Origin of the sequence: Pantoea sp. NGS-ED-1003 (assembly GCF_000738765.1) — a bacterium.
Lineage (GTDB): Bacteria > Pseudomonadota > Gammaproteobacteria > Enterobacterales > Enterobacteriaceae > Pantoea > Pantoea septica.
Map to the genome: position 1 here is coordinate 166,392 of NZ_JPQA01000005.1, position 57,671 is coordinate 224,062.

General features: G+C 60.1%; 45 protein-coding genes (2 of these 45 cut by a window edge). 16 read left to right on the forward strand and 29 right to left on the reverse strand.

Annotated elements, in window-relative coordinates; all coding sequences use genetic code 11:
• From JS46_RS11740 to cmoM, 6 genes are all read right to left on the reverse strand, one after another.
• On the reverse strand, window positions 1-48 hold the start of the coding sequence (locus tag JS46_RS11740; RefSeq protein WP_033751243.1) for a YcbK family protein. It extends 501 nt beyond the left edge of the window; the window shows 48 of its 549 coding nt (coding positions 1-48); its start codon is at window positions 46-48; the stop codon falls past the left edge of the window.
• Between the two features lie 188 nt (window positions 49-236).
• On the reverse strand, window positions 237-2,045 hold the full coding sequence (gene ldtD, locus JS46_RS11745; protein WP_033751245.1) for a L,D-transpeptidase: 1,809 nt from the start codon (window positions 2,043-2,045) through the stop codon (window positions 237-239).
• A gap of 153 nt (window positions 2,046-2,198) precedes the next feature.
• Window positions 2,199-6,674, reverse strand: coding sequence for a chromosome partition protein MukB (gene mukB / locus JS46_RS11750; RefSeq protein ID WP_033751248.1), 4,476 nt, complete (start codon window positions 6,672-6,674; stop codon window positions 2,199-2,201).
• Complete coding sequence (mukE, locus tag JS46_RS11755; RefSeq protein WP_033751251.1) at window positions 6,671-7,387, reverse strand: chromosome partition protein MukE; 717 nt, start codon at window positions 7,385-7,387, stop codon at window positions 6,671-6,673. The genes mukB and mukE overlap by 4 nt, the downstream gene beginning before the upstream one ends.
• Complete coding sequence (mukF, locus tag JS46_RS11760) at window positions 7,368-8,690, reverse strand: chromosome partition protein MukF (RefSeq protein WP_033751254.1); 1,323 nt, start codon at window positions 8,688-8,690, stop codon at window positions 7,368-7,370. The genes mukE and mukF overlap by 20 nt, the downstream gene beginning before the upstream one ends.
• Entirely contained in the window at window positions 8,687-9,472 is a 786-nt protein-coding gene (cmoM, locus tag JS46_RS11765) for a tRNA uridine 5-oxyacetic acid(34) methyltransferase CmoM (protein ID WP_033751258.1), read from the reverse strand. Before cmoM ends, mukF begins: the two co-directional genes overlap by 4 nt.
• 125 nt (window positions 9,473-9,597) lie before the next feature.
• Between cmoM and elyC the strand changes: the two genes are divergently transcribed.
• Entirely contained in the window at window positions 9,598-10,383 is a 786-nt protein-coding gene (gene elyC / locus JS46_RS11770; RefSeq protein WP_033751260.1) for an envelope biogenesis factor ElyC, read from the forward strand.
• On the opposite strand, the gene JS46_RS11775 is transcribed toward elyC, so the two are convergent.
• The 12 genes from JS46_RS11775 to serC all read right to left on the reverse strand — a co-directional run bounded on the left by JS46_RS11775 (window position 10,363) and on the right by serC (window position 24,383).
• Complete coding sequence (locus JS46_RS11775; protein WP_033751261.1) at window positions 10,363-11,256, reverse strand: fructosamine kinase family protein; 894 nt, start codon at window positions 11,254-11,256, stop codon at window positions 10,363-10,365. The genes elyC and JS46_RS11775 overlap by 21 nt on opposite strands.
• Before the next feature lie 101 nt (window positions 11,257-11,357).
• Window positions 11,358-12,107 carry a 3-deoxy-manno-octulosonate cytidylyltransferase gene (gene kdsB / locus JS46_RS11780; protein WP_033751263.1) on the reverse strand — a complete coding sequence of 250 codons (750 nt, stop codon included), beginning with the start codon at window positions 12,105-12,107 and terminating at the stop codon, window positions 11,358-11,360.
• Window positions 12,104-12,286 carry a Trm112 family protein gene (locus tag JS46_RS11785; RefSeq protein ID WP_033751266.1) on the reverse strand — a complete coding sequence of 61 codons (183 nt, stop codon included), beginning with the start codon at window positions 12,284-12,286 and terminating at the stop codon, window positions 12,104-12,106. Before JS46_RS11785 ends, kdsB begins: the two co-directional genes overlap by 4 nt.
• A gap of 106 nt (window positions 12,287-12,392) precedes the next feature.
• The gene (locus tag JS46_RS11790) at window positions 12,393-13,610 is read right to left on the reverse strand and encodes a winged helix-turn-helix domain-containing protein (RefSeq protein WP_033751269.1); all 1,218 of its coding nucleotides are present in this window, start codon (window positions 13,608-13,610) and stop codon (window positions 12,393-12,395) included.
• A 24-nt stretch (window positions 13,611-13,634) separates the two neighbouring features.
• Entirely contained in the window at window positions 13,635-14,636 is a 1,002-nt protein-coding gene (gene lpxK, locus JS46_RS11795) for a tetraacyldisaccharide 4'-kinase (protein WP_033751272.1), read from the reverse strand.
• A complete protein-coding gene (gene msbA / locus JS46_RS11800) occupies window positions 14,633-16,381 on the reverse strand; it encodes a lipid A ABC transporter ATP-binding protein/permease MsbA (protein WP_033751275.1) in 1,749 nt (582 codons plus the stop codon). Before msbA ends, lpxK begins: the two co-directional genes overlap by 4 nt.
• A 34-nt stretch (window positions 16,382-16,415) precedes the next feature.
• A complete protein-coding gene (locus JS46_RS11805) occupies window positions 16,416-18,668 on the reverse strand; it encodes a DNA internalization-related competence protein ComEC/Rec2 (protein WP_033751278.1) in 2,253 nt (750 codons plus the stop codon).
• A 205-nt stretch (window positions 18,669-18,873) separates the two neighbouring features.
• Window positions 18,874-19,158, reverse strand: coding sequence for an integration host factor subunit beta (ihfB, locus tag JS46_RS11810; RefSeq protein ID WP_033751281.1), 285 nt, complete (start codon window positions 19,156-19,158; stop codon window positions 18,874-18,876).
• Window positions 19,159-19,245: 87 nt separating this feature from the next.
• The gene (gene rpsA / locus JS46_RS11815; protein WP_048784670.1) at window positions 19,246-20,919 is read right to left on the reverse strand and encodes a 30S ribosomal protein S1; all 1,674 of its coding nucleotides are present in this window, start codon (window positions 20,917-20,919) and stop codon (window positions 19,246-19,248) included.
• 124 nt (window positions 20,920-21,043) lie between these two features.
• Window positions 21,044-21,724, reverse strand: a complete 681-nt coding sequence (cmk, locus tag JS46_RS11820) for a (d)CMP kinase (RefSeq protein WP_033751286.1) — start codon at window positions 21,722-21,724, stop codon at window positions 21,044-21,046.
• 200 nt (window positions 21,725-21,924) lie between these two features.
• Window positions 21,925-23,211 carry a 3-phosphoshikimate 1-carboxyvinyltransferase gene (gene aroA, locus JS46_RS11825; RefSeq protein WP_033751289.1) on the reverse strand — a complete coding sequence of 429 codons (1,287 nt, stop codon included), beginning with the start codon at window positions 23,209-23,211 and terminating at the stop codon, window positions 21,925-21,927.
• An 86-nt stretch (window positions 23,212-23,297) separates the two neighbouring features.
• Window positions 23,298-24,383: a 3-phosphoserine/phosphohydroxythreonine transaminase gene (gene serC / locus JS46_RS11830; RefSeq protein WP_033751292.1), complete on the reverse strand. Its 1,086-nt coding sequence runs from the start codon at window positions 24,381-24,383 to the stop codon at window positions 23,298-23,300.
• 310 nt (window positions 24,384-24,693) lie between these two features.
• On the opposite strand from serC, the gene ycaO reads away from it, so the two are divergent.
• From ycaO to pflA, 4 genes are all read left to right on the forward strand, one after another.
• Window positions 24,694-26,454, forward strand: coding sequence for a 30S ribosomal protein S12 methylthiotransferase accessory factor YcaO (ycaO, locus tag JS46_RS11835; protein ID WP_033751294.1), 1,761 nt, complete (start codon window positions 24,694-24,696; stop codon window positions 26,452-26,454).
• A gap of 363 nt (window positions 26,455-26,817) precedes the next feature.
• Complete coding sequence (focA, locus tag JS46_RS11840) at window positions 26,818-27,678, forward strand: formate transporter FocA (RefSeq protein ID WP_033751296.1); 861 nt, start codon at window positions 26,818-26,820, stop codon at window positions 27,676-27,678.
• 68 nt (window positions 27,679-27,746) lie between these two features.
• A complete protein-coding gene (gene pflB, locus JS46_RS11845) occupies window positions 27,747-30,029 on the forward strand; it encodes a formate C-acetyltransferase (protein WP_033751297.1) in 2,283 nt (760 codons plus the stop codon).
• A gap of 159 nt (window positions 30,030-30,188) precedes the next feature.
• A complete protein-coding gene (pflA, locus tag JS46_RS11850) occupies window positions 30,189-30,929 on the forward strand; it encodes a pyruvate formate lyase 1-activating protein (RefSeq protein ID WP_033751298.1) in 741 nt (246 codons plus the stop codon).
• Window positions 30,930-30,993: 64 nt separating this feature from the next.
• Here pflA and JS46_RS11855 read toward each other — a convergent pair whose 3' ends face one another.
• The 6 genes from JS46_RS11855 to lrp form a co-directional block, all read right to left on the reverse strand.
• Entirely contained in the window at window positions 30,994-32,145 is a 1,152-nt protein-coding gene (locus JS46_RS11855; RefSeq protein ID WP_033751924.1) for an MFS transporter, read from the reverse strand.
• Window positions 32,146-32,448: 303 nt separating this feature from the next.
• Entirely contained in the window at window positions 32,449-33,741 is a 1,293-nt protein-coding gene (gene serS / locus JS46_RS11860; RefSeq protein WP_033751299.1) for a serine--tRNA ligase, read from the reverse strand.
• 90 nt (window positions 33,742-33,831) lie between these two features.
• Window positions 33,832-35,175 (reverse strand): replication-associated recombination protein A, encoded by a 1,344-nt coding sequence (locus tag JS46_RS11865; protein ID WP_033751927.1) that lies wholly within the window; start codon window positions 35,173-35,175, stop codon window positions 33,832-33,834.
• A 7-nt stretch (window positions 35,176-35,182) separates the two neighbouring features.
• A complete protein-coding gene (gene lolA / locus JS46_RS11870; RefSeq protein WP_033751302.1) occupies window positions 35,183-35,794 on the reverse strand; it encodes an outer membrane lipoprotein chaperone LolA in 612 nt (203 codons plus the stop codon).
• Between the two features lie 177 nt (window positions 35,795-35,971).
• Complete coding sequence (locus tag JS46_RS11875) at window positions 35,972-39,511, reverse strand: DNA translocase FtsK 4TM domain-containing protein (protein ID WP_033751305.1); 3,540 nt, start codon at window positions 39,509-39,511, stop codon at window positions 35,972-35,974.
• 119 nt (window positions 39,512-39,630) lie between these two features.
• Window positions 39,631-40,125, reverse strand: coding sequence for a leucine-responsive transcriptional regulator Lrp (gene lrp, locus JS46_RS11880; RefSeq protein WP_006118610.1), 495 nt, complete (start codon window positions 40,123-40,125; stop codon window positions 39,631-39,633).
• A gap of 527 nt (window positions 40,126-40,652) precedes the next feature.
• On the opposite strand from lrp, the gene trxB reads away from it, so the two are divergent.
• The 5 genes from trxB to infA all read left to right on the forward strand — a co-directional run bounded on the left by trxB (window position 40,653) and on the right by infA (window position 46,545).
• Complete coding sequence (gene trxB, locus JS46_RS11885; protein ID WP_033751307.1) at window positions 40,653-41,621, forward strand: thioredoxin-disulfide reductase; 969 nt, start codon at window positions 40,653-40,655, stop codon at window positions 41,619-41,621.
• A 137-nt stretch (window positions 41,622-41,758) separates the two neighbouring features.
• Window positions 41,759-43,528, forward strand: a complete 1,770-nt coding sequence (cydD, locus tag JS46_RS11890; RefSeq protein WP_033751310.1) for a cysteine/glutathione ABC transporter permease/ATP-binding protein CydD — start codon at window positions 41,759-41,761, stop codon at window positions 43,526-43,528.
• A complete protein-coding gene (gene cydC / locus JS46_RS11895; RefSeq protein ID WP_033751313.1) occupies window positions 43,528-45,255 on the forward strand; it encodes a cysteine/glutathione ABC transporter ATP-binding protein/permease CydC in 1,728 nt (575 codons plus the stop codon). The genes cydD and cydC overlap by 1 nt, the downstream gene beginning before the upstream one ends.
• Window positions 45,256-45,286: 31 nt before the next feature.
• Window positions 45,287-45,979, forward strand: a complete 693-nt coding sequence (gene aat / locus JS46_RS11900; protein ID WP_033751930.1) for a leucyl/phenylalanyl-tRNA--protein transferase — start codon at window positions 45,287-45,289, stop codon at window positions 45,977-45,979.
• 347 nt (window positions 45,980-46,326) lie between these two features.
• On the forward strand, window positions 46,327-46,545 hold the full coding sequence (gene infA / locus JS46_RS11905; RefSeq protein WP_002211347.1) for a translation initiation factor IF-1: 219 nt from the start codon (window positions 46,327-46,329) through the stop codon (window positions 46,543-46,545).
• 89 nt (window positions 46,546-46,634) lie between these two features.
• Here the strand turns inward: infA and clpA are convergent, their stop codons facing one another.
• Together clpA and clpS are read right to left on the reverse strand one after the other, a co-directional pair.
• Window positions 46,635-48,911, reverse strand: coding sequence for an ATP-dependent Clp protease ATP-binding subunit ClpA (clpA, locus tag JS46_RS11910; protein ID WP_033751318.1), 2,277 nt, complete (start codon window positions 48,909-48,911; stop codon window positions 46,635-46,637).
• A gap of 57 nt (window positions 48,912-48,968) precedes the next feature.
• On the reverse strand, window positions 48,969-49,289 hold the full coding sequence (gene clpS / locus JS46_RS11915) for an ATP-dependent Clp protease adapter ClpS (RefSeq protein ID WP_033751321.1): 321 nt from the start codon (window positions 49,287-49,289) through the stop codon (window positions 48,969-48,971).
• Between the two features lie 321 nt (window positions 49,290-49,610).
• On the opposite strand from clpS, the gene cspD reads away from it, so the two are divergent.
• The gene (gene cspD, locus JS46_RS11920; protein ID WP_033751327.1) at window positions 49,611-49,832 is read left to right on the forward strand and encodes a cold shock-like protein CspD; all 222 of its coding nucleotides are present in this window, start codon (window positions 49,611-49,613) and stop codon (window positions 49,830-49,832) included.
• Window positions 49,833-49,913: 81 nt separating this feature from the next.
• Here the strand turns inward: cspD and JS46_RS11925 are convergent, their stop codons facing one another.
• Window positions 49,914-51,560 carry an ATP-dependent endonuclease gene (locus JS46_RS11925; RefSeq protein WP_033751328.1) on the reverse strand — a complete coding sequence of 549 codons (1,647 nt, stop codon included), beginning with the start codon at window positions 51,558-51,560 and terminating at the stop codon, window positions 49,914-49,916.
• A gap of 105 nt (window positions 51,561-51,665) precedes the next feature.
• Between JS46_RS11925 and JS46_RS11930 the strand changes: the two genes are divergently transcribed.
• The 3 genes from JS46_RS11930 to ltaE all read left to right on the forward strand — a co-directional run bounded on the left by JS46_RS11930 (window position 51,666) and on the right by ltaE (window position 55,615).
• Window positions 51,666-52,565 (forward strand): lysine exporter LysO family protein, encoded by a 900-nt coding sequence (locus JS46_RS11930; RefSeq protein ID WP_033751332.1) that lies wholly within the window; start codon window positions 51,666-51,668, stop codon window positions 52,563-52,565.
• 100 nt (window positions 52,566-52,665) lie between these two features.
• Window positions 52,666-54,387 (forward strand): ubiquinone-dependent pyruvate dehydrogenase, encoded by a 1,722-nt coding sequence (poxB, locus tag JS46_RS11935; RefSeq protein WP_033751335.1) that lies wholly within the window; start codon window positions 52,666-52,668, stop codon window positions 54,385-54,387.
• A gap of 226 nt (window positions 54,388-54,613) precedes the next feature.
• The gene (ltaE, locus tag JS46_RS11940) at window positions 54,614-55,615 is read left to right on the forward strand and encodes a low-specificity L-threonine aldolase (RefSeq protein ID WP_033751337.1); all 1,002 of its coding nucleotides are present in this window, start codon (window positions 54,614-54,616) and stop codon (window positions 55,613-55,615) included.
• Here the strand turns inward: ltaE and JS46_RS11945 are convergent.
• Both JS46_RS11945 and JS46_RS11950 read right to left on the reverse strand, forming a co-directional pair.
• The gene (locus tag JS46_RS11945) at window positions 55,612-56,427 is read right to left on the reverse strand and encodes an N-acetylmuramoyl-L-alanine amidase (RefSeq protein ID WP_033751346.1); all 816 of its coding nucleotides are present in this window, start codon (window positions 56,425-56,427) and stop codon (window positions 55,612-55,614) included. The genes ltaE and JS46_RS11945 overlap by 4 nt on opposite strands.
• Window positions 56,424-56,744, reverse strand: coding sequence for a heavy metal-binding domain-containing protein (locus JS46_RS11950; RefSeq protein WP_033751347.1), 321 nt, complete (start codon window positions 56,742-56,744; stop codon window positions 56,424-56,426). Before JS46_RS11950 ends, JS46_RS11945 begins: the two co-directional genes overlap by 4 nt.
• Before the next feature lie 107 nt (window positions 56,745-56,851).
• On the opposite strand from JS46_RS11950, the gene JS46_RS11955 reads away from it, so the two are divergent.
• Window positions 56,852-57,397 (forward strand): lipoprotein, encoded by a 546-nt coding sequence (locus JS46_RS11955; protein ID WP_033751348.1) that lies wholly within the window; start codon window positions 56,852-56,854, stop codon window positions 57,395-57,397.
• A 191-nt stretch (window positions 57,398-57,588) separates the two neighbouring features.
• A protein-coding gene (gene artP, locus JS46_RS11960; protein ID WP_033751350.1) for an arginine ABC transporter ATP-binding protein ArtP crosses the window boundary here: on the forward strand, window positions 57,589-57,671 show its 5' end (the start). 646 nt of this gene lie beyond the right edge of the window; 83 of the gene's 729 nt are visible here — the first part of the coding sequence; it begins with the start codon at window positions 57,589-57,591; the stop codon falls past the right edge of the window.

The window sequence follows — 57,671 nt, forward strand, 5'->3', positions numbered from 1 at the left end:
CGTTCCGCCAAGAAGCAATTTGCGACGTGTTAAGTTAAAACTGGACATGAAAAACGGTTACCTGAGATTGAAGCCATCGAAATGTGCAAAAACCGCACAAGGCCGCACCATAACCGGCCATTAGGGTCACGTCAACCCGCCTTAAAGAGGTTTGTGCGGCGATCCCGGACGGGATCGCCATTCTGGAATCCTTATCGCAGCGGCGGCGATAAGGAACAGGGTTGGAAAATCAAGGATTAGAGCAGCAGCTGTCCAGCGCGCGCCAGCGCCTGACTGCCGGAACGGGCAGGGTTATCATAATTGTAAATATCTGTGCGGAACTGCGGCTTGCCGTCATCGGCGACCCAGGCGGTCAGATAGTACAGATTCACCGGGATGCGGTGTCGAATCGGCACGTAGCGCGTATCGCCCTGTTTTAACTGGTCGGAAATGCGCGAATCATTCCAGCCGGCATCCTGCAGCAGCAGTCCCGCCAGCTCTGACGCTTTATTGACGCGCACGCAGCCTGAGCTAAGCGCGCGGATATCGCGCTGGAACAGGGCGTGATTGGGCGTATCATGCAGGTAGATGGCGTCCGAGCTCGGCATGTTGAACTTATAGCGGCCCAGCGAGTTGGTGTTGCCCGGTGCCTGACGCAGCCGATAGGGGAACGACGAAGCGGAGACCATGCTCCAGTCAATCATGCTGGGATCGATCACCTCCGCGTCCGCGCTCCAGCCGGAGAGCAGCGTATAGCCGTGCTTGTAGAGATAATTCGGATCCTGCTTCACCTTAGGAATGATGTCCTGACGCACCAGCGTCGTCGGCACGTTCCACGGCGGATTAAGCACCACATTATTTAGCGCGCTGCGCATTAGCGGCGTTTTACGATCCGGACGGCCGACAATCACGCGCGACGAGAGGATCTTGTTGCCGTTGTTGTAGTAGGTCAGCGAAAAATTGGGAATGTTGACCATGATGCCGTTGTGCATATCGTCCGGCAGCAGGCGCAAACGCTGAATATTCAGCGCCAGCAGCGCGGCGCGCATCTGCGGCGTCACGTTGAGCCATTCGCGGGTGCGCGGACCGACCGCGCCGTCTCCGCCTAATCCCTGCCACTGCTGGAAGCGCTTAACGCCCTCCACCAGCGCGGCGTCATAGACGTTGTCGCTAACCGCGTCAGCGGTGCCATTCTGCACGTTGCCCGTCTGCTGCGGCGTCTGCGCGGCGAGATCGCCGACGCTGGCCGCTGAAGGACTTACCGCCGCGGGCTGACCGCTCTGGCTTACCGGAACCGGCGCGGTAGGCACCGCATCGTCCGCAGGGCCCGGCGCGACAGGCTGCGCGGAGAGCATGCCGGTGCGCTGTAATATTTCGCGCAGTGCCGGAACGTCGTCGCTCACCTGACCCGGACGCAGCGTTTCGCGGTTTTTCAGCTGCGGCCAGGGACGCGAGTCGGTAAGCATCTGCTTCAGCGCGGCATGCATCGGCGCATATTGCGGGTGCTGCGGCACCAGCGAGGCGACGAACGCGGCGGAGCCGCCCGCCAGCACTGCGTTTTGCCACTGGTTCACTACCGATACCGGCGGCTGCGCCAGCTTGTAGGGCACGTTGCTGTAGAGCCAGCTTTCGCCCTGCGTCGGCACGCTGGAGACAAACTGCAGATAGCCCAGCATCGCGTCGCTAAGCACTACGTCGCGCGCGAAACCGTTGATGCCGGGATCGGTCAGACGATCGACCCAGCGCGTGAACTGAGGCTGCACGCCTGACATGGCGACTTCCGCCAGCTGCTGCTGGAACTGCTGCACCGCCGCGCGATCCTGCCACATCGGCTGCATATTGTGCGCCGCATAAAGGGTCGCCAGTGAGGCTAAATAGAACGGCGGCTCTTTACCGGCGAACGCCTGACGCAGGCGCTGCTGACTATCGCTGACTGAAATGGTCGCGTGCGTAGTACCGGGTAACGCTGCAATAACCGCCGCATGCGTCAGATGCAACGGCGTCAAGGCCAGCGCAAGCGCCAGCAGTGAAAACAGATAATTGTTGGTTTTATTGGTCAGCAACATCCCTGCCCCCTCATTTGTTTACCACGCAGCGTTTCCTGGATACGCTGCAACTGGGCTGCTACTCGTCTCCTGAGTATACAAATAAAAAACGGCATTTGCCTCAGGAGACAAATGCCGTCTACAGATTACCCAATGCGGTAATTATTAACCAGTTTAAACCTGCGAGTTTTCCGCTTCCACCCCGGCTGACTCCTCGCTGTCGCGGCGCGTCGTCGGCGCATCGGCAGAGAAGCCGCGCAGACCAACTACGTGCACATGTTCAGTATTATTGAACACTTTACGGACCAGCTTATAAGTAGTGCCTTTTTCCGGGCTGATGTTTTCCGGCGCCGCGATCACCAGCTGCATCTCCAGACGCTCGCAAAGTTCAAACAGCGTGGCGATAGAGCGCGCATCCAGACGCGCCGCTTCGTCGAGGAACAGCAAGCGGCAGGGAGAAATGTCCTTGCCGCGCAGGCGGCGCGACTCCTCTTCCCAGCTCTGCACCACCATCACCAGGATCGACATCCCGGTGCCGATCGCCTCGCCGGTCGACAGCGCCCCGCTCTCGGCGCGCAGCCAGCCGTCGGAGCCGCGGTTGACCTCTACTTCCATCTCCAGGTAGTTGCGGTAGTCCAGCAGCTCTTCGCCGATAGTCTGCGGCGTGCGCTGCCCCATATCGATGTGCGGATTGAGGCGCTGATAGAGCTTCGCCAGCGCTTCGGAGAAGGTCAGACGGCTGCTGTTGAAGAGATCCTGATGCTGCTCATGCTCTTCCGACAGCGTATCAAGCAGCGTGGCGTGGGCTTCGCGTACGTTTACGTTAAGCCGCACGCTACGCACCTGGCCGAAGCTCACCATCTGCAGTCCCTGGTTGAGCTGACGGATACGGTTCTGCTCGCGCTGAATGGTTTTGCGAATAATATTCGATACGCTGCGCGAACTGATCGCCAGCGTCTGCTCGCGCGCCGTCAGCTCTTCGGTCAGACGGTTCAGTTCGATCTCCATCTGCTCGATCGCCTCGACCGGATCGTCGGTGCGGATGATATCCTGACGGATACGCTCGCGCAGATGCTGATAGACGGCGATAAAGAACTGGATCTTGCGCTCTGGACGCTTCGGATCTTCCGACAGGCGCAGCACGTCGCGCAGATGCTCGTTATCCGCTACCGCCAGACGCAGCGCGCCCAGCGCCTTATCCGACATCGAACGCAGCTCGTCGCCGCTCAGGTAGGCCAGCTCGCGACGGTGCAGTCGTCGTTCGACGCCGTTCTCTTTTACCAGCCGCAGCACGCTGCACCAGCCCGCTTTGGCGCTCACCACCTGCTCACGAATGCGGTGGTAGTCGCGCTCCAGCACGCGCAGCCGTTTCTGCAGGTTCTCCATTTCCGCTTCGCAGAAGGTGAGCTGCTTTTCCAGCTGATTGCGACGGGCGCGGTTGTGGCTCAGCGCGGCGTAAAGCTCGTCGCGGCGAATGCGCGCGCGCTCTTCCGCGCTGGCGTCGGCATGCACGCCGATATCCTGCATCTCCTGCAGCAGCTCTTTCAGCATGTCGCGCTTGGTGTCGTGCGAACTCTTCAGGGAGGCCAGCACCTGGCTGTACTGCGCCATCTGCGCCCGCTGCTCGCGCAGGCGTTCGCGCGCGCGGCTGCGCTCGCCTTCCGCCTGCTCCAGCTGGCGACGCAGCTTATCGCTGAGATCGTTGTTGCCGTTCAGCATGCCGGCGGAGTCGCCATAGCTAAAGTGGGCGCGGCGCTGCACCACTTCCGTCAGGGCGAACGCCTGCTGACGCGCGACGCGCTGCTGCTGCTGCGCCTGCTGGTAGTCGGCCTGCAGCTGTTCATGCTGCTCCGGATCGCTCTGCAACACGCCGATCAGCGACTCGAGCTTCGTCAGCTTCGCGCCGTGCTGATGCAGGAAACGCGCCGCCTCCTGCGCCTCTTCGACCTGCTCGCGAATTTCGTCGCAGCGATCGGCCAGCGTGTCGTCCAGCAGCAGATTGACGCGCGGCAGCAGGCGGTTTAGCTGCGCCACGCCCTCTTTCGCCAGCTCGTACTGCTGACGCTGCTGCTGGTTGTCGCTTTCGTGCTGCGCCAGCGCGCGCTCCAGCTCGCTACGACGGGCGTTGTACTGGCGGAGCTGCGCTTCAGGATCTTCCTCGAAGGCGACCGCCAGATGCGTGCCGATAAAGCGGCTGAACGACTGATGCAGACGCTGCGTTTTCTGCACGTCGAACGAAAGCGTGGCATAGCGTTCCGCCAGCCGATCGCGCTCGATGTGCAGCTGCTCCAGCTGATTCTCGCGCGCGGCGCGGCCGAACAGCGGCACTTTTGGAAAGCGGGAATAGCGCCACTGACGCTCAGCCACCTTCACCACCACCGCGTTCTGCAGCTCTTCCACGGCGAAGACGCTGTCGTCGAACGACTGCGGATCGCCCTCAATCAGGTAGAGATCTTCCGGGCACTCTTCCAGACCGTCGAGCTGCTCGCGCACCAGCGACAGATCCGGCACCACGATAGCGTGGCGCGACGGGCCGTAGAGCGCCGAGAAGTAAGGCGCGTCCTCCAGCGTGACGTCGTCGTAAATTTCAGAGAGCAGCACGCCGCCGAAGCGTTCCGCCAGCTGCGTCAGGCGCGCATCTTCCGCGCCGCCAGGCTGGCTGAGGCGTTCAATTTTACGTTCGACGCTGCGTTTACGCGCGGCGATCTCGTCGCGCTCCACCGTGGTTTCGCGCTCGCGCTCCAGCAGCTGCTGCATGTATTCGGTGATCTGCTGGCTGTTTTCCAGCGCCTCGCCGGTCTGCTCGCTGAGCTGCGTCAGGATCTCCTGCGCCGCCAGCCAGTGCGGCGCGCGTGCGGTGAGCGCGGCGATGCGCTCGCGCAGCGACTCCAGCTCCTGGCGCATCACCATGCGGCGTTCGCCGGCGTCGGAGACGCTGGCGTTGAGCTGTTCGATCTGCCCTTCCAGCTCGCTATGCAGCCCTTCCAGCGCGTCGGCGTCATAGTGCGCGCCCTGCCGTTTGCAGAACTCCGCCAGCAGGCGCTCCGCCTCATGCTGCTCGCGCAGACGCTGCTCCATCTCATTCAGGCGCAGGCGCAGCGAGGAGAGCTGCTCGGCGTAGTGACGCTGATTGGCGGCGTCGCGCAGCAGCTCGCGGCCGGTTTGCCAGGCCTCCTGACGCGGCACATCGCCGGCGATGCTGGTTACCAGCGCCAGCGCCTGCTCGAACTGGCTGTGCGCCGCTTCCGCTACGCTCAGCTTCTGTTCCAGACGCAGCAGCGTATCCGTCGCTTCCTCTTCGGTCGCCTGGAAACGCGCCTGCCACTCGGCGGCGTTGTCGATGGTGAGATCGGGCAGCTGACACAGCGTCTTTGCACGCTCCAGCGCCTGCAGCGCCTGCTGATACTGAATCGCTCGCGTCTGTTGAACGTCGAGCGCCTGCTGGAAATCGGCCAGCTGGTTTTTCAGTTCGTCGACCTCCAGCTCTGCTGCCTCGGCGCGCGCCTCGTTCTCTTCCTGCGCTTCGCGCGCTTCCGCCACCACTTCGTTCTGCTCTTCCAGACGATGCGTCAGCTCGTCGAGGTCAGCTTCGTAGCGCTCGATTTTTTCCTGCTGGCGCATTGCGGTCTGCACCAGGTTGAGGTGATCGCTGGCGGCCTGATAGTCCGCTTCCAGATCGTTCTCTGCGCCGCCGTGCTCGGCGAGTTCGCGCGCCATCTCGATATGGCGATACTGCTCCGTGGCCAGCTGTTTGCGGCTGGAGAGGAGATCGCGACGCAGCTGCAGCGCGCCGTCGAGATGAATGCGTCGCTCGTTGGCGTGACGCATATAGTCCGCCGAGACGTAGCTGGTGGCTTCGGAGATCAGATGCTTAAACAGGTCGCGATCGGACTGCGTGACGCGGATCGCCTCCAGCGTCATGCGGTTTTCGCGCAGCGCCGCCTCCATATCCTGAAAGGCTTTGCGCACGCCGCCGTTTTCCGGCAGCAGATAGTCGCGCAGCGAGCGGGTAATGGCGCTGGAGATGCCGCCGTAGAGCGACGCTTCGATCAAACGGTAGAATTTGCTGCGATCGCCGGCGGAGCGCAGGCGGCGCGGCACGATGCCGTGCTCAAACATCATCGCGTGGTAGTCGGTGACCGAGTTGAACTGGCGGAACTGCACCTCTTCCTGCGCTTCGACGCGATCTTTAACCTCGCTCAGCGGCAGCACGCGCGCCTGGCGGCTGTTCATAATCTCGGTCAGCATGTCGGTCGGCTGGCTATCCATCGGCAGCCCGTGAATGCTGAACGGCTTGATATCGACCTTTTTATCGCGGCCGGCTACCTGCTGCAGACGCACGCCGGCGATAACGCGCTGGTGACGCGAGTTGATAACGTCGAGCACCGCGTAGCAGACGCCGGCGCGCAGCTTGCCGTGCAGGCCTTTATCGCGCGAGCCGCTGGTGGCGCCCGCCTCGGTGGTGTTGCGGAAGTGCAGCAGCGTCAGATCCGGGATCAGCGCCGTCACGAAGGCAGCCATGGTGGTGGATTTGCCTGCGCCGTTGCCGCCCGACAAGGTGGTGACCAGTTCGTCGAGATCAAAAGTGCGGGCAAAAAAGCCGTTCCAGTTGATCAGGGTAAGCGAACGAAATTTTCCGCGTTCAATCATGCCTGTTCTTCCTCCGCGCTATCACTCGCGTCGCTGTCAATATCATCCTGCTCGCTGGTCGCGCTCACGCTGTCGAGCGCCATGGCTTCGCCGTCGCGGATCAGGCGCAGCTGCGCCTCGCGCGGATCGTCGCCGCTGCGCACGTCGGCGCCGAAGCGGAACACCGATTCGGTAATGCGGAATTTGCTGCTGTCGTTGCCCATAAACCACACCATGCCGAGTCGACGCAGTCGGCTCAGCGAGGCGCGCATTTTCTCCTGCAGCCTGGCGCGATCGAGATCGGAGCCGGTGGAGCGCTGGTTCACCAGCTTGAGCAGCTTGTTCTCGTCGGCCAGCGCCAGCAGCTCGTCATACAGCTCCTGCTGGGTGAAGATGCCTTCGTTCGCCAGACGCTCCGGGCTGAGATAGAGATAGCAGAGCAGCTTGCCGACCATCATATCCAGCTCAGAGAGCACCGAGCGCGGGATCAGCGTGGTGGAGCGCGGACGCAGATAGAAAAAGCCCTCTGGCGCGCGAATTAACTCGACGTTGTAGCGGGCGTAAAACTCTTCCAGGAAGCTCTGGTAGTCCATAAGAAAAGCGTGCTGGTCCAGCTCTTCGATGCCGATATGGCGACCGGCGCGCAGCTGGCTGTCGAGCGCGGGGAAAATCGGGTTCGCCAGTGCCTGCGCCAGCTTAAGCGGCATCACTTGTTCAATATTTGTCGATGACATGTGCCTGCACCTTGGCTCCGTAATCATTAATGGCCTGCCACTGCGCGGGCAGACCGGCTAAATCGGCTTCCGCCACGCCGAGGCGCACCGCCTGATCGACGACGATACGCGCCAGATCAAAGTGGCGCGCGCGCGGATACTGGGCAAGATAGTCGCGCATCACCGTGGCGAGATTGAGCGGTTTCTGTTCAGATTTGTAGCTCAGCAGCGCTTCTTCGATCATCGCCGCCAGCTGTTCGCGGATTTCGTTGAACTCTTCATATTCCAGCTCGGCGGGCAGTTCGCCCATCACCTCGTCGTTGCGCAGCGTCAAATCCTCGTCGCGCATATCGAACAGGCGATCGGCGCTGGCGTAGGTCAGCACCCACGGCTGGTCGAAGTAATTTTGCACCGACTGGCGCAAGCGCTGCGCAAAGACGCGGTTCTTGTCCATATCGATGGCGGTTCGAATGAATTTGTGGACGTGGCGGTCGTAGCCGATCCACAGGTCGATCGCCTGCTGGCCCCAGCTGATAATGCGGTCCAGCTTGTTTTGCAGATCGAACACCAGCTTATCGACAAAGCCGAGATCGGGGCTGCTGAGCGTGGCGTCCTGGATGCGCAGCAGGTTGGCCTGCAGCTTGTCGCCCGCCGCCTCCAGCGTATCCTGCAGCTCGCGCAGCGTGCCGGAGGTTTCCGACAGCAGCATTTCGCAGCTGGAGATCGCCGCGCGCCAGTCTTTGTTCAGCAGATCGGCGATATCGTTCTTGACCGCCTGCTGCTGTTCATCCATCAGGCGCTGCGTCATGTCGATGCTGTCGAAGATCTCCGCCACGGAATATTTCAGCGGCGCGAAGACGTTGCGATGCCAGTGGAACTCGTCGCCATCCTCTTCCGCCGCATCGGCGGCGCGCTTCAGCTCGCCCGCCACGATCGACAGCTGCATCGACAGGCGCAGCGTCGAGAATTCACGCTGGCGGATGTAGTAGTCAGTAATGCCGATCGCCAGCGGCGTCAGACGATAAATGGCGTGTCCTTCCGTCATCTCGCTGGTAAAGCGGTTGATCAGGCGCTGGCGCACCATATCGTTGATGGCGTTGTTGGCGCGCACCACCACGGTTTCATGGGTTTGCTCAAAAGCTTTGCTGACGTGCTGAAAAGCGTCGATCAGCTCGCCCTCACTCATTTCGCCATCCATTCGCTCGCCGTTCAGGGTGGCGATGGCCAGCAGAAAAGCCAGACGATCGACCGGCAGCGCAAGGGAAAAGTCATTCTTGCGCGCCCAGCTGACCAGCTCGGGTACCGTCTGGGAAAATTCACTCATAGTTCGTCCTTCTGCCCTGGTTTACGCGCGGTCACGTGGATGTAGCGTCCCAGGCTTAAAAAGGGTTCCTGGCGACAGTAGCGTCGCTCCATCTCAAGAATGCTCGCGTCGCCTCCGCCGTCCGCCGGCGGGGCTTTCATATAGTCGCTGAAGACGCGCACGCCCGTGCGCTGCTCGATCTCGAAGCCGCACGCGGCGAGCCAGCGGTAGACATCTTCCGGGTCGCGCGGGTAGTCCGGCGACAGGGAGCGCTTCTTCTGCTTCGCCATATTGACGCGCAGATAGCCGAAGTTCCCCAGCGTCAGGTTGCGAAACACCAGGCTGTGGCGGTTAAAAAACATCAGCGACATCACGCCGCCGGGCCGCAGCGCGTCAAACAGCGCCTGTAGCGCTTTTTCAGGCTCAGCGACCCACTCAAGCACAGCGTGAAACAATACCAGATCCACCGGCGTATCCAAATGCTCGCCCACCTGCTGCACGGCGATTTGTCTGAATTGCATGTTGTGGCTCACCTGCTGCGCCTCGGCATGCTGCTGCGCCCGGCGCAGCATCTCCGCCGAGAGATCGCACAGCAGGATCTGGTGGCCGCGCTGCGCCAGCCCGCTGGAGATTTGCCCCAGCCCGCCGCCGGCATCCAGCACGCGCAGCGGCGCCGCGCCGAGCGTCGGCAGAATCGCCTCAAGCTCGTCCCAGAGGATCGCCTGACGCACGATCCCCTTGGTGGTGCCGTAAATATTTTGCGAAAATTTTTCCGCGAGATCGTCGAAGTTACGATCCTGCATGGCGTGGGCTCCGGTATGCTGCGCTCAGACTTGTGCTATTTTGTCACAGGCTCATGAAGAATGAACCTTTCATCCCCTTCTTCCTTTCCAGCTGCTGTTTTTTCGGACAACAAGGAGTTTTTTTGATGTTTTTTGGACTGAAAAAACTGGTGGGCGGTCTGTTGATGCCTTTACCGCTGCTGCTGCTGATGATGGCAGCGGGTATTTTACTGCTTTGGTTTAGCCGCTGGCACAAAAGCGGCAAAATTTTAGTCTCGCTGAGCTGGGCGCTGCTGCTGCTGTTGAGCCTGCAGCCGGTCGCCGATCGCCTGCTGCTGCCGCTGGAGTCGCGCTACCCTACCTGGAACGGCAGCGAGAAGGTCGACTTTATCGTGGTGCTGGGCGGCGGCTATACCTTTAACCCCGACTGGGCGCCGAGTTCGAACCTGATTGGCAACAGTCTGCCGCGCGTCGCCGAAGGCGTGCGCCAGTGGCGACGCAACCCGCAGGCGACGATGATCTTCACCGGCGCCGCCGCCGGACAGAATCCTGTCAGCAACGCGCAGGTCGCCGCCTCGGTCGCGCTAAGCCTGGGCGTGCCGCCTGATCGTATTCAGGTGCTGGATCGGCCGAAAGATACCGAACAGGAGGCGCGTGCGGTGCGCGGCGTCGTCGGCCAGCATTCCTTCCTGCTGGTTACCTCCGCCAATCATATGGCGCGCGCCCTGAATTTCTTTCACGCCGCCGGCTTAACGCCGCTTGCCGCGCCCGCCAATCAGCTGGCGATCGCTTCGCCGCTCAACTGGTGGGAGCGCGCGCTCCCTTCGCCGCTCTGGCTGAGCCACAGCGACCGGGTCGTCTATGAGACGCTGGGACAGGCGTGGCAGTGGCTAAAAGGCGGCGACGCGCCCTCAGCCGAGCCAGGGCAGTAGCTGCGCATGGGCGTAATCGAAGCGCGCGCGGTCGAATTCGCCATACTGCACCAGCCCGTCGATGCAGTCCCACAGCTGATAAAGCCAGCGCCGCCAGAGGAAACCTTCGGAGACCGGCGCACACTGTAGATAGCGCGCCATCAGCGCCTGCTCCGCCGGACTTTCGCCCAGCTGCATCAGCTCATATTCGCGCGGCCCCCATAAAATGGCGCCGGGCTGGGTCATCGCCAGCAGCTGATCGCTGCGCGCGTTTTTGACGATGCTGGTCAGGCGCAGATTGCCATGCAGCATCACGCAGGGATCGTCGAAGTCGCGAAAGAGATGCGCCAGCTGCTCGCGGCTGCGAAACAGCACCTGGCGGTCGGCAGGGGTGAACGCGGGCGGCTGCAGGTAGCTGAGCGTGGACCAGAGCACTTCCACGCGCTGATGGAACCAGGCGGGCCAGCTGTTTTGCTGGGTGCTGTCGACGGTGCCGACCAGGCCATGCCCGCTGATGCGATGCCAGGCGAGCAGCCCTTCCACCACCTCTTCGCACAGCTGCTGCCAGCGCGCGGCGTCGCGGGTCGGTGCCTCGGCAGAGACGCCGTTCAGGCGCGCCATCAGCAGCATTTCATGCGCCGGCGGCTGCTGGCTCAGCACCAGACCATAGACCGCCGGCACGGCGATCAGTCCTTCATGGCCGAGCAGCGCCAGCTTTTTCGCCTCCAGCGCGGCGCGTCCCTGATGGCGGAAATATTTCGCCACCAGCGGCATCGGTTTGTCCTGGCGATCGTAGAGCGCATAGAGCCGCGTCGGCGGCTGTTCGCTGATGGTTTCGAGCCGGCCGACCGTCTCGCCCAGCACCAGCGAGAGTTCAGATTTGAGACTTTCCATGCATCCTCCTCAAGGAAAACATCACACCATCCTGGAGGCCTCAGCGGGCGAAAAAGCAGAAATAGATCAATAAAAGCGTCGGGGATGATTCCCCGACGCCGTCAGCCCTGCAGCGCGGCGCGCACGCGCGCCAGATCTTCCGGCGTATCCACGCCTGTGCCCGGCACGGTTTCCGCGACGGCGACATGGATTTTTTCGCCGTACCAGAGCACGCGAAGCTGCTCCAGCAGTTCGATCCGCTCCAGCGGACAAGGCGCCCAGGAGACGTAGCGACGAATAAAGCCGGCACGATAGGCGTAGATGCCGATATGGCGCAGCAGCGTATCGCCGATCTCCTCGCGGGACGCGGCGTAACGCTCGCGATCCCAGGGAATAGTGGCGCGAGAGAAATAGAGCGCGTAGCCCTGCGCGTCCATTACCACCTTCACTGCGTTAGGGTTAAACGCCTCTTCCGCGTCATGAATCGGCACCGCCAGCGTCGCCATGCCCGCCTGCGCGCCTGCCAGATTCGCCGCCACCTGGCGGACGATTTCCGGCGGGATCAGCGGTTCGTCGCCCTGCACGTTGACGATGATCTCATCGTCGGCGAACCCGCAGGTTTCGATCACCTCAGCCAGCCGCTCCGTGCCAGACTGATGGTCGGCGCGCGTCATGCAGACTTCGCCGCCCGCCGCTTCAACCGCCGTTTTCACATCCGGATGATCGGTGGCGACAATCACGCGGCTGGCGCCAGAGGCGCGCGCGCGCTCCATCACATGAACGATCATCGGCTTTCCGGCGATATCGACCAGCGGTTTGCCGGGCAGGCGCGTCGAGGCGTAGCGCGCGGGAATAATCGCCGTGAAACTCATGGATGGATCTCTTCCACGGCGAGCGTGCGCGCTTCGTTTTCCAGCAGCACCGGAATGCCGTCGCGTACCGGAAAGGCGAGCGCGTCAGGTTTGCAGATCAGCTCCTGCTGGGCGTTGTTGTAGTAAAGCTTGCCGTTGCACACCGGGCAGGCAACAATTTCGAGTAAGCGGTGATCCATATGTCCTCCATTGCGGACCGATTGCATAAGGCGCTAAGGATACCATAGCGCAGTGTTTCAGCGTGCGCGGAAAGCGGCCGCGAAACTGCGGCGCAGACCGCAAAGCTCAGGAATCGAGCGTCCAGACGCCAGGCCAGTGCGGCCGCAGCGCGGCGGGCATCTGTTCGAACAGCACGCTCTCCGCATCCTGCCAGGCCGCAAAGCGTTCAATCGCCTGGCGAACATCCCTGACGAATGCAGCGGTGACGCGCGCGTCCGACTCCAGCCAAAAATTCTTGATCACCAGCTGCCGCGCCTGCCGCTGCATGCGGGCGTCCAGCCTGGCCTTGATCGCGCCGCGATGCAGCACCGGCAGGACGAAATAGCCATATTTGCGCTTCGCCTCTGGCGTATAGCATTCGATACGATAGTCGAACTGGAACAGCTCCAGCGCGCGCCGCCGATCCCAGACCAGCGGATCAAACGGCGACAGAATGGCGCTGTGCGTGGCGTTAAGGGGCGCGTCGAGCAGCGGCAGCAGATCGCGATGCAGCCACATCTCGCCAAGTCCGGCCACCTCGACCGGCATAATCTCGCCCGCCTGCTGCGCTTTTTCCAGATAAGGCTTCAGCGCTACGCGTTTAAGACGGTAGTAATCCGGCAGCCAGGCGGCGCGAAAAATACCGAGGCTGCGCGCGCTGTTGCGCAGCATTTCCCACTGCGCGTCCACTTCGCTGAGGGCGTGCAGCGCATCCTGCCACTCCGGCAGCACGCGCGATCGTAGATCATAGACCCGCTGAAAATTGCGTCGCTCGCTGACCATCAGCTCGCCCGCGCTGAAAAGATTTTCCAGATGCCGCTTGTGCGGCTTCCAGGCCCACCAGCCGGGTTTGTGATCGGCGCCGCTGGCGAAGTCGGCGGCGCGAACCGGCCCCTTATCGGCAATATGCCGCAGCAGGTCGGCGATCTCCTGCTGATGATCCTGCATCCACTGGGCGTTATATTTCCAGCCAAGGCGCTCGGGTTCGAGCATGCGGTGGCGCAGCAGCCGGTAATCTTCGCGGGGAATAAAGCAGGCTTCGTGCGCCCAGTATTCAAACAGCTCGCCCTGCGCCAGCGCCTCTTCCAGCCAGCGCGGCGGGTAGCTGCCGAGGCGGCTGAACAGCACCAGATAAGGGCTGCGCGCGACGACGTGGATGGTATCGATTTGCAGCAGCGACATGCGCCGCACCGCCGCGAGCAGATCCGCATAGCGCGCGCGTTTCGACGGCGCGCGCAGCAGACCCTGCGCCGCCAGATGAAGATTTCGTGCCTGTTGAAGCGAAAGCGAAAGCGTTGTGTTCATTCCCTTCCTGCATTCGGCGAGAGGTTAGTCTGCGGCGCTGCCTGTGCGCTGCCGCGCCAGACGTTCAATATCGTCCAGCAGCGGCGCGACGGCGCTGCCGCTCAGCTCAGCTTCGACCGGCAGATACCACCAGTTGGGCTGGGCGAAGCGACGGCACTTAACCGCATCTTTTTCGGTCATCAGCAGGGTTTGGCCCTTGACCACTAAACCGGTCAATTCCTCCTGACTGTAGGCGTGATGATCGGCGAAGGCGATCTCGGCGACCGGCGTGACGCCATGCTGGTTAAGGGTAGCGAAAAAGCGCGGCGGATGCCCTATGCCGGCCATCGCCACCACATTTTCCAGCGCGGAAAGCGGCGCGCGCTGCTGCGTATGCAGGTTGACCGCATCACCAGGCCGCAGCGCCATCGCGATTTCACTCGCCTCCGCGTGGCCGCCGTTAACAATTACCGCGTCCACCTGCCGCAGACGCGAAGCGCGTTCGCGCATCGGTCCGGCCGGCAGCCACCACCCGTTGCCGAAGCGGCGGACGCCGTCGACCACCACAATTTCGCGATCGCGCCGCAGCGCGTAGTGCTGTAGGCCATCATCGGTAATGATGAGATCGAGGGGGTGACTGGCGAGCAGCGCTTCAACCGCGGCGCGGCGCTTCGGCGCCACCGCGACCGGCGCGCCGGTGCGCTGGGCGATCAGCACAGGTTCGTCGCCCGCCTGCTCCGTCGGCGTATCGGCGTCGACCAGCAGCGGATAGCGCTCCGCTTTGCCGCCGTAGCCGCGCGAAACCACGCCGACGTGAAGGCCGCGGCGCTGTAACGCCTGCACCAGCCAGATCGCGACCGGCGTTTTACCGTTGCCGCCGGCGGTGAGATTGCCGACCACCACCACCGGAACCGGCGCGCGCCAGCTTTTGCGCCAGCCGCGCTGATAGCTAAGACGAATCAGAGAGGAGACCGCGCCGTAAATCAGGCTAAGCGGCCACAGCAGCAGCCACAGCGGCGAGCGTCCACTCCAGATACGCTCGATCATTGCCCAAACTGCATCTTATGCAGCTGAGCGTAGGCGCCCCGCTGAGCCAGCAGATCGGCATGGGTGCCGCGCTCGACGATACGGCCATCCTCTACCACCACGATTTCATCGGCTTTCTCGATGGTCGACAGGCGGTGAGCGATAACCAGCGAGGTGCGGTTTTTCTGCAGCTCGTCCAGCGCCGACTGGATTGCGCGTTCCGACTCGGTATCAAGCGCAGAGGTCGCTTCATCCAGGATCAAAATCGGGCAGTCGCGCAGCAGCGCGCGCGCAATGGCGATACGCTGGCGCTGGCCGCCGGAGAGCAGCACGCCATTTTCGCCGATCACCGTATCCAGCCCGTTATCCATCTTGTTGATGAAGTCCATGGCGTGCGCCATGGTCGCGGCGCGCTCGATCTCGGCGCGGCTATACTGCTCGCTGCGCGCATAGGCGATATTGTTGGCGATGGTGTCGTTAAACAAATGAACATTCTGCGAGACCAGCGCGACCTGATTGCGCAGCGAACGCAGCGTGTATTCGCGCAGATCATGACCGTCCAGCAGGATTTCGCCCTGCTGAATGTCGTAAAAGCGCGTTAGCAGGCTAGCCAGCGTCGACTTGCCTGAGCCGGAGCGCCCTACCAGCGCCACGGTTTTGCCTTCCGGCAGCGCCAGGTTGATGTCGCGCAGCGCTGGCGTATCGCGGCCAGGATAGGTAAAGGTGACATTGCGGAACTCAACGTCGCCTTTGGCGCGCTCAATTTCGCGCGTGCCGGTATCGACTTCCTGCTCGCTGTCGAGGATAGAGAAAAGCGTCTGGCACGCCGCCATACCGCGCTGGAACTGCGCGTTGACGTTAGTCAGGGATTTTAGCGGACGCATCAGCGCGATCATCGACGAGAAGACCACGGTGATGGTGCCTGCGGTCAGCGTATCCATCACGCTGGGAAAGCTGGCGGCATAAAGCACAAACGCCAGCGCCAGCGAGGCGATCAGCTGGATCACCGGATCGGAGATGGATGAGGCCGATACCAGCTTCATGCCCTGCTGACGCATGCGGTTGCTGACGCGGGCGAAACGCTCCGACTCCACGTCCTGACCGCCGAAAATCAGCACTTCTTTGTGCCCTTTCAGCATCTGCTCGGCGCTGGTGGTGACCTGCCCCATGGTGTTCTGCATGGTTTTGCTGATGCTGCGAAAGCGCTTGGAGACCGAGCGAATTGCCAGAGAGACCACGGGAGCCAGAACAATCAGGATGAGCGACAGCTGCCAGCTGTAGTAGAACATCATGATAAACAGGCCGATAATCGATGCGCCCTCGCGCACTACGGTAACCAGTGCGCTGGATGAGGAAGAGGCGACCTGCTCGGAGTCGTAGGTAATGCGCGACAGCAGCGTGCCTGTTGACTGCTGGTCGAAGAACGAGACCGGCATGCCCATCATATGGCTGAAGAGGCGACGGCGCATATTCATCACGACGTTGCCGGAAACCCAGGAGATGCAGTAGCTGGAAATATAGCTGGTGACGCCGCGGATCAGCATCAGCCCGATAACGGCCAACGGCATCCAGATCAACACCGACTTATCCGCTTTACCAAACCCATCATCCAGTAAAGGCTTCAACAGGGAGAGCATGAGCGTGTCGCCCGCGGCGTTAATTATCAGGGCCACAGCGGCCACGCATAAACCCGCTTTATGGGGCGCGATCATCGGCCAGAGTCGACGAAATGTCTGCCACGTTGAGAGATCTTTATCTTGATGCATTATTTATTCACGCTGTTTGAAATAGCCGCTCATTCTACCTGGATTCCCGTTTGACGCCAAACCACTGATGGTACCAACGGGACAAAATTTGCTCTCTCAGGCCAGAAACCGCGGTTTTACGCCCGGCGACGGTAAGGGTTATCTGGCCCGACTGAGCGGTGTCGTACCAGGCGAAGCCCGCGCGGCGGTAGTTTTCCAGCACGCTGTTGACCGGCATACGCCAGGCGTTGTAGCGCGCCATCGAGGCGATAGCGATACGTCCGCCTACGTTGCGCAGCAGTAGCGGCGTTGAGGAAGTGCGGCTGCCATGGTGCGGAACCTGGATGATATCAGCTCTAAGACCGCTTTTTTCCAGCGCCACCAGCTGCCGCTCCGCCGGTGCCTCCAGATCGCCCATCAGCAGCAGACGCGTAACGCCGTCATCTACGCTAAGCACGCAGGAGTCGTTATTGTTGCTGACCGCCGAGCGCGCGGGCGGCCACAGCGCTTCGATATTCAAGACTCCCCAGCGCCAGCGTACGCCGCGTACGCAGGGCAGATGAGCGGCATCGAGCGTGGCGCTACGTATCGGCACCTCGGGCCAGCGCTGTGTTATCGCGTTGAGCCCGCCGCTGTGATCGAGATGGCGGTGGCTGAGCACCACTGTCTGGAGGCGCAGCCGTTTGCGCGCCAGCCAGGGAATAACGTGGCGCGTGCCGGCGTCGCCGTTTTCCCAGGCGGGTCCGGTATCATAGAGCATCGCCTCTCTTCCCTGACGGATAACCACGCTTAGTCCCTGCCCGACGTCCAGCATATCGATATGCCAGCCCGGCTCGTCGTGTGGCCAGCGCCAGACCAGCAGCGCCATAATGACGGCTGCGCAGCTGACCGGCGCCGCGTAAAACAGCGCGCAGCGCCAGACAATCAGCCCGCCCCACAGCAGCAGCGCCAGCGTCCCGGCGTCATAGAACGCCCACCACCCCGCGGGCAACGCCTTGAGCGCAGCCATCAGCCAGACGACGGAGAGGTCCGCCAGCCGCCACAGCGCGGCGCAGATCGGGCTGACCGGCATCAGCATCGCCAGCAGGATAAGCGGCACGCTGACAAAAGAGATGACCGGTATCGCCAGCATATTCGCCGCCAGCGCCGAGAGACTGATGCCTTCAAACAGCATCACCTGCAGCGGCGCCATCAGCAGCATCATGCCGAGCTGCAGGTGCAGCAGTTGGACCGGCAGCCAGCGCCAGCCGCGTCGACAGCGCGCCGGTAAAGGAAACCAGTGGTACCAGGTCAGCAAAAAGGCAACCGCCAGCGCCGAGAGCCAGAAACTCTCCGAGAGCACGTTAAGGGGATCGAACAGCAGCAGCCCGCCGACACACAGGCTCCAGACCTGCCAGCCGCTGAGCTGCACGCCTTTGATACGAAAGATAAGCCACAGCGTCAGGGCGATCAGCGCACGCTGGGCGGGCGCATGGCTGCCGGAGAGCCAGGTATAGAGCGCCGCCAGCAGCCAGCTCGTCAGCAGCGGGAACAGATAGCCGATTAGGCGCACCGGCAGCGCCAGCTGGACCGCGCGCGCCATAAGCCAGCCGCTGCTGGCGGCCAGCGCGATATGCATGCCTGAAATCGCCATCAGATGCGCCGTGCCGGTTTCCCGCAGTAGCTGACGCAGGGCGTCGCTCATTTCCGCCCGCTCGCCGAACGCGAGCGCCTCGACAACGGCGCGCTGCTCCAGCGCATTTATCGTCGGCAGATCGCGCAGGATGCGTTGCCAGCGCCAGCTGCAGGTCAGGGATTCAGGCCTTTGCTGCTGAATGCGGCCTCGCAATCCCATATGATTCGCCAGCGCGAAACGCTGCGCGTCGAACTCCCCCTCATTGAGCCGGGCATGCACAGGCCGCAGGCTGAGCTGCATCGACCAGCGCTGCCCATGGCACCAGACCTGCTCGCTCTCTCCGAACGACAGCCAGGCGAAACGCGGCGGAAACAGATAGCGCCCTTCTCGCTTTAGCAGCTGCACCTTAATTTGCCGCCTGTCTTGCTGTACCTCATCGATGCGCACGCTGTAGGTGGCGGGCGCGGCGCTGGCGGTTTCTATTGCGGTGACGGCTGAGCGCGCAGCTCCCAGCATCCAGCCGCATAGCAGCAGCGCTATCGCCACAATGCGTAGCCAGGCCGACTGCGTCCACAGCAGCAGTATGCCGGCACAGGCGACTGCCGCGATGCCTGCTGCTGATGGAAGCCGGTGAAGAAACAGCAGCGGCAGCGCGGCGAGAATAGCGATTCTGGCAATTAGCGTCGCTGTCATCTTGCTCTCGTCCCGGTTTAACACGCGGAGAGTATGCAGATAATGCGGCGCGCGGTCAGGCGCAGGCTGGCGCGCTTCAGCGCGGCCTCGCAAAAAAGGAGGAAGATTTTAGTGCTATTGCAGAGAGTGTCAGCCAGGCTCGCAGAGAAACGGCGGGCAAAAAAAAACGACATCCTGAGATGTCGTTTCTGCGTTCGGTTACGGCTTAACCGTAAATGTTTGCACGGTCTCGCAGCTCTTTGCCCGGCTTAAAGTGGGGAACGTATTTACCTTCCAGTTCCACTTTGTCGCCCGTTTTCGGGTTACGACCCGTACGCGGTGCGCGGTAATGCAAAGAAAAGCTGCCGAATCCCCGGATTTCAATGCGTTCGCCCTGGGCCAGCGTAGTGGCCATGTGCTCCAGCATCTCTTTTACAGCATCCTCAACGACTTTCGCCGGAATATGAGTCTGCTGGCCAGCAAGTCTTTCAATCAGTTCTGACTTGGTCATGTAACCTCCGGTTAATCCTTGTGGGAAAGGTATGACAGCTTGCTACCGTAACCGGGCAGATTTCCCTGCCCGGTTGCTTCAGGTCGATTACTCGCCTTTAGCTGCTTTGAACGCTTCAGCCATAGCATTGGAGAAATTGCTTTCTTCCTGCTTGTTGTTCACAGTCGCGATGGCATCTTTCTCGTCAGCTTCGTCTTTCGCACGGACAGACAGGCTAACAACGCGGTTTTTACGATCAACGCCGGTGAATTTAGCTTCAACATCGTCGCCAACATTCAGAACCAGAGTTGCGTCTTCAACGCGGTCACGTGAAGCTTCAGAAGCGCGCAGGTAACCTTCAACGCCGTCTGCCAGTTCAACTGTAGCACCTTTAGCGTCAACTGCCGTTACTTTACCAGTAACGATGGCGCCTTTCTTGTTCAGGGTGATGTAGTTGTTGAACGGATCTTCAGCCAGCTGTTTCACGCCCAGAGAGATGCGCTCACGCTCTGCGTCAACCTGCAGTACAACGGCAGCGATTTCGTCGCCTTTTTTGTACTCACGAACGGCTTCTTCGCCAGTCGCGTTCCAGGAGATGTCAGACAGGTGAACCAGGCCGTCGATGCCGCCGTCCAGGCCGATGAAGATACCGAAGTCAGTGATTGACTTGATTTTACCTTCAACGCGATCGCCCTTGTTATGGGTCTCAGCAAACTGCTGCCATGGGTTGGCTTTGCACTGCTTCAGGCCCAGGGAGATACGACGACGCTCTTCGTCGATGTCCAGAACCATAACTTCAACCACGTCGCCCACGTTAACAACTTTAGACGGGTGGATGTTTTTGTTGGTCCAGTCCATTTCAGAAACGTGTACCAGACCTTCAACGCCTTCTTCGATTTCTACGAAGCAGCCGTAATCAGTCAGGTTGGTCACACGACCGGTCAGGCGAGTGCCTTCCGGGTAGCGCTTAGCGATAGCCACCCACGGATCTTCGCCCAGCTGTTTCAGGCCCAGAGATACACGGGTACGCTCGCGGTCGAACTTCAGCACTTTAACAGTGATTTCGTCGCCCACGTTGACGATTTCGCTCGGATGCTTAACGCGTTTCCACGCCATGTCGGTGATGTGCAGCAGGCCGTCGACGCCGCCCAGATCAACGAATGCGCCGTAGTCAGTGAGGTTCTTAACGATACCTTTGACTTCCATGCCTTCCTGCAGGTTTTCCAGCAGCTGATCGCGCTCAGCGCTGTTCTCAGATTCGATAACCGCGCGGCGAGAAACCACGACGTTGTTACGCTTCTGATCAAGCTTGATTACTTTGAATTCAAGCTCTTTGCCTTCCAGGTGCAGCGTGTCGCGTACCGGACGCACGTCAACCAGTGAGCCTGGCAGGAACGCACGAATACCGTTCAGCTCAACTGTGAAGCCACCTTTAACTTTGCCGTTGATAACACCGGTAACAGTTTCAGCGTCTTCGTAAGCTTTTTCCAGCGTGATCCAGGCTTCATGACGTTTAGCTTTCTCACGGGACAGCAGGGTTTCACCGAAGCCGTCTTCCACTGCATCCAGGGCAACGTCAACTTCGTCACCAACCTGAATTTCCAGTTCGCCGGCTGCGTTCTTGAACTGCTCTGCCGGAATGGCAGACTCAGATTTCAGACCCGCATCAACCAGAACGACGTCTTTGTCGATAGAGACAACAACGCCACGAACGATGGAACCCGGGCGGGTTTCGATTTCTTTCAGGGACTCTTCAAAGAGTTGAGCAAAAGATTCAGTCATATTGATAATCTTAGGATTCTTCAATTTAACGTCCACCTGACGTCATTGTCGGATGGGGTTGTTTCACATGCCCTGCGCGCTTTCCCTGGCACAGGGTTACTGCAATTCTGTTTGGCCGAAAAGATTAAATGCCCAGCTTTGTGCGGGCATATTCCAGCGCCTGATCAATGACTTGTTCGATGGATAACTGCGTAGAATCCAGAACCAGCGCATCGGCGGCGGGGACTAAAGGCGCAATGGCGCGGTTGCGATCGCGGTCATCACGTTCTTTTATCTCGGCTAAAAGGCGATCAAAGTTAACACTAAAGCCGCTTTCCTGCAACTGTAGCATACGGCGCTGGGCACGCTCTTCCGGGCTGGCATCAAGGAAAATTTTTACCGGCGCGTCAGGGAAAACCACCGTTCCCATATCGCGGCCGTCGGCAATTAAGCCGGGCTCGTCGCGAAAGGCGCGCTGGCGGCGCAGCAGTGCTTCGCGCACGCGGGGAAAAGCGGCGACGCGCGACGCGGTGTTGCTGACCTCCTGCGTGCGGATTTCGCCGGTGACCTCTTCGCCCTCCAGGATTACCCGCAGTTCGCCCTCTTGCGAGACGAAACGCACGTCCAGATGGGCCGCCAGCGGCACCAGCGCCTCTTCGGCTTCAATATCCACCTGATGGTGCAGCGCAGCCAGCGCCAGAACGCGATAAATGGCGCCGGAGTCGAGCAGATGCCACTGCAGCGCCTCCGCCATCGCTTTGCACAACGTGCCTTTGCCTGCGCCGCTAGGTCCGTCGACAGTTATAACCGGGGCAGTTGCCGTCATTATTCTCTCCTGTTGCTGCGCGAAATAGTCCAGCCTTCAGGCTGTTCTGAACAGGAAGCATTATACGCGGCCCAGGCTAATGTCGTTACCTTTTAGCGGAGACATCGCTATAAATTGCAGCAGATTCAGAACATATCTTGGTCAGTGAGGCCAGAGGCAGTGAGAATGCCGGAGAGACTCGCTCTCCGGCACGGTGAAAATCAGGCGTTCTGGCTGATTTTGGCCAGCTGCTGAAAATAGTCGGGGAACGTTTTTGCGGTACAGCCGGGATCGAGAATAGTCACGGGCGTATCGGAGAGCGCCACCAGCGAGAAGCACATCGCCATCCGGTGATCGTTATAGGTGCCGATCTCCGCGTGACGCAGTTTTTCCGGCGGAGTGATGCGGATAAAATCATGCCCCTCTTCCACTTCCGCGCCCACTTTACGCAGCTCGGTCGCCATCGCGGCCAGGCGATCGGTCTCTTTAACGCGCCAGTTGTAGATGTTGCGCAGCAGCGTTGGGCCTTTAGCGAACAGCGCCGCCGTGGCGATGGTCATCGCGGCGTCGGGAATATGGTTCATATCCATATCGATGCCGTTAAGCTCGCCGGCGGTACAGGCGATATAGTCGCTGCCCCACTCAACGGTCGCGCCCATTTTTTCCAGCACGTCGGCAAAGCGGATATCGCCCTGCACGCTGTCGCGGCCGATGCCGGTGACGCGCACGGTTCCGCCTTTAATGGCGGCGGCGGCCAGAAAATAGGAGGCGGAAGAGGCGTCGCCCTCCACCAGATAATCGCCTGGCGACTGATACTGCTGTCGGCCTTTAATGATAAAGCGCTGGTATTGCTGGTTTTCGACCTCGACGCCGAAGCAGCGCATCAGATGCAGCGTAATATCAATATAGGGTTTGGAGACCAGCTCGCCTTTAATGGCGATGCGGGTATCACGCTCCGCCAGCGGCGCGGTCATCAGCAGCGCGGTCAGGAACTGGCTGGAGACGCTGCCATCCACGCTGACGTCGCCGCCGGTGAAGCCGCCTTTCAGGCGCAGCGGCGGGTAGTCGATGTTCTCCAGATACTCAATCTGCGCGCCGCCCTGACGCAGCGCGTCAACCAGATGCCCGATTGGACGCTCTTTCATGCGCGGTTCGCCGGTCAGAACGATATCCTGCTCGCCGAGACAGAGCGCCGCCGCCAGCGGCCGCATCGCCGTACCCGCGTTGCCAAGAAAAAGCTCCAGCGGCTGAGAGGCGCGCAGCGCCCCTGCCTGTCCCACCACGTCGCACTGCGTGCGGTCGGCGGACAGGGTAAAATCGACGCCCAACGCTTTAAGCGCGTTCAGCATATGTTTAACGTCATCGCTGTCCAGCAGGTTCGTCAGACGCGTGGTGCCTTTCGCCAGCGCAGCCAGCAGCAGCGCGCGGTTAGAAACGCTTTTTGAACCCGGCAGGTTAACGGTGCCGTCAACGCGTGCAATCGGTTGTAAGGTCAGGGAGTCCTGCATGTGAAACCAAATCTCCAGAAAAGGACAAAACCCCGCCGCGAGACGGGGTCTGAAGTCGGCGCTAGCGCCGACGCTACAGCTCAGGCTTAACCGTGGCGACGTGCGAAGTCGGCCATAAAGTCGGTCAGCGCTTTGACGCCTTCCAGCGGCATCGCATTGTAGATCGATGCGCGCATGCCGCCTACCACGCGGTGACCTTTCAAGGCGTGCAGGCCCGCGTTGAACGACTCTTCCAGGAAAAGTTTGTCCAGCGCGGCGTCCGCCAGCTGGAAAGGCACGTTCATGCGCGAACGGTTTTCCGTCGCGACGTCGTTGCGGTAAAACGGGTTGCTATCGATCAGGCCGTAGAGCAGATCGGCTTTCGCCTGATTGACTTTGTCGATTTCGCTGACGCCGCCTTTCTCTTTCAGCCACTTAAATACCAGGCCAGAGAGATACCAGGCGAAGGTCGGCGGCGTGTTGAACATAGAGTCGTTCTCCGCCAGCACCTGATAGTCGAGAATAGAGGGAACGGACTGACGGGCTTTGCCCAGCAGATCGTCGCGCACGATGACGATGGTCAACCCGGCCGGGCCGATATTCTTCTGCGCGCCGGCGTAAATCACGCCGTAACGGTTGATGTCCAGCGGCCGTGACAGAATGGTAGAAGAGAGATCGGCGACGACGATTTTGTCGCCGAAGTCGGGTTGTTCGTCGATGGCGATGCCGTCGATGGTTTCGTTCGGGCAATAGTGCACGTAAGCGGCGTCGCTGCTCAGCGCCCACTGGCTCATCGGCAGAATAGCGCGCTTGCCGTCACGGGTAGTTTTGACGTCCAGGGTGCGCGGCGTGCAATACTTTTCCGCTTCCTTTATGGCGCTGTGCGCCCAGTAGCCGCCGTCGACATAATCCGCCGTGGTCGCCTCGCCCAGCAGGTTGCCCGGCACCGCAGCGAACTGCGCGCGCGCGCCGCCGTGGCAGAATAAAACTTTGTAGTTAGCCGGGATTTTCAGAAGATCGCGTAGGTCCTGCTCCGCCTCTTCCGCTACTTTGAGAAACTCTTTGCTGCGATGGCTGATCTCCATAACGGAGGTCCCCAGACCGTGCCAGTTTGTCAGTTCTTGTTCTGCACGACGGAGCACTTCAACCGGCAGCATCGCTGGACCGGAACTAAAATTATAAATCTGCGTCATTTCCCCTCACCACGGTTATCCAGAACGGTTATGAATTGCTTACCGGTTTTATCACTGCCTTATAGCGCCTGCAATGATAAATCAGGAAGGGATCACATTTTCTCAATCTGCCGCGCCGCAGCTTATATTACAAATGCAACGCAGCGCGAAATTTTGTGAGGCGGCTCGATCAGGGAGAAAAGCGAGCCCTTCTGCCACGCCGCTTTCAGGATAATGGCAGGTAGAAATTTATCTCGTCTTCATAGCGCCACGGCGGCAAAGTCCGTATCATTGCGCGCTTTACGCCCACTATATATGAGAGAGCGGTCCCATGACGCAAACGTTTATTCCCGGTAAAGACGCAGCACTGGAAGACTCCATCGCGCGCTTCCAGCAAAAGCTGACCGACCTTGGCTTTAATATTGAAGAAGCCTCCTGGCTTAATCCGGTTCCCCACGTCTGGTCCGTGCATATTCGCGACCGCGATTGTCCGCTCTGCTTTACCAACGGCAAAGGCGCCAGCAAGAAAGCCGCATTGGCGTCGGCGCTGGGCGAATATTTCGAGCGTCTCTCGACTAACTACTTCTTCGCCGACTTCTGGCTGGGCAAATCGATCGCTAACGGCGATTTCGTTCACTACCCGGACGAAAAATGGTTCCCGATCCCGGCGGACGGTTCGCTGCCGGAAGGCATTCTGGATGCACGCCTGCGCGCCTTTTACGATCCTGACGACGCGCTGACCGCGCCGGAGCTGGTGGATTTGCAGTCCGGCAACGCCGAGCGCGGCATCTGCGGCCTGCCGTTTACCCGTCAGTCCGACCAGCAGACGGTCTATATCCCGATGAACATCATCGGCAACCTCTACGTCTCCAACGGCATGTCGGCGGGCAATACCGCCAACGAAGCGCGCGTGCAGGGGCTTTCCGAGGTGTTTGAGCGCTATATCAAAAATCGCATTATCGCCGAAGCGATCAGCCTGCCGACCATTCCCGAGAGCGTGATGCAGCGCTATCCTGGCGTGGTGGAGGCGATTGCACGCCTCGAAGCGGAAGGCTTCCCGATTTTCGCCTACGACGCCTCGCTGGGCGGCAAATATCCGGTGATTTGCGTGGTGCTGTTCAACCCGCAAAACGGCACCTGTTTCGCCTCTTTCGGCGCGCATCCCGATTTCGGCGTCGCCCTTGAGCGTACCGTTACCGAACTGCTGCAGGGCCGCAGCCTGAAAGATCTCGACGTCTTTACGCCGCCGACCTTCGACGATGAAGAAGTTGCCGAGCATGCCAACCTCGAGACGCACTTTATCGACTCCAGCGGCCTTATCTCCTGGGATCTGTTCAAAGAGAAAGCGGACTACCCCTTTGTCGACTGGTCGTTCAGCGGCACGACCCAGGAAGAGTTCGCCACCCTGATGGCGATCTTCCGTGAGGAAGATCAGGAAGTCTATATTGCGGATTACGATCATCTGGGCGTTTACGCCTGCCGCATTATCGTGCCGGGCATGTCCGATATCTATCCGGCGGAAGATTTGGTGCTGGCGAACAACAATATGGGCGCGGGCCTGCGCGACACGCTGCTGGCGCTGCCTGCCAGCAACTGGAATCCGGAAGAGTATCTCGACCTGATCGCCCAGCTGGATGAGGAAGGCCATGACGACTTTACCCGCGTGCGCGAACTGCTGGGCCTGGCGAGCGGCAAGGACAACGGCTGGTACACGCTGCGCATCGGCGAGCTGAAGGCGATGCTGGCGCTGGCCGGCGGCGACCTGGATCAGGCGCTGATCTGGACCGAATGGACCATGGAGTTCAACGGTTCGATCTTTTCGCCGGAACGCGCCAACTACTACCGCTGCCTGCAGACGCTGCTGCTGCTGGCGATGGAAGATGAGCGCGACCCGCTGCAGTATCATCACGCCTTCACGCGCATGTACGGCGCGGAGGCGCTGGAAGCGGCGTCGGCGGCCATCAGCGGCGAAGCCCCCTTCTACGGTCTGCAGGCCGTCGACGACGATCTCAAAGCCTTCCCGGCGCATCAGGCGCTGCTGCAGGCTTATGAAAAACTTCAGGCGGCAAAGCGTCTTTACTGGAAAAAGTAATTAACATATCCAGTCGCAAAAGGCTGAGTTGAATAGCTATGGCGTCAATATTATTGACGCCATTTTTTTATCATGGGCACTATCTTTCATTATTTCTAATCGATTATCGCTCTATTTTTTAACACTTCTGACTGACTTTACGACATTCATTAACAATAAGCGTCGCTGGCCACCGCTAACCTTTAAAATAAAATTGCAAACTTTAAAAATTATTTATTGATTTAAATTCAATCAATTGCGTCAGATTTGCCGTTTCTTGCTTCGCTCTACTTCGTTGTCTTCTGGTCAAATATGATCCAGATCAAATCCTGTCCTATACTCCTTTGTTAGTATTTTTCCAGACATCTTTTGGAGAGCGTTAGTGTGAAAGCTGACAACCCTTTTAATCTGTTATTACCGGCCGCAATGGCCAAAGTGGCGGAAGATGCTGGAGTTTATAAAGCCACTAAACATCCCTTAACCACTTTTTTCCTTGCCATTACCGCCGGCGTTTTTATTTCCATCGCGTTTGTTTTTTATATTACTGCGACCACCGGCACCGCAGGCATGCCTTATGGCGTGGCGAAGCTTATCGGCGGCATCTGCTTCTCGCTGGGGCTGATTCTGGTGGTGGTATGCGGCGCCGATCTCTTTACTTCCACCGTGCTGATTGTCGTCGCGAAAGCGAGCGGACGCATCACCTGGGGCCAGCTGGCGCGCAACTGGATCAACGTCTATTTCGGCAACCTCGTCGGCGCGCTGTTTTTCGTCGCCCTGATCTGGTTCGCCGGCGAGCATATGACGGCGAACGGCGCATGGGGTTTGAATGTGCTGCAAACCGCCGATCATAAAATGCACCACAGCTTTATTGAAGCCGTCTGCCTGGGCACGCTGGCGAACCTGATGGTCTGCCTGGCGGTCTGGATGAGCTATTCCGGCCATAGCCTGACGGATAAAACCCTGGCGATGATTCTGCCGGTCGCCATGTTCGTTGCCAGCGGCTTCGAACACAGCATCGCCAATATGTTCCTTATTCCGTTAGCGATCGTCATTCGCGATTTTTCTGGCCCGGCTTTCTGGCAAGCCGCCGGCGCCAGCGCCGATCAGTTCCAGGCGCTTACGCCCGTCAACTTTATTATCGACAACCTGATTCCGGTCACGCTCGGCAACATCATCGGCGGCGGTCTGCTGGTTGGGTTGACCTACTGGGTGATCTATTTACGCAACGGTTCTACCGCACATTAATGATTCTGACCGACGCCGCGTAGCTGGCGGCGCCAACGTAACGTCTTCTTAGATAAGGCAGGTATATCATGACCGATCTGAATACAAAACAGGCTGCGGCCTGGGAAGGGTTCGCCGAGGGCGAATGGCAGAACAGCGTCAACGTTCGCGATTTTATTCAAAGGAACTACACGCCGTATGAGGGCGATGAGTCCTTCCTTGCAGGCGCGACCGAAGCGACCACTAAACTGTGGAACGACGTGCTGGAAGGTATCAAAATTGAAAACCGCACGCATGCCCCCGTCGATTTCGACACCGATCTCGCCTCGACCATTACCGCGCACGACGCCGGCTATATCAATAAATCGCTGGAAAAAATCGTCGGCTTGCAGACTGAAGCTCCGCTGAAACGCGCCATTATCCCGTTCGGCGGCATCAAAATGGTGGAAGGCTCCTGTAAGGTTTACGGCCGTGAGCTGGACCCTACGCTGAAAAAAATCTTCACCGAATACCGTAAAACCCATAACCAGGGCGTGTTCGACGTCTATACCCAGGATATTCTGCGCTGCCGTAAATCGGGCGTGCTGACCGGTCTGCCGGACGCCTACGGCCGCGGCCGCATTATCGGCGACTATCGCCGCGTTGCTCTCTACGGCATCGACTTCCTGATGCAGGACAAGCTGGCCCAGTTCCATTCGCTGCAGAACGATCTGGAAAACGGCGTTAACCTGGAAGCCACCATCCGTCTGCGCGAAGAGATCGCCGAACAGCATCGCGCGCTGGCCCAGATCAAAGAGATGGCCGCCAAATATGGCTGCGATATCTCCGGTCCAGCGACCAACGCGCAGGAAGCGGTACAGTGGACCTACTTCGGCTATCTCGCCGCGGTGAAATCGCAGAACGGCGCCGCGATGTCCTTCGGCCGCGTGTCTACCTTCCTGGACATCTATATCGAACGCGATATGCAGGCAGGCAAACTTACCGAAGAGCAGGCGCAGGAGCTGATTGACCATCTGGTAATGAAGCTGCGTATGGTGCGCTTCCTGCGTACGCCGGAATATGACGAACTCTTCTCCGGCGACCCGATCTGGGCAACGGAATCGCTGGCGGGCATGGGCGTCGACGGTCGTACGCTGGTTACGAAAAGCACCTTCCGTTTCCTGAATACCCTTTACACCATGGGTCCGTCGCCGGAACCGAACATGACCATTCTGTGGTCAGAAAAACTGCCGGTGAACTTCAAGAAATATGCCGCTAAAGTCTCCATCGATACCTCGTCTCTGCAGTATGAGAATGACGACCTGATGCGTCCAGACTTTAACAATGACGACTACGCCATCGCCTGCTGCGTCAGCCCAATGATTGTCGGCAAACAGATGCAGTTCTTCGGCGCGCGCGCCAACCTGGCGAAAACCCTGCTGTACGCAATCAACGGCGGCATGGATGAAAAAATGAAAATGCAGGTAGGCCCGAAAGAGGCGCCTGTAATGGACGACGTGCTCGATTTCGATACCGTTATGGCGCGTATGGACCACTTCATGGACTGGCTGGCGAAACAGTATGTGACCGCGCTGAACATCATCCACTACATGCATGATAAGTACAGCTACGAAGCTTCGCTGATGGCACTGCACGATCGCGATGTCTATCGCACCATGGCCTGCGGTATCGCCGGTCTGTCAGTGGCTGCCGATTCGCTCTCTGCAATCAAATACGCCAAAGTGAAACCGGTGCGCGACGAAGACGGCCTGGCGGTCGACTTTGAAATCGAAGGCGAATATCCGCAGTTTGGTAATAACGATCCGCGCGTCGATGACCTGGCCTGCGACCTGGTTGAACGTTTCATGAAGAAAATTCAGAAACTCACCACCTACCGCAACGCCGTACCGACGCAGTCTGTGCTGACCATTACCTCTAACGTGGTTTATGGTAAGAAAACCGGTAATACACCGGATGGTCGTCGCGCCGGCGCGCCTTTCGGTCCAGGCGCCAACCCAATGCACGGCCGCGATCAGAAAGGCGCCGTCGCCTCGCTGACCTCTGTGGCTAAACTGCCCTTCGCCTACGCAAAAGATGGTATCTCCTATACCTTCTCTATCGTGCCGAACGCGCTGGGTAAAGACGACAACGTGCGTAAAGCTAACCTTGCTGGCCTGATGGATGGTTACTTCCATCATGAAGCGAGCATTGAAGGCGGCCAGCATCTTAACGTGAACGTGATGAACCGCGAAATGCTGCTGGATGCGATGGAACATCCGGAAAACTATCCGCAGCTGACGATTCGCGTTTCCGGCTATGCCGTCCGCTTTAACTCGCTGACGAAAGAGCAGCAGCAGGATGTGATTACCCGTACCTTCACTAACTCGCTGTAAGCCTGATGCTCTAAGCTGTAAAAAGGCTCCTTCGGGAGCCTTTTCTCCAAGGCCCGTTTTGTCTGCGCTCTCACGGCAGAAATCAGTCAAAACCGACTTTTTCATCGAGCACAACAGAGATTGTGCGCCTGCTACAGGCTAACCTGGAGAAACATCGCAATGTCTTGCAACGGTCGTATCCACTCATTCGAATCCTGCGGGACGGTTGACGGTCCCGGCATCCGTTTTATTACCTTCTTTCAGGGCTGCCTGATGCGCTGCCTCTACTGCCATAACCGCGATACCTGGGATACGCATGGCGGAAAAGAGGTCACCGTCGAAGAGCTGATGAAAGATGTGCTTTCCTATCGCCACTTTATGAACGCTTCTGGCGGCGGCGTAACCGCCTCAGGCGGCGAAGCGATTTTACAGGCTGAGTTTGTGCGCGACTGGTTCCGCGCCTGCAAGGCGGAAGGCATTCACACCTGTCTGGATACCAACGGCTTTGTGCGCCGCTACGATCCGGTCATCGACGAACTGCTGGAAGTCACCGATCTGGTGATGCTCGATCTCAAGCAGGTGAACGATGACGTCCATCAGATTCTGGTCGGCGTCTCTAACCATCGCACGCTCGACTTCGCCCGCTATCTGCAGAAGAAAGGCAAGCGCACCTGGATCCGTTATGTGGTCGTGCCTGGCTATTCCGACGACGACGATTCGGCGCACCGGCTTGGCGAGTTCACGCGGGATATGGATAACGTCGAGAAGATTGAGCTGCTGCCCTATCATGAACTCGGCAAGCATAAATGGATTGCGATGGGCGAAGAGTACAAGCTAGACGGCGTGAAGCCGCCGACAAAAGAGACCATGGAGCGGGTGAAAAACATTCTCGCTGGCTACGGTCATCATGTTATGTATTAACGAAAAGGGAGCCCAGGGCTCCCTTTTCGTTGTCGTACGTGCTTAAGGCGACTGTGCGATGATATCAGGCGTGCGCCACCGGCGTCGCCTGCTGATCGGCTTTACGCAGCAGCATCATCAGATAGACCAGCGCCACGCCAGCGATCATCACAAACAGAATGCGATCGGAATAGCTCTGCATCAGCACCGCCGTCATGCTGGGACCCGCCAGGCTGCCGATGGTGTAGCTCAGCAGCAGCGCCTGATTCATCGCTACCAGCTCATGATGCGCCACGGTCTCGCAAGCCCATGACATCGCCACCGGATAGAGCGTAAAACCGGCCAGGCCCAGCACAAAGAGCGCCGGCGCCATCGCGGCGTTGCTCAGCATGGCAATCGCGCCCAGAATCACGACGAACACCTGAACGCGCAGCACCAGCAGACGGCCGAAACGATCCGCCAGGCGGCCCACCGGCCACTGTCCCACAATGCCGGCGCTGACCAGCAGCGCCATCCAGTAGCCGACGTTCGCGTCGCTCATGCCCTGATGCGAGAGATAGAGCGGCATCAGACCATAGAGCGATCCCAGCACGATGCCGGAAATAATGCAGCCGTTAATCCCGAGCCGTGAGCTACGACGACGCAGCATCGGCCAGATTTTGCCCGGCGCGGCGTCGGTTGCCTCGCCGGCGGCGGTGACCTTCACGAACACCAGCGGCAGAATGGCGCAGATCATCAGCGCGGTCAGCCAGGGAATCACGCTGAACAGCTCGGTCGAGACTTTGCTTACCAGCAGCTGGCCTGCCACGGTGCCCAGATAGTAGACAATCATATAGGCGGCCAGCAGCTGGCCGCGATTGCGTACCGTGCCGCTGCAAAGCAGCGCGCTTTCTACCACCACCCAAATCAACGCGCAGCCGACGCCGGCGCCGAAGCGCAGCAGCGACCAGGCCCAGAAACCGTCCATCATTAATAAGCCGGCGGTCGCAGCGGCAAACACCGCAGTGGCCAAATAGTAGCTGCGGTTAAAACCGTAATGCTTGATCAGCCAGCCGGCCACCAGCGTGCCCGCCAGATTGCCGGTATAGAAAGAAGAACTCACCACGCCTACCTGCCAGGTAGCCAGCGCATCGTGAGTCAGCCACAGCGGAACCAGCGTATTGAGCACAGCAATTGCAACCGTCAGCAAAAGCAGGCCGCAAAGCAGCAGCACCACGGGACGTGACCAGGTGGACATAGGAATAAAAACCAAAGAAGAGAGAGGAAGTTGCGCGCAGTTTGCCACTGGCTAATTTAAAGGAAAAGCACAAAAAAAAGCCGCAGCACATTTTGCTGCAAGATAATTTAATTTATTAATCTTCAGTAGGTTATAGAAGTATCAAACGAGACGGGATTTAGCGCTATCTTAATGAAAAACAGGCTTTTTAAGCGCGACGCTGCAGGGCATGTCGATAACATTTATTTCTGATAAATTTTTATCGCGGATGGGCTTTGAAATAAAAAAACCCGGACAGGTCCGGGTTTTTGTTAAACGCGCGTATTAGCCGATAAACTCGACGCCGTTCATATAGGGGCGTAATACTTCCGGCACCTGAATACGGCCGTCAGCCTGCTGATAGTTCTCCAGCACCGCCACCAGCGTGCGGCCCACCGCCAGGCCAGAGCCGTTCAGGGTGTGCACCAGACGCGGCTTCTTATCGGTTTTGCTGCGGCAGCGTGCCTGCATACGACGCGCCTGGAAATCCCACATATTGGAGCAGGAGGAGATTTCGCGATAGGTATTCTGCGCCGGCAGCCAGACTTCCAGATCGTACGTCTTGGTAGCGCCGAAGCCCATGTCGCCAGTGCAGAGCAGCACTTTGCGGTACGGCAGGTTCAGCAGCTGCAGCACTTTCTCTGCATGGCCCACCAGCTCTTCCAGCGCATCCATCGAGGTTTCCGGCGCGACGATCTGCACCATCTCGACCTTGTCGAACTGATGCATGCGGATCAGGCCGCGCGTGTCGCGACCGTAAGAGCCAGCCTCAGAGCGGAAGCAAGGCGTATGCGCGGTCAGTTTGATCGGCAGACTCTCCTCCTCCACGATCTCGTCGCGCACCAGGTTAGTCAGCGGCACTTCCGCGGTCGGGATCAGCGCATAGTTGCTGCTCTCTGACTCCTCTTCCAGCGGTCGGGTATGGAACAGATCCTCGCCAAACTTCGGCAGCTGACCGGTACCGTACAGGGTCGCATGGTTGACCAGATAAGGCACGTAGGTTTCCAGATAGCCGTGCTGCTCAGTGTGCAGGTCGATCATAAACTGGCTCAGAGCGCGATGCAGACGGGCAATCTGTCCCTGCATTACCACAAAGCGCGAGCCGGTCAGCTTCACCGCAGAGGCGAAGTCGAGGCCTTTCGCCATCTCGCCCAGTTCAACGTGATCTTTCGCCGGGAAATCAAACTGGCGCGGCTCGCCCCAGCGGCTGACTTCCTGGTTCTCGCTGTCATCTTTGCCCAGCGGCACTTCGTCCGCCGGCAGGTTAGGCAGCGCCATCGTGAAATCACGAATTTCGTTTTGCAGGGCATCCAGTTCCGCTTTGGCCGCGTCCAGGCGTTCGCCCAGCGCGTTCACTTCCTGACGCAGCGGCTCGATATCTTCCCCACGTGCTTTGGCCTGACCGATGGATTTGGATCGGGAGTTACGCTCGGCCTGCAGATTTTCCGTTTCTACCTGCAGGACTTTACGGCGCTCTTCCAAGGAGCGCAGCGTTTCCACATCCAGTTTAAATCCTCGGCGTGCCAGTTTTTCTGCGACTGCGTCTGGCTCATTACGCAGCAGATTGGGATCGAGCATGCTTATCCTGTGTAATAAAAGGTTGAAAAGAGGGATGCATTCCCGCTGGAATGCATTGAAATCCTTGCTCACCTTACCGTAACGCCTGTTTTAGCGGTAGCGTTTTGTCGGGCTATTTTGATCCTGTTCAGCCAGCCAGGCGAGCTTTTCGCCAATTTTGCCTTCGAGGCCGCGCTGAGTCGGTGTGTAGTAGCGCGTCTGCGCCATTTCAGGCGGAAAATAGACCTCGCCTGCCGCATAGGCATGCGCTTCGTCATGGGCGTAACGGTACTCTTTGCCCAGGCCCATCTCTTTCATCAGCCGGGTCGGCGCGTTGCGCAGGTGCTCCGGCACGTCATAGTCGGGATGCTCGCGCGCATCGCGCATCGCCGCTTTAAAGGCGTTATAGACGGCGTTGCTTTTCGGCGCGCAGGCGAGATAGACGATTGCCTGAGCGATAGCGCGCTCCCCTTCAGCAGGCCCAACGCGGGTAAAGCAGTCCCAGGCGGCGATCGCCACCTGCATACCGCGCGGATCGGCGTTGCCGACATCTTCCGAGGCAATCGCCAGCAGGCGTCGCGCGACATAGAGCGGATCGCCGCCGGCGGTGATAATGCGCGCGTACCAGTAAAGCGCCGCATCCGGCGCTGAGCCGCGTACCGATTTGTGCAGCGCCGAAATCAGGTCGTAAAAGCGGTCGCCTTTATTGTCGAAGCGTGCGGCGCGCTCGCCGGACACTTCGGTCAGCAGCTGTGGCGTCAGTTCGCGTTTGCCCTGCGCGTTGAGCTCCGCCATATCCGCCATCATTTCCAGCGTATTAAGCGCGCGGCGCGCATCGCCGCTGACCAGTTCGGCGATCATGCGTCGCGTATTGTCGGGCAGAAGAATATCGCTGTCGCCGTAGCCGCGCGTTTTGTCCTGCATCGCCTGATCGAGCACCTGCTCGATATCTTCCGTGGTCAGCGATTTCAGCAGATAAACGCGTGCGCGGGAGAGCAGCGCGGAGTTGAGTTCAAACGAGGGGTTTTCGGTCGTGGCGCCGATAAAAGTAATGGTGCCGTCTTCGATATGCGGCAAAAACGCATCCTGCTGACTTTTATTGAAGCGATGCACCTCGTCGACGAACAGGATGGTGCGGCGGCCGACCTGACGGCTATGGCGCGCCCGCTCGATCGCCTCGCGGATCTCTTTGACGCCCGAAGTGACGGCGGAGATACGCTCGACGTCGGCATTGCCGTAGCGCGCGATAATCTCCGCCAGCGTGGTTTTACCTGTACCCGGCGGTCCCCAAAGAATCATCGAGTGCAGATGGCCAGCCTCGATTGCGCGCGGCAAAGGCTTGCCGGGCGCCAGCAGATGCTGCTGCCCGATATACTGCTTAAGCGTTTCGGGGCGCATACGCGCCGCCAGCGGCTTAAAATCTTCAGAGGAAAAATCCAGAGACAGATTACCCACGCTCACCTCACTGACGCTGGTCGTCTACCGTCACCCCTTTTGGCGGCGTGAAGGTAAACTTGTCCGGGCTGATAGCGCCGTTTTTCTGGCTTTTGAGCTGATAGCTGCTGCGCTGGCCGTCCTGCTCAATGGCGCTGAACTGATTGATGGTGCCCGTCGGGGTCACCGAGAGAGTGAACTGTTTGAGATTGCCGTCGCTGTTTTTCGGCGTCAGTTCAAAAGTATCGCCCTGCTGTTTAATGTTGTACTGCTGCCAGTCGCTCGGCTGGTTACGGGCAATCAGCATAAAAGGCGTGTTGCTGGTGGCGTTTTTCAGCAGGCTGACGCTCGCCTGTTCCACGAACGGATTGTAGAACCACAAATTTTTGCCGTCAGAGATAATCACGCTCTCGTCCGGCGCGGTCATATGCCAGTTAAACAGGCTGGGACGCTTCACCCACAGCTCGCCCTCGCCTTCCTGCACGTTGGCGCCGCTGCTGTCGGTCACTTTCTGGCTGAAGCTGGCGTGGAAGCTGTTAACTTTGTTCAGACGCTGCTGCAGATCGCTGGAGGCGTCCGCCATTACGCTGGCAGACGCAAAAACGGCCAACAGGCCAGACACGATTACGCTTGATTTCATCCGCTTCAATTCCTTATTTATCTCTATCCAGTGAATACCGTTTTAATTCTGGTCGCCGTTTTAGCATTGAGCCAGGAGAAAAACCCGAAAGCTTTCTCTGATATGAGGGGTAAATGTCGCCTGAACAATGGGCCAGTGAAAACTGGCCCATGATTGTTTGTTGCAAAGCGTGTCGCGCTACATTTCGTGCGGCGGCGGCGAAAGCACTTCGCGGTTGCCGTTGTGGCCTGGCTCGGAGACGATGCCCTGCGCTTCCATCTGTTCGATAATGCGCGCGGCGCGGTTATAGCCGATACGGAACTGGCGCTGTACGCCGGAGATCGAGGCGCGTCGCTTGTCGACCACGAAGGCCACCGCCTGATCGAACAGCGGATCCAGCTCTTCGTCGCCTTCCAGGCCGCCAGCGCCGCCTTCGCTCTCTTCGCCTGCGGTAATGCTTTCGATGTACTGCGGACGTCCGCGCGCCTTCCAGTCCTGCACCACGGCGTGCACTTCCTGATCGCGCACGAAGGCGCCGTGCACGCGCACCGGCATGGAAGAGTTAGGCGGCATATAGAGCATATCGCCCATGCCCAGCAGCGATTCGGCGCCGCCCTGGTCGAGGATGGTGCGCGAGTCGATTTTGCTCGAGACGGTAAAGGCGATACGCGTCGGGATATTGGCCTTGATCAGGCCGGTAATCACATCCACTGACGGGCGCTGGGTCGCCAGCACCAGGTGGATGCCCGCGGCGCGCGCTTTCTGCGCCAGACGCGCGATCAGCTCTTCCACCTTCTTGCCGACCGCCATCATCAGGTCGGCGAACTCATCCACCAGCACCACGATATAAGGCAGTTTTTCCAGCACCGGCGGCGTCATATCCATACTGTCGCCCGGCTTCCAGAACGGATCGGGAATTGGACGGCCCATCGCTTCCGCCTGCTCGACTTTTTCGTTGTAACCGGCAAGGTTACGCACGCCGAGCGCCGACATCAGCTTATAGCGACGCTCCATCTCGCCGACGCTCCAGCGCAGCGCGTTAGCCGCGTCTTTCATATCGGTAACGACTTCAGTCAGCAGATGCGGAATGCCCTCATAGACCGACAGCTCAAGCATTTTCGGGTCGATCATGATAAAGCGCACCTCTTCCGGCGTCGCCTTATAGAGCATGCTGATGATCATGGTGTTAACGCCGACCGACTTACCGGAACCGGTGGTACCGGCGACCAGCAGATGGGGCATTTTCGCCAGATCGGCGACCACCGGCTGACCGGCGATATCTTTACCCAGCACGACCGCCAGCGGCGACGGGTTATCGCGGAATTTGGCGCAGTCGAGCACTTCGCGCAGGTAGACCGTCTGGCGATGCTTGTTAGGCAGCTCCAGGCCGACATAAGGCTTGCCAGGGATCACCTCAACCACGCGCACCGCAACCGCAGAGAGCGAACGGGCCAGATCGCGCGACAGGTTGGAGATGCGTGCGGCTTTGACGCCCGGCGCCAGATCCAGCTCGAAGCGAGTAATAACCGGGCCGGGCGAAATGCCGACCACTTCCGCTTTGACGCGATAGTCGCCCAGTCGCGCTTCGACCAGGCGCGCCGTTTGCTCCAGCGCGAACATATCGACCGGCTCCTCTTCCGCAGGCGGCGAGGTGAGCAGATCGAGCGTCGGCAGCGGCGTGGAAGGTTTCTCCAGCGGCTGGTTATGACGCATCAGGAAAGGATGGATCAGGCTGTTATCCAGCGAAGCGGGCTGTGGGGCCGTTGGCTGCGCAGCGGCAGGCGCAGGCGTCTGAAACGCGGGCGTTGGCTCCGGCTCGGCAGCGAAAGCAGCGGCGGGTTCGAACGCGGTGGAGACCGTCGGCGCGGCCACGGAAACCGCGGGCTGGGCAGCCGCCGCTTCAGCAGGCTGCTGCCACGGCGTATGGGTCGCCGCGGGCGCTTCCGGCTCGGGAGCGCTGGCGATGGTAAAGACTGGTTCGTTCGGTCCCTCATCCACCAGATCTTTCATCGGCGAGAAGTCGAACGCGGCGGAGGTGTCCAGGCTAAAGGCAGGCGCCTTCTCTTCCTGCTCTTCGGCGCCGTAGCGCTGCTGCTGCTGAGCGGCAAACTGCTGCGCCAGCGCGGCCTGTTCGCTCGCCTCTTCCGCTTCAGGCTCCTCTTCCTGCTGCCAGCTCTCGCCGTAGCGCTGCTGCTGCTGGCTGGCGAACGCGTCGCGCAGCTGCGCCTGTTCTTCAGCCTGCTGCTGTTGCTCCGACCATTCGGCGTGCGCCTCTGCAGGCCGTTCGGCCTCGGCGCGCTGCTGCTCCTGCGCTTTGGCTTTTTCTTCCGCCATACGCTGAGAAGGCAGCTTGATGCCGTAGGAGGCAAGCTCACGGCGCGTCGGCAGTTTTACCGGATTAGGGCGCGGCAACGCCGGTCCAATGCCCTGCTTCACCTGCGGATTGTGGTTGGTTTCCGGGGCGATATCGAACAGCGGCGATGAGCTTGCCTGCGCCGCTGCGGCGGCGGTCGCGCTCGCCGTTGCGGTCATCTCGGCGTCGCGCCAGTTGCCCATTTGCGGACCTTCGTCCTCTTCCCAGCCGGGAAAGGCAGCCGCAGCAGGCTCTTGCGGCATGTCGAAACGATAGCGCGGCGGCTCGGCAGGCGCAGCGGGCTGTTCGGCCGCTGGCGTAAAGGCGCTGGCGGGCTGCTGAGACTGAGGCGCAGAGAAGGCGTTAGCCGCCGTAGCCTGTCCGGCAGCCGGCGTCGGTACGGCCGCAGCTGCTACAGGCGATGCAGCAGGCGTGGAGAATGTCGGCACCGATGGCGACGTATCGAAAGCTGGCGTAGCTGCAGCTGGCGTAACGGGCGGAGCCGCATCCGTCGTCGGGGAGGTGGCAGTCGGCGCTGGCGACACAACAGCGGAAACGCCTGCAGCCTGGGCGGCTGACGTTAGCGCGGCATCCGTTGCCGCAGCGGCTTTCGCCAGCAGCGGATCGGCGGCATCAGTCGCAGCGTGATCGGCCGGCGCGCGCGGCGCGGCAAGCAGCACATCTTCGTCATCCTGCGTGGCCGCCTTAAAGCGCGGCGCAACGTCAGCGTCAATCTCGTCCTCGTCTTCCTGCCACGGCTCGTCGCGGCGCGAACGGTTGCTGGCGAACGTCAGTACGCCCATCACCACGCCACCGATGCGCTCGGCGATGGTCAGCCACGACCAGCCGGTATAGAGCGTAATGCCCGCCGCCCAGACGCAGAGTAGCGCCAGCGTGCCGGTAGCCGGCGAGAACCAGGGCGCAATGGCGTTGCTCACCAGGCTGCCGATAACGCCGCCGGAGGCGAAATACCAGATATCGTCGGCGTTGAGCGCGGCCAGGCCGCAGGTGGTCACCACCAGCGCCAGCACGCCGATCAGGCGCAGGCCGATAGCGAAATAGTCGATGTAGTCCTGCTGATCGCGCTGGCGAAAGGCGATCCAGCACAGTCCCACGATCACCGGCGGAATGGCGTAGGCCATTACGCCGAAGATAAACAGCAGCGTATCCGCCAGCCAGGCCCCCACGCCGCCGCCGAGATTATGAATCGGCTCATGCCAGGCGGTTTGCGACCAGCTCGGATCGGAAGGATTGAAGCTGACGAGCGAGACCATCAGATAGACGGCGAAAAGCGAGACGAGAATAAGCAACGCTTCCAGCAGACGGCGTCCACTGCTCAGCGGTTTTAACGAAACTTCTTTGTCTTCTGTGTATTCCTGGCTCAAGAGAACTCTCCAGGTGCCTGTAAATTATGAAGGCAACAGCGTCGGGCAAGCCCGACGCTGGTCCTGTATGAATTCACAGGAGTGTATCGAAATATCGCAGGTTATGCACCTGCGCTGCGTTATCGGGTTTTGATCACCAGCCGATTGCTCTGTTTGACCTCTTCCATCACCACGTAAGTGCGGGTGTCGTTGACCCCCGGCAGGCGCAGCAGGGTTTCGCCAAGCAGCTTACGGTAGGCGGACATATCCGGCACGCGCGTCTTCAGCAGGTAGTCGAAATCACCGGAAACCAGGTGACACTCTTGAGTTTCCTCAAGTTTTTGCACAGCGGCGTTAAACTGTTCAAACACATCCGGCGCGCCACGATTCAGAGTAATCTCAACAAAAACCAGCAGCGACGCATCGAGATAGTGCGGGTTAAGTTGCGCGGTATAGCCAAGAATAAAACCCTGACGTTCCAGACGACGCACACGCTCAAGACATGGCGTAGGCGATAATCCTACGCGTTTGGAAAGCTCTACGTTGGAAATACGACCATCTTTCTGAAGCTCATTCAGAATATTTCTGTCGATTCTGTCGAGATCTTTTCCGGGGCGTTTCTTATTGTCTACCATTATTATTGTCTCTCTTAATTCCTTCCCTTTACCTGCCACGCCCTGGAAACGTTCACTGTTCAAGGCATTAGTGAAGCGAAGAATCAGAGCCTGTGCGCTGTCGCGCATCCATCCGCATGACGCATGTTGTCTGTCCACATCATGCGTCATTACCTATGCCAGGCTGAAATTTATCGGGAAAAAAGGGCAAAACGAGGAACGAAACCCTGTTTTGACTCTCTCCTTCTTCTTCGCTTCTGCCATTGTTTTCGCAAAAGCGCAGGCGATTGTCAAAGTAAAAAGACCAAATTCAGGACAAGATGCCAGACAGACCGCTGGGTAACTGTTTTTAAATGAGAATTTTTGTACTCTTGCACCAGTAAAAACCGATTATTGCCCCCTTTTAGCGCAGCCGACGTGCAGAACCCGCCGTTATCGTCTACGCCGCTTGCAGCTATCGGTAACAAAATTCCCCAGCCCTTTTTTTGCCACGGTAAATTCCCTACAATCCCAGGTCATGTTGTCAGCCGAATGAAACTGAGGATCATATGAGTACGGCCAAACACAGTAAATTGCTCATTCTGGGCTCAGGCCCGGCGGGTTATACCGCAGCGGTCTATGCTGCTCGCGCTAACCTGAATCCGGTGCTGATCACCGGCCTCGAAAAAGGCGGTCAGCTGACCACCACCACCGAGGTAGAGAACTGGCCCGGCGACCCGCACGATCTCACTGGTCCCTCGCTGATGGAGCGCATGCATGAGCATGCCGAGAAATTCAACACGGAAATCATTTTCGACCATATTCACACCGTCGATCTGCAGAACCGTCCGTTCCGTCTCACTGGCGACAGCGCCGAATACACCGCTGACGCGCTGATTATCGCGACCGGCGCTTCGGCGCGCTATCTGGGCCTGCCTTCCGAAGAGGCGTTTAAAGGCAAAGGGGTTTCCGCCTGCGCCACCTGCGACGGTTTCTTTTACCGCAACCAGAAAGTCGCGGTTATCGGCGGCGGCAATACCGCAGTGGAAGAGGCGCTCTATCTGGCGAACATCGCGGCGGAAGTGCACCTGATTCACCGTCGCGACAGCTTCCGCGCGGAGAAGATTCTGATCGACCGCCTGATGGAAAAAGTGCGCAGCGGCAATATTGTGCTGCACACCGATCGCACGCTGGAAGAGGTCGTCGGCGACCAGATGGGCGTGACCGGCCTGACGCTGCGCTCGACGCTGAACGAAGCGGAAACCGAGTCGCTGGAAGTGGCGGGACTGTTCGTCGCCATCGGCCATAGCCCCAATACGGCAATCTTCGAAGGTCAGCTGGCGCTGGAGAACGGCTATATCAAGGTGCAGTCCGGCCTGCACGGCAACGCCACCCAGACCAGCATCCCTGGCGTGTTCGCCGCAGGCGACGTGATGGACCATATCTATCGCCAGGCGATCACCTCTGCCGGCACCGGCTGTATGGCCGCGCTGGACGCCGAGCGTTATCTCGACGGGCTGGTTAAAAACGATCGGTAAGTTGTTAATTAGCTGATCTAACTTATTCAGGGCGACTGTTTTTCAGTCGCCTTTTTTTATGCCGCCGTGCTAGATTCAGGCGCCTGAAGAGCTACCTTCTTATCCTTTCCCGGATATCGACAACGCTACGGTCTCGCATGAACAAAACCCGGCAACAGGAACTGACCCGCTGGCTGCGCCAGCAACGCGCTTACGGCGGCCGCTGGCTGCGGTTGACCTCGCTGTTTGGACTGGCGAGCGCGCTGGCGATTATTGCCCAGGCCTGGCTGCTCGCCTTTTTGCTGCAGGCGCTGATTGTCGAACAGCGGCCGCGTGCCGATCTGCTTCTCCCCTTCGCCCTTTTGCTGCTCTGCTTTGCGCTGCGCGCCCTGTTCAACTATGCGCGCGAGGCCGCAGGCTTTCGCGCCGGCCAGGCGATTCGCCAGGCGCTGCGTCAGCAGGTGCTGGATCGCCTCTCCGCGCTCGGACCGGCGTGGATCCGCGGCAAACCGGCGGGCAGCTGGGCGACGCTGCTGCTGGAGCAGATCGAGGAGATGCAGGACTACTATGCGCGCTATCTGCCGCAGATGACGCTGGCGGCGCTGATCCCCTTGTGCATTCTGCTGACCGTTTTCCCGCTCAACTGGGCGGCCGGTTTGATTCTGCTGGGCACCGCGCCGCTGATCCCGCTGTTTATGGCGCTGGTCGGCATGGGCGCGGCCGACGCCAACCGCCGCAACTTTATCGCGCTGGCGCGCCTCAGCGGCGATTTCCTCGACCGACTGCGCGGACGCGAGACCCTGCGCCTGTTTCATCGCGCTGAAGCGGAAACCGCCGCTATCGCCGCCTCCACCGCCGATTTTCGCCAGCGCACCATGGAAGTGCTGCGCCTCGCCTTTCTCTCCTCCGCCGTACTGGAGTTTTTCGCGTCGCTGGCGATTGCGGTGGTCGCGGTTTACTTCGGCTTTTCCTATCTCGGCGAACTCCATTTCGGCGCCTGGGGAAGCGGCGTCACGCTGTTTGCCGGTTTCGTCGCCCTGATCCTCGCGCCGGAATTCTTCCAGCCGCTGCGCGATCTCGGCGCGTTTTACCATGCCAAAGCGCAGGCGGTCGGCGGCGCGGATGCTCTGGAGCGCTTTATGCGCGAAAGTCCGCAACCTGCCGCCGCCGAGGGCGCGGCGACGCTGCCCGACGACGCGCCGCTCGCCATGGTCGCTCAGGATTTGATAGCCCTGAGCCCAGCGGGCAAAACGCTGTGCGGCCCCCTCAGCTTTACGCTTGCGGCCGGCGAGCGCGTAGCGCTGGTCGGCCAGAGCGGCGCTGGAAAAACCGTGCTGATGAACGTGCTGCTCGGCTTCCTGCCCTACCAGGGATCGCTGCGCGTCAACGGCGTTGAGCTGCGCGAAATGAGCCGCGCCTACTGGCAGCGGCAGATCGCCTGGCTTGGGCAAAACCCGCAGCTGCCCGCCGGGACGCTGCAGGAGAATATCGTGATGGGAAACGGGCGTGACGACGTCGATCTGGACGCTCTGCTCGCCGACTGTGGCGTTAGCGAATTTTTACCGCGACTTTCCGCCGGCGTGCTGACGCCGATCGGCGACGACGGCGCAGGGCTTTCTGTCGGCCAGGCGCAGCGCATCGCGCTGGCGCGCGCGCTCTATAAGCCAGCGCGCCTGCTGCTGCTGGACGAGCCCGCCGCCAGCCTCGACAGTCGCAGCGAACAGCACGTGATGCGGGCGCTCGATAAAGCGTCACGCCGGCAGACCACCCTGATGATCACCCACCAGCTCGATGCGCTGCAGCAGTGGGACGCGGTCTGGGTGATGCAGGAGGGTCAGCTAACGCAGCAGGGCCAGTGGCGCGATCTGATCGCCGAACCAGGTCCGTTTCGTCAGATGGCTTCGCATCGTCAGAAGGAGATTTACTGATGTCCGCCCTGCGTCCTTTCCTGCGCCTGTTTCTACGTCACCCCTGGCGGCTGTCGCTGGGCGTGCTGCTTGCCATTGTTACGCTGCTCGCCAGCATCGGTCTGCTGGCGCTTTCGGGCTGGTTTCTCGCCGCCTCTTCGCTGGCGGGCCTCGCCGGGCTTTACAGTTTTAACTACATGCTGCCCGCTGCAGGCGTTCGCGGCGCGGCGATCTCGCGCACCGCCGCGCGCTATTTCGAGCGGCTGGTCAGCCATGATGCTACTTTCCGCGTGCTGCAACACCTGCGCGTCTTTACCTTCAGCCGCCTTATCGCGCTGGCGCCGGGCCAGCTCGCAGCGTTTCGCCAGGGAGATCTGCTTAACCGCTTCGTCGGCGACGTCGATACGCTCGACCATCTCTATCTGCGGGTTATCGCGCCGCTGACTGGCGCTTTCGTGGTGATTGTGGTGGTGACGCTGGGCATCAGCCTGCTGGACGTGCGGCTGGCGCTGACCCTCGGCGGCGTGATGCTGGCGACGCTGCTGCTGCTGCCGCTGTTTTATCGGCTGGGCTCGCCAGCCGGGCGCGCCATTGCGCAGCAGCGCGCGCAGTGGCGTCTGCGGCTGATGCACTGGCTAAGCGGGCAGGCTGAACTGGCGATCTACGGCCTCTCCGATCGCTGGCGCGAGCAGCTCGACCACGACGAGGCGCGCTGGCATAAAGCACAGCGGCAGCAGCAGCGCCTGCAGGCGCTGTCGCAAAGCCTGCTGCTGCTGATAAGCGGCGCGACCGTCACGCTGCTGCTGTGGATGAGCGCCGATAGCCTGACGCACGACGCCTCCTCCGGCGCGCTTATCGCGCTGGTGGTCTTCTGCGCGCTGGCCGCCTTCGAAGCGCTGGGCCCGGTCGCCGGCGCCTTTCTGCCGCTGGCGCAGGTGATCGCCGCCGCACAGCGGGTCACCGGCATTATCGGTCAGACGCCCGCCATCCGCTTTCCTGCCAGCGCGGGCAGCGCAGCGGGCAGCCTCTCAGTGGCGATCGACGAGGTTACCTTCCGCTATCCGCATCGCCCCGAAGCGGTGCTGGAAGGATTTTCGCTGCAGGTGCGGGCGGGCGAACGCGTGGCGCTGCTCGGCCCTACCGGCTGCGGTAAATCCACCCTGCTGGCGCTGCTGACGCGCGCCTGGGACGTGGAGACGGGATCGATTACGCTGCAGGAGATCGCGCTGCGCAGCTGGGATGAAAAATCGCTGCGTCAGCGCATCAGCGTGGTGACGCAGCGCGTGCATCTGTTCAACCAGACGCTGCGCGAGAACCTGCGCGTGGCGCGTCCCGACGCCAGCGATGCGCAGCTCAGCGAGGCGCTGCGGCAGAGCGGACTGACGCGGCTGCTGGAGAGCGAAGAGGGTCTTAACGCCTGGCTCGGCGAAGGAGGCCGTCCGCTGTCGGGCGGCGAACTGCGTCGCCTGGCGATTGCGCGCGCGCTATTGCACGACGGCGATCTCTGGCTGCTGGACGAGCCCACCGAAGGGCTCGACGCCGCTACCGAACAGCAAATTTTAGCGCTGCTGCTGCAGGTCACCGCCGGCAAAACCCTGATTATGGTGACGCATCGCCTGAGCGGGCTGGAGAGGCTGGATCGCATCTGCGTGATGGAAAATGGCCAGATTGTCGAACAGGGCGCGCATCACGAATTAATCTCAAAAGAGGGGCGCTACTGGCATTTCCAGCAGCGCTTTGCGCTATAGTCTTAGCGAAAAAGCGACGAGTAACGATGCGATGAGACTGGTGCAACTGTCACGGGAATCCCTTCATTTTCCTCCGCCGGAGATGGCGCTGCGCGAGCCGAATGGCCTGCTGGCGATGGGCGGCGATCTCTCCCCTGCCCGTCTGCTCAGCGCCTATCAGCGCGGCATTTTCCCCTGGTTTTCGCCGGGCGATCCGATTTTGTGGTGGTCGCCCGATCCGCGCGCGGTGCTCGTGCCGGAATCTTTTCATCTCAGCCGCAGCATGGCGCGGTTTCATCGCCGCTCGCCATACCGCGTCACCATGAATCACGCCTTTTTCGAGGTGGTGGAAGGCTGCGCTGCCGGTCGTCAGGAAGGTACCTGGATTACCTTCGAGGTAAAGCGCGCCTGGCAGCGTCTCTATGAGCTGGGTCATGCGCACTCTGTGGAAGTCTGGCAGGATCAGCAGCTGGTCGGCGGCATGTACGGCCTCGCGCTCGGGCAGATTTTCTGCGGCGAGTCGATGTTCAGCCGCAGCGAGAACGCCTCGAAAACCGCACTCTGGGTATTTTGCCAGCATTTCATGAAACATCAGGGCAGGCTGGTGGATTGTCAGGTTTTGAATCCGCACACCGCGTCGCTGGGCGCGCGTGAGATCCCGCGCGTCGACTATTTGCAGTATGTTCAGACCCTTGCCTGGCAGCCCGTCAGCGCGGGCTGCTGGCGTACTCAGACCCTTTTTTAAGGCTGCGCAGATGTTTTGCACACAATCAGGCGCAAAAGTGGTATAATAGTCGCGTTTGGTATGTCGTCCGCGCTTCGCAACGGCGAGCCGGAATTGCCAGGCTGGGAATCACAACGCACTCCCGGAACTGTTTCAGATGAGCGCGTGTTACCGCCTACTGACGCAGATTCTTAGCCCGTTAATCCCCCGCAGACGTCACATAAACACCCGAATTTAACCGAGATGCTCGTGCCCTCGCGCGAAGCACGGCGAAGCGTTGGCCTTACCGCCAACGTTTCTTTACATAAATCGTGGAATTCGGCATTATCTTGCCGGTTCACTGAAAGCTAGTCCACCCAGAGGATTCGATGGCCAAAGAAGACAATATTGAAATGCAAGGTACCGTACTTGATACGTTACCTAACACCATGTTCCGTGTAGAACTCGAGAACGGTCACGTGGTTACCGCTCATATCTCCGGTAAAATGCGCAAAAACTATATCCGCATCCTGACGGGCGACAAAGTGACTGTTGAGCTGACCCCGTACGACCTGAGCAAAGGCCGCATTGTCTTCCGTAGTCGCTAAGCGGCTTCGTTTCGCTTTCGCCGCCTGAACGGCGGTGAAAAAAAAGGCCAGATTCGCATCTGGCCTTTTCTATTTCTGTCGTACGGCGCTTAGTGAACCGTGCCTTCCGTTTTGCGTTTTTCCGCGCTGAGGAAGTGGTAGGTCAGCTGGTTCTTCTCTTTGTCGAGCGCCACCGAGACCGATCCGCCATCCACCAGCGAGCCGAACAGCAATTCGTTGGCCAGCGGTTTTTTGAGGTTTTCCTGCACCGTACGCGCCATCGGACGCGCGCCCATCGCCTTGTCGTAGCCTTTCTCCGCCAGCCAGTCGCGCGCTTCGTCGCTGACCTCCAGCGAGACGCCCTTCGCATCCAGCTGCGCCTGCAGTTCGACAATAAACTTGTCCACGACCTGATGAATCACTTCCGGTGACAGGTGACGGAACCAGATAATATTGTCGAGACGGTTGCGGAACTCCGGCGTAAAGATCTTTTTGATCTCTTCCATCGCGTCGGTGCTGTTGTCCTGATGGATCAGACCAATCGATTTACGCTCGGTTTCACGTACGCCCGCGTTGGTGGTCATCACCAGCACCACGTTGCGGAAGTCCGCTTTACGGCCGTTGTTGTCCGTCAGCATGCCGTTGTCCATTACCTGCAGCAGCAGGTTGAAGACGTCCGGATGCGCTTTCTCGATTTCGTCGAGCAGCACCACCGCATGCGGATGTTTAATCACCGCATCGGTCAGCAGGCCGCCCTGATCGAAGCCGACATAGCCCGGAGGCGCGCCAATCAGGCGGCTCACCGTATGACGTTCCATATACTCGGACATATCGAAACGCAGCAGCTCGATGCCAAGCGCCTTCGCCAGCTGAACCGTAACCTCGGTTTTCCCGACCCCGGTCGGACCGGCGAACAGGAAGGAGCCGACAGGTTTGCGATCCTGGCCCAGTCCGGCGCGGCTCATTTTGATCGCTTCGGTCAGGGCTTCAATGGCGTTATCCTGGCCGAACACCAGCATTTTCAGGCGATCGCCGAGATTTTTCAGCGTGTCGCGGTCGGTTGCTGAAACGCTCTTCTCAGGGATGCGCGCGATACGCGCCACCACGGTCTCGATATCGGAGACGTTGATGGTCTTCTTGCGCTTGCTGGCCGGCATCAGACGCGCCCGCGCGCCCGCTTCGTCGATTACGTCGATCGCTTTGTCCGGCAGATGGCGGTCGTTAATATATTTCACCGCCAGCTCAACCGCGGCGCGCACCGCTTTCGCGGTGTAACGCACGTCGTGGTGCGCTTCATATTTCGGCTTCAGACCGTTCAGGATCTGCACGGTTTCGTCCAGCGTCGGCTCAGTGATATCGATCTTCTGGAAGCGACGCGCCAGTGCGCGATCTTTTTCGAAGATGTTGCTGAACTCCTGATAGGTGGTTGATCCCATCACGCGGATTTTCCCGCTGGAGAGCAGCGGCTTAATCAGGTTAGCCGCATCCACCTGGCCGCCGGAAGCCGCGCCTGCGCCGATGATGGTATGGATCTCATCGATAAACAGAATGCTGCTGTTATCCTGCTCCAGCTGTTTCAGCAAGGCTTTGAAGCGCTTCTCAAAGTCGCCGCGATACTTCGTGCCCGCCAGCAGCGAACCGATATCGAGCGAGTAGATGGTGCAGTCCTTCATCACTTCCGGCACGTTGCCCTGCACGATGCGCCAGGCCAGGCCTTCCGCGATGGCGGTTTTACCGACGCCCGACTCGCCCACCAGCAGCGGGTTGTTTTTACGGCGGCGGCACAGCACCTGAACGGTACGCTCCAGCTCTTTGTCGCGACCAATCAGCGGATCGATTCCGCCGACGCGAGCAAGCTGATTGAGATTGGTGGTGAAGTTTTCCATACGATCCTCCCCGCCTGCTTGCTCTTCGTTGACCGGATTCTCACTGTGCGGCGCCTGACCGGGTTCGTCTTTACGCGTACCGTGAGAAATGAAGTTCACCACATCAAGGCGGCTGACTTCATGTTTGCGCAGCAGATAGGCCGCCTGCGACTCCTGCTCGCTAAAGATGGCGACCAGCACATTCGCGCCTGCGACTTCGCTGCGGCCCGATGACTGGACATGGAATACCGCGCGCTGCAGAACGCGCTGGAAGCTGAGCGTGGGTTGGGTATCGCGCTCCGCTTCACTGGCGGGCAGCACCGGTGTGGTTTGTTCAATGAAAGCTTCGAGTTCTTGCCGCAGCGCGACAATATCGACGGTACAGGCTTCCAGTGCCTCTCTGGCCGACGGGTTGCTGAGCAGAGCCAGCAACAAATGCTCGACGGTCATAAACTCATGACGGTGCTCACGCGCTCTGGCGAAAGCCATGTTTAAACTGAGTTCCAGTTCTTGATTGAGCATAGGCACCTCCCCCAATTATCGCTCTGACAACCTCACCCTCACTATATGAGGGCGAGTTCAGGCTTTTTCCAGCGTACACAGCAATGGATGCTGATTCTCCCGCGCGTACTTGTTCACCATAGCGACTTTGGTCTCCGCCACTTCGGCGGTAAAGACACCGCAGATCGCCTTTCCGTGGTAGTGAACTTTCAGCATCAGTTGCGTTGCACGTTCAACATCATAAGAAAAGAACTTTTGCAGAACGTCAATAACAAATTCCATAGGCGTATAATCGTCATTATTCAGGATGACTTTATACATAGAGGGCGGCTGCAGTCCCTCTTTCGCTTTGTCTTCGGCCAGGTGTTCAAAGTTAAGCCAGTCGTTAGTATTTGCCATAATGTTCCGTTGAAATTCTGCACATCGATACGGACGATTATCTGTCCATACGTAGAGTTTAACACGCCTGTCAAGCACGCCTCCGCCGCAGCGATTTTTTGCGGAAAAACCCGCGCGCGACCTGTATCACAAAATTCGCAATAGCGTTAACTGTCTCAAATTTTGATGATTTTATCCCTGCGCTCTCCGGTGGTTTGCTTGACGCCAGGGGCCCTTTCTCTACATTCTACAGACACAAGCTGATTGAGTTTTAAACAAACTCGACCCCAGCTTTAATTTACTCACCTGATTATCAAAATGTCTTGCGAGGGAAGTAAAAGCATGGAGACGGGTACTGTTAAATGGTTCAATAACGCCAAGGGCTTCGGCTTTATCTGTCCGATCGGTGGCGGAGAAGATATCTTCGCGCACTACTCTACGATTCAGATGGATGGCTACAGAACATTAAAAGCCGGGCAACAAGTTCAGTTTGATGTTCATCAGGGCCCGAAAGGCAATCATGCCAGTCTGATCGTGCCGGTGGACGTTGTACAGCACGCCTGAACTGCTATCACCCCATTCTGAACGCTCCCCCAAAAAATGCCAGCCGTGTCGCTGGCATTTTATTTTATTGCGCACGTGCGGTTAATCCGCTTTGCCGCGCGCCAGCCACATCACCCGCGAAAACATCTGGCGCATCAGCGGCGGCATCGCCTGTTCTCCGCGCTCGGCGGCGGCGGTTGCGACGGCGATGGCCAGCTCCGGCTTGGAGGCGTGCTGAAGCGCTTTGGTAATAATACGCCTGGGGCTCATCGCCGCATTTAACGGCAGATGCGCCATCTGCAGATAAACCGCTTTAAAGCCTGCGCCGAACAGATAGTGCTCCATATCGAGCGCCGGCAGCTGCGTCAGGTAGTGGTCGCGCTCATCGTGCGGCGCCAGCTGACTGCGCGCCGTGGCGGCATATTTATTGCCGGCGTCGTCGCCGTCGGTCAGCACGTGCCAGGCGATACCCATGCGCGCGGCGAACTTCAGCAGCGGCTTCAGGCCCGCCTGCGCGAATTCGATGACCTTCACCCCTTCCGCCGCGAAGTGGTAGCCGCACTGGCGCGCCAGCTCGTTGATGATCCATACCTCGGTTTCGCCCTCCACCAGCAGCCAGCAGCGGGCGAACAGCGCCGACGGTCGGTTGACGCGAATATGAAAGCCGATACGGCGGCTCTCTTCGGCGCTCAACCCCTGCGGGCCGATGCGCCAGGCGGCGACGCGCGTCGGTTCGCGCACCAGCCGACAGACATTTTCCACCGGCGTCAGCGACAGCAGCTCGCCAGAGTTGGTGGTGGCGATTTTTTGCAGCGGGATAAGATCGAGCAGATTCCAGGTCACCGACAGCATAATCGGATGCAGCCGGGTCTCCGGATCTTCTATCAGCAGCAGCGGGCGAGCATCGGGCGAGAGCCCCGCCGCGCCGCGCGCCTGCGCCAGCAGAACGAACATACGCAGCAGCACGATCTGCTGACTGCGTGAATCGGTTTCGCCGATCAGCTGATTAAGGCGATCGAGCGCGCGCCAGCCGTGCGCGCCGTCGCGGTTTTGCGGGTCGCTGCGCCGCGCGCCGTCCGCAGCGGGCTGCAGCACCAGAAAATAGTGCTCCATCAGCTGCTGCATGGTGGCGACGCCCTGCCGCAGCGTTTCATCGCTGAGCTGATGGGGCTGCGACGCCAGCTGGCGCGTCAGGCTGCCGATATCTGCCGCCAGCGCGCTCATTTCAGCGCTTCGCGCCTGTCCGTCGCTGCTGTCGTGCCACGTGCGTCGGCTAAAGCGCGCATCGCGCAGGCGCAGTACCGGATGCAGCCGCGCCAGCTGGCTTATCGCCTCTTCGCTGCTCGCCGACGGCAGCGCCTGGCCGTCAGCGCGCAGAAAACGGCGCGAGGCGGTGACCTCGGTTTCGCGCAGCCTGGCGCGGGTACTGAAGTAGAGCCAGCGCGCGCCCTGTGCGTCGCGCTGCCAGAATGGCGAAAACAGCGCCGACTGTTCGCTGCCGTCGTCGCGAAAATGAAACACGATTTGCAGCCGCCGCATCGGCGTCTCGCGGTTGCCGGGCGTGAAGTGGAAATCGTGCCGGGTAAACTGATAAGGAGTCTCCTGCGGCGCAAGCAGCAGGCTCAGGGCGTCCAGCAAACTCGATTTGCCCCAGGCGTTTTCGCCGATCAGCAGGGTTGTCTGGGTGAGCGGCAGCGACAAATGATTAATGCCGCGAAAGCCGGTAATCTCGATATGTTCCAGAATCATGACGCTCTCTCCTCAGGTTCAGCCATGCCGCTGTAATACAAGGGTTTACTCTATCAGGCTTTTTCGCTAGCGTGTCCGCACTCTCTGCAAGGAAACGCATCCGTTATGTATTCTGGGCTTCTTATTATTCTGCTGCCGCTGGTGGCGGGCTGGCTGTTGCCGCTGCGTCAGCCCGCTTTTTTACGTCTGGTGAATCGTCTGCTGGGCTGGATGGTCTATATCATTCTCTTCTTTATGGGCATCAGCCTCGCCTTTCTCGATAATCTCAGCCGCAACCTGCTGAGCGTTTTTCATATTGCGCTGGTCAGCGCGCTGGCGATCTTGCTGTGCAACCTGCTGGCGCTGCGCCTGCTGGAAAAAAAGCGTCCCTGGCAGCACCAGCACAGGCAGGAAGCGCTGCCGTCGCGCCTGCGCATGGCGCTCGATTCGCTGACGCTGTGCGGCGTGGTGGTAGTGGGCTTTCTGGCGGGGCTGACGCAGCTCGCTTTTCTGCGCCACGCGTCCACCGCCAGCGAATATGCGCTGATCTTTCTGCTGTTCCTCGTCGGGGTGCAGCTGCGCGGCAGCGGCATGACGCTGCGCCAGATTCTGCTGAATCGACGCGGCATGCTGGTGTCAGTGGTAGTGCTGCTGAGCGCCCTGCTGGGCGGCGCCATCGCCGCCGCGCTGCTGGGTTTGCCGCTGAAAACCGGCCTGGCGCTGGCCAGCGGTTTCGGCTGGTATTCCCTTTCCGGCATCCTGATGACCGAAGCGTTCGGGCCGGTGATCGGCAGCGCCGCCTTTTTCAACGACCTGGTGCGCGAGCTGACCGCCATCATGCTGATCCCGGCGCTGATCGCCCGGCACCGCTCCAGCGCGCTCGGACTGTGCGGCGCGACGGCGATGGATTTTACTCTGCCGGTGCTGCAGCGCGCGGGCGGCAATGAAATCGTGCCGGCCGCTATCGTGCACGGCTTTGTGATGAGTTTGCTGGCGCCGCTGCTCATCGCCTTTTTCTCCGCGTAACGCGCAGCGCACTTTTTCACGGCTGCGCGCGCGAAACCTCGTCTAGTCTTCTCTTTTTGTCCGCCATCGGGAAGATGGCTTGCAGCCAGAGGAGAGTACGATGAAACAGACCGTTGCGGCGCTGATCGCGAAAACGCTGGAAAACGCCGGCGTCAAACGTATTTGGGGAGTGACCGGGGACTCCCTGAACGGGCTGAGCGACAGCCTGAACCGCATGGGCACCATTGAGTGGATGCCGACGCGACACGAAGAGGTCGCCGCCTTCGCCGCCGGCGCGGAAGCGCACGTCAGCGGCGAGCTGGCGGTCTGCGCCGGCTCCTGCGGGCCGGGCAACCTGCATTTGATCAACGGCCTGTTCGACTGCCACCGCAACCGCGTGCCGGTGCTGGCGATCGCCGCCCATATTCCCTCCAGCGAGATCGGCAGCGGCTATTTTCAGGAGACGCATCCGCAGGAGCTGTTCCGCGAGTGCAGCCACTACTGCGAACTGGTCTCCAGCCCCGAGCAGTTGCCGCAGGTGCTGGGCATCGCGATGCGCGAGGCGATCCTTAATCGCGGCGTGTCGGTAGTGGTGCTGCCGGGCGACGTGGCGCTGAAGCCCGCGCCGGAGAGCGCGTCGACCGCCTGGTATCCGCCGCTGTTGCCGCAGGTTCTGCCGCAGGAGAGCGAGCTGGCGCTGCTGGCGCAAACCCTGAACGAGGCCAGCAATATCACGCTGCTGTGCGGCAGCGGCTGCGCCGGCGCCCATAACGAAGTGGTGCGGCTGGCGGAGACGCTGAAGGCGCCGATCGTTCATGCGCTGCGCGGCAAAGAGCATCTTGAGTACGATAACCCTTATGATGTCGGCATGACCGGGCTAATCGGCTTCTCATCGGGGTATCACGCCATGATGAACGCCGATACGCTAGTGCTGCTCGGCACCAAATTCCCCTACCGCGCTTTCTATCCCGAACACGCGAAAATCATTCAGCTCGATATCAATCCCGGCAGCCTCGGGGCGCACTGCCATCTCGATCAGGCGTACGTCGGCGCGGTGAAGCCGACGCTGCAGGCGCTGCTGCCGCGGCTGGAGAAGAAAACCGACCGTCATCATCTCGACAGCGCGCTGGAACACTACGCCGACGCGCGCAAAGGGCTGGACGAGTTGGCTAACGCCAACGACAAGCAGGCGATCCATCCGCAGTATCTGGCGCAGCAGATCAGCCACTACGCCAGCGACGACGCGATTTTCACCTGCGACGTCGGCACGCCCACCGTCTGGGCGGCGCGCTATTTGAAAATGAACGGCCGTCGCCGCCTGCTCGGCTCTTTCAATCACGGTTCAATGGCGAACGCTATGCCACAGGCGCTCGGCGCCCAGGCGCTGAACCGCGATCGTCAGGTAGTGGCGCTGTGCGGCGACGGTGGGTTCAGCATGCTGATGGGCGACTTTATTACTCTGGCGCAGCTCAAGCTGCCGGTGAAGCTGGTGATCTTCAATAACAGCGTGCTGGGCTTTGTCGCCATGGAGATGAAGGCGGGCGGCTACCTCACCGACGGCACCGAGCTGGATAATCCTGACTTCGCCGCCATCGCCGAGGCGTGCGGCATTAAAGGGCTGCGCGTGGAGAAGGCGTCCGAGCTTAACGGCGCGCTGGAGCAGGCGTTCGCGCATCCCGGTCCGGTGCTGGTGGATGTCATCACCGCCAAAGAGGAGCTGGCGATGCCGCCGCAGATCAAGATGGAGCAGGCGAAAGGTTTTAGCCTCTATATGCTGCGCGCAATTCTGAACGGTCGCGGCGACGAAGTGGTGGAGCTGGCGAAAACCAACTGGCTGCGGTAAAAGAGAAAGACGACGCTGGGCGCTGATGTTTCTTTCAGCGTGCTCAAAGCCTGAGAAGCGGGTGGCATGGGCAGAAGAGCAAAGCGTCCCGCGTCAGGGATGTCGCGGGCCGAGCGCGCATGGATGCCTTGAGCGACTTTGCGATCGGCCCATGCCACCCGCTTCGGCACCTGTTGGCATTCTTAACGGGCGTTTACGCCCGCTTTTCTTTTCTCAGGAGAGCAACGTGATCGATTTACGCAGTGATACCGTAACCCGGCCGAGCGCCGCGATGTTGCAGGCGATGATGGCCGCCGAAACCGGCGACGACGTCTATCGCGACGATCCCACCGTCAATGCGCTGGAGGCGGAAGCCGCGCGGCTCAGCGGCAAAGCGGCCGCGCTATTCTTCCCGACCGGCACCCAGGCCAATCTGGTGGCGCTGCTGAGCCACTGCGAGCGCGGCGACGAATATATCGTGGGCCAGCAGGCGCATAACTATAAATATGAAGCGGGCGGCGCGGCAGTGCTGGGCAGCATTCAGCCGCAGCCGATCCTGGCTGCCGAAGACGGCACGCTGCCGCTGGAGTTAGTGGCCGCCGCCATCAAGCCGGACGATATCCACTTTGCGCGCACCCGCCTGCTCAGCCTGGAGAACACCCATCACGGCAAGGTGCTGCCGCTCGACTATCTCGCCCGCGCCTGGGAGTTTAGCCGCGAGCGCAAGCTGGCGCTGCATATCGACGGCGCGCGCATCTTTAACGCGGTGGTGGCGCAAAACGTCACGCTAGAGGCGATTGCGCGCTACTGCGACACGCTGACTATCTGCCTGTCGAAAGGACTGGGTACGCCGGTGGGATCGCTGCTGTGCGGCGATGAGGCCTACATCGAGCGCGCGCGCCGCTGGCGCAAAATGGCGGGCGGCGGTATGCGTCAGGCAGGCATCCTGGCGGCGGCCGGTCTCTATGCGCTGCAGCACAACGTGACGCGGCTGAAAGAGGATCACGACAACGCCGCGTGGCTCGGCCAGCAGCTGCAGCAGGCGGGCGTCGAGGTGGTGGATCAGCAGACCAATATGCTGTTCGTGCGCGTGCCCGCCGAGCAGATCGCGCCGCTGAAAAACTGGTTCGCCGCGCGCGACGTGCTGTTAAGCGTCGGGCCGGTGACGCGCATCGTTACCCATCTGGACGTCGACCGCCATGCGCTGGAGCAGCTGCTGGCGCACTGGAAAGCCTTTCTGCAGCGTTAATCGCCGTATCTCTCCAGCAGCGCCTCGGCAATCGCCAGGGTCTCCGCGTCCGGCAAGCCGCGATAGTCTGCCGGACGAAAATGCATCTGGAACGCCGCGATCAGCCGCTGCTGCTGACGTGGCGTAGCGGCGCCGCTCACGTCGTAGCCGTAGCGCGACAGCGCCGCCAGCAGCGTCTCCATCGCGACCGGCGTCTGCGCCGCCCTGCCCGCTAAATAGTGCTGCACGCGCGTCGCCTCCGGCCAGGCGCCGATCCCCTGCCGCGCCAGCCGATCCCACGGAAACAGCGGACCGGGATCCTGCTTGCGCTGCGGCGCGACATCGCTATGGCCGACGATATTCTGCGGCGCGATGGCGTAGCGCCGGGCGATATCCTTCAACAGCAGCGTCAGCGCCGCGATCTGCGCCTCGGTAAAAGGCTGCCAGTCGCGCCCGGTCAGGGTGCGCGTATAGCCGCGGTTCACCAGCTCGATACCGATTGAGGTGTCGTTGAGGCGCGTCGCGCCGCGCCAGAAGCTCGGTCCGGCGTGCCAGGCAAGCTGCGGCTCCGGCACCAGCTGCCAGATAATGTGCTTTCCGGCGCGCTGCGGCGGCTGACGAGGAATAAGGTAGTGGGCGCTGACGTCGCGATCGGTCAGGGTCGCCAGCGAAGAGGGAAAATCTTCGGCGGTATAGTGAATAACGATCGCTTTAATGCGCGGCCTGGCGCCATAAGCCGGATGCTGCGTGTCGACCCAGTAGCCCTGCCGCGATTCCAGTCCGCTCTGACAGCCTGCCAGCAGCAGCGCCAGCGCGGCCAGCAGCAGCCTCAACGGAGCTTCACCGCCGTGCCGCTTACGCTGACCATCAGCATGCTGCCGTCTTTGCCAACGGTTTCGTAATCGATATCGATGCCGACCACCGCACTGGCGCCCAGCGCCTTCGCCTGCGCTTCCAGCTCCTCGAAGGCGATTTCGCGCGCCTTGCGCAGCTCTTTCTCATAGGCGCCGGAACGGCCGCCGACCACGTCGCGGATGCCGGCGAAAAAGTCGCGGAAAATGTTAGCGCCAAGGATCGCTTCGCCGGTGACGACGCCGCAGTAGTCGCTGATGCTGTGTCCTTCCAGCGTAGGCGTGGTGGAAAATTTCATCGCTCTCTCCTGATATGAAATAGGGGACAAGGCTCTTTCAACTAAAAAGCACGGCTATACTCTATGCTAAAAATAGCGCTTTGCCAGAGAACAATAAGGAAATCGAGATGAGAAACAAAGCCTTTGCGCTGCTGCTTCCGGCCGCACTGCTGCTCTCCGCCTGTACCACGGTGGAGCCGGTGATTAAGGACAACGGCCCTCGCACCGCGCCCTGCGTCGACGGCGGTCCAGACAGCGTCGCGCAGCAGTTTTACGATGTGCGCATTCAGCAGCCGACCCCAGGCCTGCCGGGCAGCGAGCAGCTGGCGAAATACCGCCCCTACCTGAGCGACCGCCTCTATCAGGCGCTGCAGCAGGCGAATACCCAGGGCGGCAACGCCACAGCGCAGTGGCGCAGCGGCGATCTCTTCTCCAGCCTGGCGCAGGGCCCGACCGCCGCCAGCGTGGCGGACAGCTCTACCATTCCGAACCGCGACGCGCGCAATATTCCGCTGCGCGTCGAGCTGAGCCGCGACGGCAAAAGCTGGCAGGATGAGGTGCTGATGATCCGCGAAGGCACCTGCTGGGTGGTGGATGACGTGCGCTACGTCGCCGACTGGGCGCATCCGGGCGGCGGCACCCTGAGCCAGACGCTGGAGCAGGCGAAAAAATAATCTCTCCCCCGGCGCGCCGCTCTTTTGCGGCGCGTCTCTTATCGCCTGCGCCCCCTGCCGCTAAATGGCGCGATATTGTGCTACCCTTTACCTGTTTCGCTGCAGTTTAATAAATTTTAACCCACTTCATTTGCATAACTATTCTGGTGCGGTTAAGATTCGCGGCACTAATGGCTATTCAAAATTTGCGCATGAGTATTCAACTAAACGGGATTAACTGCTTTTACGGCGCCCATCAGGCGCTGTTTGACATCAATCTGGATTGCCCGCAAGG

Coding starts and splice junctions, on each gene's coding strand:
- serC (WP_033751292.1), bottom strand. CDS start 24,383: ATGACGCAGATTTATAATTTTAGTTCCGGTCCAGCGATGCTGCCGGTT.
- mukF (WP_033751254.1), bottom strand. CDS start 8,690: ATGAGTGAATTTTCCCAGACGGTACCCGAGCTGGTCAGCTGGGCGCGC.
- JS46_RS11785 (WP_033751266.1), bottom strand. CDS start 12,286: ATGGATCACCGCTTACTCGAAATTGTTGCCTGCCCGGTGTGCAACGGC.
- pflB (WP_033751297.1), top strand. CDS start 27,747: ATGACCGATCTGAATACAAAACAGGCTGCGGCCTGGGAAGGGTTCGCC.
- JS46_RS11955 (WP_033751348.1), top strand. CDS start 56,852: ATGAGAAACAAAGCCTTTGCGCTGCTGCTTCCGGCCGCACTGCTGCTC.
- cspD (WP_033751327.1), top strand. CDS start 49,611: ATGGAGACGGGTACTGTTAAATGGTTCAATAACGCCAAGGGCTTCGGC.
- ldtD (WP_033751245.1), bottom strand. CDS start 2,045: ATGTTGCTGACCAATAAAACCAACAATTATCTGTTTTCACTGCTGGCG.
- JS46_RS11855 (WP_033751924.1), bottom strand. CDS start 32,145: ATGTCCACCTGGTCACGTCCCGTGGTGCTGCTGCTTTGCGGCCTGCTT.
- JS46_RS11790 (WP_033751269.1), bottom strand. CDS start 13,610: ATGAACACAACGCTTTCGCTTTCGCTTCAACAGGCACGAAATCTTCAT.
- clpS (WP_033751321.1), bottom strand. CDS start 49,289: ATGGCAAATACTAACGACTGGCTTAACTTTGAACACCTGGCCGAAGAC.
- lrp (WP_006118610.1), bottom strand. CDS start 40,125: ATGGTAGACAATAAGAAACGCCCCGGAAAAGATCTCGACAGAATCGAC.
- serS (WP_033751299.1), bottom strand. CDS start 33,741: ATGCTCGATCCCAATCTGCTGCGTAATGAGCCAGACGCAGTCGCAGAA.
- lpxK (WP_033751272.1), bottom strand. CDS start 14,636: ATGATCGAGCGTATCTGGAGTGGACGCTCGCCGCTGTGGCTGCTGCTG.
- mukB (WP_033751248.1), bottom strand. CDS start 6,674: ATGATTGAACGCGGAAAATTTCGTTCGCTTACCCTGATCAACTGGAAC.
- cydD (WP_033751310.1), top strand. CDS start 41,759: ATGAACAAAACCCGGCAACAGGAACTGACCCGCTGGCTGCGCCAGCAA.
- infA (WP_002211347.1), top strand. CDS start 46,327: ATGGCCAAAGAAGACAATATTGAAATGCAAGGTACCGTACTTGATACG.
- JS46_RS11930 (WP_033751332.1), top strand. CDS start 51,666: ATGTATTCTGGGCTTCTTATTATTCTGCTGCCGCTGGTGGCGGGCTGG.
- lolA (WP_033751302.1), bottom strand. CDS start 35,794: ATGAAATCAAGCGTAATCGTGTCTGGCCTGTTGGCCGTTTTTGCGTCT.
- kdsB (WP_033751263.1), bottom strand. CDS start 12,107: ATGAGTTTCACGGCGATTATTCCCGCGCGCTACGCCTCGACGCGCCTG.
- trxB (WP_033751307.1), top strand. CDS start 40,653: ATGAGTACGGCCAAACACAGTAAATTGCTCATTCTGGGCTCAGGCCCG.
- aat (WP_033751930.1), top strand. CDS start 45,287: ATGAGACTGGTGCAACTGTCACGGGAATCCCTTCATTTTCCTCCGCCG.
- clpA (WP_033751318.1), bottom strand. CDS start 48,911: ATGCTCAATCAAGAACTGGAACTCAGTTTAAACATGGCTTTCGCCAGA.
- aroA (WP_033751289.1), bottom strand. CDS start 23,211: ATGCAGGACTCCCTGACCTTACAACCGATTGCACGCGTTGACGGCACC.
- JS46_RS11775 (WP_033751261.1), bottom strand. CDS start 11,256: ATGGAAAGTCTCAAATCTGAACTCTCGCTGGTGCTGGGCGAGACGGTC.
- ihfB (WP_033751281.1), bottom strand. CDS start 19,158: ATGACCAAGTCAGAACTGATTGAAAGACTTGCTGGCCAGCAGACTCAT.
- msbA (WP_033751275.1), bottom strand. CDS start 16,381: ATGCATCAAGATAAAGATCTCTCAACGTGGCAGACATTTCGTCGACTC.
- elyC (WP_033751260.1), top strand. CDS start 9,598: ATGTTTTTTGGACTGAAAAAACTGGTGGGCGGTCTGTTGATGCCTTTA.
- cydC (WP_033751313.1), top strand. CDS start 43,528: ATGTCCGCCCTGCGTCCTTTCCTGCGCCTGTTTCTACGTCACCCCTGG.
- poxB (WP_033751335.1), top strand. CDS start 52,666: ATGAAACAGACCGTTGCGGCGCTGATCGCGAAAACGCTGGAAAACGCC.
- JS46_RS11950 (WP_033751347.1), bottom strand. CDS start 56,744: ATGAAATTTTCCACCACGCCTACGCTGGAAGGACACAGCATCAGCGAC.
- ycaO (WP_033751294.1), top strand. CDS start 24,694: ATGACGCAAACGTTTATTCCCGGTAAAGACGCAGCACTGGAAGACTCC.
- pflA (WP_033751298.1), top strand. CDS start 30,189: ATGTCTTGCAACGGTCGTATCCACTCATTCGAATCCTGCGGGACGGTT.
- cmk (WP_033751286.1), bottom strand. CDS start 21,724: ATGACGGCAACTGCCCCGGTTATAACTGTCGACGGACCTAGCGGCGCA.
- mukE (WP_033751251.1), bottom strand. CDS start 7,387: ATGTCATCGACAAATATTGAACAAGTGATGCCGCTTAAGCTGGCGCAG.
- JS46_RS11925 (WP_033751328.1), bottom strand. CDS start 51,560: ATGATTCTGGAACATATCGAGATTACCGGCTTTCGCGGCATTAATCAT.
- JS46_RS11805 (WP_033751278.1), bottom strand. CDS start 18,668: ATGACAGCGACGCTAATTGCCAGAATCGCTATTCTCGCCGCGCTGCCG.
- rpsA (WP_048784670.1), bottom strand. CDS start 20,919: ATGACTGAATCTTTTGCTCAACTCTTTGAAGAGTCCCTGAAAGAAATC.
- cmoM (WP_033751258.1), bottom strand. CDS start 9,472: ATGCAGGATCGTAACTTCGACGATCTCGCGGAAAAATTTTCGCAAAAT.